Annotated in this window: 70 protein-coding genes and 1 tRNA gene (1 of these 71 only partly in view); 23 read left to right on the top strand and 48 right to left on the bottom strand. The window is 66.4% G+C overall.

All coding sequences use genetic code 11. The features are described from left to right. The 46 genes from H7J86_RS26350 to H7J86_RS26125 all read right to left on the bottom strand — a co-directional run. Nucleotides 1-935, bottom strand: the 5' portion of a protein-coding gene (locus H7J86_RS26350; protein ID WP_267294579.1) for a head maturation protease, ClpP-related. It extends 496 nt beyond the left edge of the window; the window shows 935 of its 1,431 coding nt (coding positions 1-935); the start codon lies at nt 933-935; the stop codon falls past the left edge of the window. Continuing rightward, the gene (locus tag H7J86_RS26345; protein WP_267294577.1) at nt 935-2,332 is read right to left on the bottom strand and encodes a phage portal protein family protein; all 1,398 of its coding nucleotides are present in this window, start codon (nt 2,330-2,332) and stop codon (nt 935-937) included. Before H7J86_RS26345 ends, H7J86_RS26350 begins: the two co-directional genes overlap by 1 nt. 40 nt (nt 2,333-2,372) lie before the next feature. Then, a complete protein-coding gene (locus H7J86_RS26340; RefSeq protein WP_267294575.1) occupies nt 2,373-3,863 on the bottom strand; it encodes a hypothetical protein in 1,491 nt (496 codons plus the stop codon). A 204-nt stretch (nt 3,864-4,067) separates the two neighbouring features. Further along, nucleotides 4,068-4,427, bottom strand: coding sequence for a hypothetical protein (locus tag H7J86_RS26335; RefSeq protein WP_267294573.1), 360 nt, complete (start codon nt 4,425-4,427; stop codon nt 4,068-4,070). Further along, a complete protein-coding gene (locus H7J86_RS26330) occupies nt 4,424-4,930 on the bottom strand; it encodes a hypothetical protein (protein ID WP_267294571.1) in 507 nt (168 codons plus the stop codon). Before H7J86_RS26330 ends, H7J86_RS26335 begins: the two co-directional genes overlap by 4 nt. 109 nt (nt 4,931-5,039) lie before the next feature. Continuing rightward, nucleotides 5,040-5,492: a hypothetical protein gene (locus H7J86_RS26325; RefSeq protein WP_267294569.1), complete on the bottom strand. Its 453-nt coding sequence runs from the start codon at nt 5,490-5,492 to the stop codon at nt 5,040-5,042. Next, nucleotides 5,489-6,118: a hypothetical protein gene (locus H7J86_RS26320; RefSeq protein ID WP_267294567.1), complete on the bottom strand. Its 630-nt coding sequence runs from the start codon at nt 6,116-6,118 to the stop codon at nt 5,489-5,491. The genes H7J86_RS26325 and H7J86_RS26320 overlap by 4 nt, the downstream gene beginning before the upstream one ends. Then, a complete protein-coding gene (locus H7J86_RS26315; RefSeq protein ID WP_267294565.1) occupies nt 6,115-7,110 on the bottom strand; it encodes a hypothetical protein in 996 nt (331 codons plus the stop codon). The genes H7J86_RS26320 and H7J86_RS26315 overlap by 4 nt, the downstream gene beginning before the upstream one ends. Then, on the bottom strand, nt 7,107-7,412 hold the full coding sequence (locus H7J86_RS26310; RefSeq protein ID WP_267294563.1) for a hypothetical protein: 306 nt from the start codon (nt 7,410-7,412) through the stop codon (nt 7,107-7,109). Before H7J86_RS26310 ends, H7J86_RS26315 begins: the two co-directional genes overlap by 4 nt. Next, on the bottom strand, nt 7,409-7,657 hold the full coding sequence (locus H7J86_RS26305) for a hypothetical protein (RefSeq protein ID WP_267294561.1): 249 nt from the start codon (nt 7,655-7,657) through the stop codon (nt 7,409-7,411). The genes H7J86_RS26310 and H7J86_RS26305 overlap by 4 nt, the downstream gene beginning before the upstream one ends. Further along, a complete protein-coding gene (locus H7J86_RS26300) occupies nt 7,642-8,028 on the bottom strand; it encodes a hypothetical protein (protein ID WP_267294559.1) in 387 nt (128 codons plus the stop codon). The genes H7J86_RS26305 and H7J86_RS26300 overlap by 16 nt, the downstream gene beginning before the upstream one ends. Further along, entirely contained in the window at nt 8,012-8,368 is a 357-nt protein-coding gene (locus H7J86_RS26295) for a hypothetical protein (RefSeq protein WP_267294557.1), read from the bottom strand. Before H7J86_RS26295 ends, H7J86_RS26300 begins: the two co-directional genes overlap by 17 nt. Continuing rightward, the gene (locus tag H7J86_RS26290; protein ID WP_267294555.1) at nt 8,365-9,342 is read right to left on the bottom strand and encodes a hypothetical protein; all 978 of its coding nucleotides are present in this window, start codon (nt 9,340-9,342) and stop codon (nt 8,365-8,367) included. The genes H7J86_RS26295 and H7J86_RS26290 overlap by 4 nt, the downstream gene beginning before the upstream one ends. Next, nucleotides 9,342-9,569 carry a hypothetical protein gene (locus H7J86_RS26285; protein ID WP_267294553.1) on the bottom strand — a complete coding sequence of 76 codons (228 nt, stop codon included), beginning with the start codon at nt 9,567-9,569 and terminating at the stop codon, nt 9,342-9,344. The genes H7J86_RS26290 and H7J86_RS26285 overlap by 1 nt, the downstream gene beginning before the upstream one ends. Next, complete coding sequence (locus H7J86_RS26280) at nt 9,566-10,039, bottom strand: hypothetical protein (protein WP_267294551.1); 474 nt, start codon at nt 10,037-10,039, stop codon at nt 9,566-9,568. The genes H7J86_RS26285 and H7J86_RS26280 overlap by 4 nt, the downstream gene beginning before the upstream one ends. Then, nucleotides 10,029-10,430 carry a hypothetical protein gene (locus H7J86_RS26275; protein WP_267294549.1) on the bottom strand — a complete coding sequence of 134 codons (402 nt, stop codon included), beginning with the start codon at nt 10,428-10,430 and terminating at the stop codon, nt 10,029-10,031. The genes H7J86_RS26280 and H7J86_RS26275 overlap by 11 nt, the downstream gene beginning before the upstream one ends. Beyond that, nucleotides 10,427-10,555 carry a hypothetical protein gene (locus tag H7J86_RS26270; protein WP_267294547.1) on the bottom strand — a complete coding sequence of 43 codons (129 nt, stop codon included), beginning with the start codon at nt 10,553-10,555 and terminating at the stop codon, nt 10,427-10,429. Before H7J86_RS26270 ends, H7J86_RS26275 begins: the two co-directional genes overlap by 4 nt. Then, complete coding sequence (locus H7J86_RS26265) at nt 10,552-10,944, bottom strand: WhiB family transcriptional regulator (protein ID WP_267294545.1); 393 nt, start codon at nt 10,942-10,944, stop codon at nt 10,552-10,554. Before H7J86_RS26265 ends, H7J86_RS26270 begins: the two co-directional genes overlap by 4 nt. Further along, the gene (locus tag H7J86_RS26260) at nt 10,944-11,558 is read right to left on the bottom strand and encodes a RuvC family protein (protein WP_267294543.1); all 615 of its coding nucleotides are present in this window, start codon (nt 11,556-11,558) and stop codon (nt 10,944-10,946) included. Before H7J86_RS26260 ends, H7J86_RS26265 begins: the two co-directional genes overlap by 1 nt. Then, a complete protein-coding gene (locus H7J86_RS26255) occupies nt 11,555-11,794 on the bottom strand; it encodes a hypothetical protein (RefSeq protein WP_267294541.1) in 240 nt (79 codons plus the stop codon). The genes H7J86_RS26260 and H7J86_RS26255 overlap by 4 nt, the downstream gene beginning before the upstream one ends. Then, entirely contained in the window at nt 11,791-12,186 is a 396-nt protein-coding gene (locus H7J86_RS26250) for a hypothetical protein (RefSeq protein WP_267294539.1), read from the bottom strand. The genes H7J86_RS26255 and H7J86_RS26250 overlap by 4 nt, the downstream gene beginning before the upstream one ends. Nucleotides 12,187-12,295: 109 nt before the next feature. After that, nucleotides 12,296-12,688, bottom strand: coding sequence for a hypothetical protein (locus tag H7J86_RS26245; protein WP_267294537.1), 393 nt, complete (start codon nt 12,686-12,688; stop codon nt 12,296-12,298). Beyond that, nucleotides 12,678-12,986, bottom strand: a complete 309-nt coding sequence (locus H7J86_RS26240) for a hypothetical protein (protein WP_267294535.1) — start codon at nt 12,984-12,986, stop codon at nt 12,678-12,680. Before H7J86_RS26240 ends, H7J86_RS26245 begins: the two co-directional genes overlap by 11 nt. After that, nucleotides 12,986-13,150, bottom strand: coding sequence for a hypothetical protein (locus H7J86_RS26235; RefSeq protein ID WP_267294533.1), 165 nt, complete (start codon nt 13,148-13,150; stop codon nt 12,986-12,988). Before H7J86_RS26235 ends, H7J86_RS26240 begins: the two co-directional genes overlap by 1 nt. Before the next feature lie 264 nt (nt 13,151-13,414). Next, nucleotides 13,415-13,828: a hypothetical protein gene (locus tag H7J86_RS26230; RefSeq protein WP_267294531.1), complete on the bottom strand. Its 414-nt coding sequence runs from the start codon at nt 13,826-13,828 to the stop codon at nt 13,415-13,417. Further along, nucleotides 13,828-14,058: a hypothetical protein gene (locus H7J86_RS26225; RefSeq protein WP_267294529.1), complete on the bottom strand. Its 231-nt coding sequence runs from the start codon at nt 14,056-14,058 to the stop codon at nt 13,828-13,830. The genes H7J86_RS26230 and H7J86_RS26225 overlap by 1 nt, the downstream gene beginning before the upstream one ends. After that, a complete protein-coding gene (locus H7J86_RS26220; RefSeq protein ID WP_267294527.1) occupies nt 14,055-14,597 on the bottom strand; it encodes a DUF1643 domain-containing protein in 543 nt (180 codons plus the stop codon). The genes H7J86_RS26225 and H7J86_RS26220 overlap by 4 nt, the downstream gene beginning before the upstream one ends. After that, nucleotides 14,594-15,052 (bottom strand): ASCH domain-containing protein, encoded by a 459-nt coding sequence (locus H7J86_RS26215; protein ID WP_267294525.1) that lies wholly within the window; start codon nt 15,050-15,052, stop codon nt 14,594-14,596. The genes H7J86_RS26220 and H7J86_RS26215 overlap by 4 nt, the downstream gene beginning before the upstream one ends. Beyond that, a complete protein-coding gene (locus H7J86_RS26210) occupies nt 15,049-16,479 on the bottom strand; it encodes a DNA cytosine methyltransferase (protein WP_267294523.1) in 1,431 nt (476 codons plus the stop codon). Before H7J86_RS26210 ends, H7J86_RS26215 begins: the two co-directional genes overlap by 4 nt. Continuing rightward, nucleotides 16,476-16,664: a hypothetical protein gene (locus H7J86_RS26205; RefSeq protein ID WP_267294521.1), complete on the bottom strand. Its 189-nt coding sequence runs from the start codon at nt 16,662-16,664 to the stop codon at nt 16,476-16,478. Before H7J86_RS26205 ends, H7J86_RS26210 begins: the two co-directional genes overlap by 4 nt. Beyond that, a complete protein-coding gene (locus H7J86_RS26200; RefSeq protein WP_267294519.1) occupies nt 16,661-17,305 on the bottom strand; it encodes a molecular chaperone DnaJ in 645 nt (214 codons plus the stop codon). The genes H7J86_RS26205 and H7J86_RS26200 overlap by 4 nt, the downstream gene beginning before the upstream one ends. Next, a complete protein-coding gene (locus H7J86_RS26195) occupies nt 17,302-17,688 on the bottom strand; it encodes a hypothetical protein (protein ID WP_267294517.1) in 387 nt (128 codons plus the stop codon). The genes H7J86_RS26200 and H7J86_RS26195 overlap by 4 nt, the downstream gene beginning before the upstream one ends. A gap of 11 nt (nt 17,689-17,699) precedes the next feature. Then, nucleotides 17,700-18,083, bottom strand: coding sequence for a hypothetical protein (locus tag H7J86_RS26190; protein WP_267294515.1), 384 nt, complete (start codon nt 18,081-18,083; stop codon nt 17,700-17,702). Continuing rightward, nucleotides 18,083-18,448, bottom strand: coding sequence for a hypothetical protein (locus H7J86_RS26185; protein WP_267294514.1), 366 nt, complete (start codon nt 18,446-18,448; stop codon nt 18,083-18,085). The genes H7J86_RS26190 and H7J86_RS26185 overlap by 1 nt, the downstream gene beginning before the upstream one ends. Then, a complete protein-coding gene (locus H7J86_RS26180; RefSeq protein ID WP_267294512.1) occupies nt 18,441-18,731 on the bottom strand; it encodes a hypothetical protein in 291 nt (96 codons plus the stop codon). Before H7J86_RS26180 ends, H7J86_RS26185 begins: the two co-directional genes overlap by 8 nt. Then, nucleotides 18,728-20,089 carry a recombinase RecT gene (locus H7J86_RS26175; protein ID WP_267294510.1) on the bottom strand — a complete coding sequence of 454 codons (1,362 nt, stop codon included), beginning with the start codon at nt 20,087-20,089 and terminating at the stop codon, nt 18,728-18,730. Before H7J86_RS26175 ends, H7J86_RS26180 begins: the two co-directional genes overlap by 4 nt. Continuing rightward, nucleotides 20,082-21,047 carry a YqaJ viral recombinase family protein gene (locus H7J86_RS26170; protein ID WP_267294508.1) on the bottom strand — a complete coding sequence of 322 codons (966 nt, stop codon included), beginning with the start codon at nt 21,045-21,047 and terminating at the stop codon, nt 20,082-20,084. The genes H7J86_RS26175 and H7J86_RS26170 overlap by 8 nt, the downstream gene beginning before the upstream one ends. Further along, the gene (locus tag H7J86_RS26165) at nt 21,044-21,589 is read right to left on the bottom strand and encodes a 3'-5' exonuclease (RefSeq protein WP_267294506.1); all 546 of its coding nucleotides are present in this window, start codon (nt 21,587-21,589) and stop codon (nt 21,044-21,046) included. Before H7J86_RS26165 ends, H7J86_RS26170 begins: the two co-directional genes overlap by 4 nt. Nucleotides 21,590-21,731: 142 nt before the next feature. Next, the gene (locus H7J86_RS26160; protein ID WP_267294504.1) at nt 21,732-22,046 is read right to left on the bottom strand and encodes a hypothetical protein; all 315 of its coding nucleotides are present in this window, start codon (nt 22,044-22,046) and stop codon (nt 21,732-21,734) included. Next, a complete protein-coding gene (locus H7J86_RS26155) occupies nt 22,040-22,210 on the bottom strand; it encodes a hypothetical protein (RefSeq protein WP_267294502.1) in 171 nt (56 codons plus the stop codon). Before H7J86_RS26155 ends, H7J86_RS26160 begins: the two co-directional genes overlap by 7 nt. Next, entirely contained in the window at nt 22,207-22,992 is a 786-nt protein-coding gene (locus H7J86_RS26150; RefSeq protein WP_267294500.1) for a hypothetical protein, read from the bottom strand. Before H7J86_RS26150 ends, H7J86_RS26155 begins: the two co-directional genes overlap by 4 nt. Further along, nucleotides 22,989-23,129 (bottom strand): hypothetical protein, encoded by a 141-nt coding sequence (locus tag H7J86_RS26145; RefSeq protein ID WP_267294499.1) that lies wholly within the window; start codon nt 23,127-23,129, stop codon nt 22,989-22,991. Before H7J86_RS26145 ends, H7J86_RS26150 begins: the two co-directional genes overlap by 4 nt. Nucleotides 23,130-23,194: 65 nt before the next feature. Beyond that, a complete protein-coding gene (locus H7J86_RS26140) occupies nt 23,195-23,806 on the bottom strand; it encodes a hypothetical protein (protein WP_267294496.1) in 612 nt (203 codons plus the stop codon). Beyond that, nucleotides 23,806-24,180, bottom strand: coding sequence for a hypothetical protein (locus H7J86_RS26135; RefSeq protein ID WP_267294494.1), 375 nt, complete (start codon nt 24,178-24,180; stop codon nt 23,806-23,808). Before H7J86_RS26135 ends, H7J86_RS26140 begins: the two co-directional genes overlap by 1 nt. After that, the gene (locus H7J86_RS26130) at nt 24,177-24,359 is read right to left on the bottom strand and encodes a MerR family transcriptional regulator (RefSeq protein ID WP_267294492.1); all 183 of its coding nucleotides are present in this window, start codon (nt 24,357-24,359) and stop codon (nt 24,177-24,179) included. Before H7J86_RS26130 ends, H7J86_RS26135 begins: the two co-directional genes overlap by 4 nt. Nucleotides 24,360-24,742: 383 nt before the next feature. Continuing rightward, nucleotides 24,743-24,815: transfer RNA gene (locus tag H7J86_RS26125), tRNA-Arg, on the bottom strand. A 124-nt stretch (nt 24,816-24,939) separates the two neighbouring features. Here H7J86_RS26125 and argS point away from each other — a divergent pair. From argS to rho, 6 genes are all read left to right on the top strand, one after another. Continuing rightward, nucleotides 24,940-26,589, top strand: a complete 1,650-nt coding sequence (gene argS / locus H7J86_RS26120; RefSeq protein ID WP_267294490.1) for an arginine--tRNA ligase — start codon at nt 24,940-24,942, stop codon at nt 26,587-26,589. 23 nt (nt 26,590-26,612) lie between these two features. Next, a complete protein-coding gene (lysA, locus tag H7J86_RS26115) occupies nt 26,613-27,983 on the top strand; it encodes a diaminopimelate decarboxylase (RefSeq protein ID WP_267294901.1) in 1,371 nt (456 codons plus the stop codon). Continuing rightward, nucleotides 27,980-29,305, top strand: coding sequence for a homoserine dehydrogenase (locus tag H7J86_RS26110; RefSeq protein ID WP_090363906.1), 1,326 nt, complete (start codon nt 27,980-27,982; stop codon nt 29,303-29,305). The genes lysA and H7J86_RS26110 overlap by 4 nt, the downstream gene beginning before the upstream one ends. Then, nucleotides 29,302-30,408 (top strand): threonine synthase, encoded by a 1,107-nt coding sequence (thrC, locus tag H7J86_RS26105; protein ID WP_090363905.1) that lies wholly within the window; start codon nt 29,302-29,304, stop codon nt 30,406-30,408. Before H7J86_RS26110 ends, thrC begins: the two co-directional genes overlap by 4 nt. A 17-nt stretch (nt 30,409-30,425) precedes the next feature. After that, on the top strand, nt 30,426-31,391 hold the full coding sequence (gene thrB, locus H7J86_RS26100) for a homoserine kinase (RefSeq protein ID WP_267294488.1): 966 nt from the start codon (nt 30,426-30,428) through the stop codon (nt 31,389-31,391). A 305-nt stretch (nt 31,392-31,696) separates the two neighbouring features. After that, entirely contained in the window at nt 31,697-33,709 is a 2,013-nt protein-coding gene (rho, locus tag H7J86_RS26095) for a transcription termination factor Rho (protein ID WP_090363901.1), read from the top strand. A 67-nt stretch (nt 33,710-33,776) separates the two neighbouring features. On the opposite strand, the gene H7J86_RS26090 is transcribed toward rho, so the two are convergent. Continuing rightward, entirely contained in the window at nt 33,777-34,388 is a 612-nt protein-coding gene (locus tag H7J86_RS26090) for a TetR/AcrR family transcriptional regulator (RefSeq protein WP_267294486.1), read from the bottom strand. A 134-nt stretch (nt 34,389-34,522) separates the two neighbouring features. On the opposite strand from H7J86_RS26090, the gene fadD1 reads away from it, so the two are divergent. From fadD1 to H7J86_RS26010, 16 genes are all read left to right on the top strand, one after another. Further along, nucleotides 34,523-36,097, top strand: coding sequence for a fatty-acid--CoA ligase FadD1 (gene fadD1, locus H7J86_RS26085; RefSeq protein WP_267294484.1), 1,575 nt, complete (start codon nt 34,523-34,525; stop codon nt 36,095-36,097). A 156-nt stretch (nt 36,098-36,253) separates the two neighbouring features. After that, nucleotides 36,254-36,484, top strand: a complete 231-nt coding sequence (gene rpmE / locus H7J86_RS26080) for a 50S ribosomal protein L31 (RefSeq protein WP_090363897.1) — start codon at nt 36,254-36,256, stop codon at nt 36,482-36,484. A 72-nt stretch (nt 36,485-36,556) separates the two neighbouring features. Continuing rightward, entirely contained in the window at nt 36,557-37,630 is a 1,074-nt protein-coding gene (gene prfA, locus H7J86_RS26075; RefSeq protein WP_090363895.1) for a peptide chain release factor 1, read from the top strand. Beyond that, nucleotides 37,627-38,466 carry a peptide chain release factor N(5)-glutamine methyltransferase gene (gene prmC, locus H7J86_RS26070; RefSeq protein WP_090363894.1) on the top strand — a complete coding sequence of 280 codons (840 nt, stop codon included), beginning with the start codon at nt 37,627-37,629 and terminating at the stop codon, nt 38,464-38,466. Before prfA ends, prmC begins: the two co-directional genes overlap by 4 nt. Nucleotides 38,467-38,478: 12 nt before the next feature. Continuing rightward, on the top strand, nt 38,479-39,132 hold the full coding sequence (locus tag H7J86_RS26065; RefSeq protein ID WP_090363893.1) for an L-threonylcarbamoyladenylate synthase: 654 nt from the start codon (nt 38,479-38,481) through the stop codon (nt 39,130-39,132). A gap of 67 nt (nt 39,133-39,199) precedes the next feature. Further along, nucleotides 39,200-40,366, top strand: a complete 1,167-nt coding sequence (locus tag H7J86_RS26060) for a glycosyltransferase family 4 protein (RefSeq protein ID WP_187096506.1) — start codon at nt 39,200-39,202, stop codon at nt 40,364-40,366. A gap of 278 nt (nt 40,367-40,644) precedes the next feature. Then, nucleotides 40,645-41,109 carry an ATP synthase subunit I gene (locus H7J86_RS26055; RefSeq protein ID WP_090364062.1) on the top strand — a complete coding sequence of 155 codons (465 nt, stop codon included), beginning with the start codon at nt 40,645-40,647 and terminating at the stop codon, nt 41,107-41,109. A 10-nt stretch (nt 41,110-41,119) separates the two neighbouring features. Then, on the top strand, nt 41,120-41,926 hold the full coding sequence (gene atpB / locus H7J86_RS26050; protein WP_090363890.1) for a F0F1 ATP synthase subunit A: 807 nt from the start codon (nt 41,120-41,122) through the stop codon (nt 41,924-41,926). Nucleotides 41,927-42,008: 82 nt separating this feature from the next. Continuing rightward, the gene (locus H7J86_RS26045) at nt 42,009-42,266 is read left to right on the top strand and encodes a F0F1 ATP synthase subunit C (RefSeq protein WP_170847486.1); all 258 of its coding nucleotides are present in this window, start codon (nt 42,009-42,011) and stop codon (nt 42,264-42,266) included. Nucleotides 42,267-42,278: 12 nt separating this feature from the next. Further along, nucleotides 42,279-42,815 (top strand): F0F1 ATP synthase subunit B, encoded by a 537-nt coding sequence (locus H7J86_RS26040; RefSeq protein WP_090363888.1) that lies wholly within the window; start codon nt 42,279-42,281, stop codon nt 42,813-42,815. Continuing rightward, nucleotides 42,816-44,144 (top strand): F0F1 ATP synthase subunit B/delta, encoded by a 1,329-nt coding sequence (locus H7J86_RS26035; protein ID WP_090363886.1) that lies wholly within the window; start codon nt 42,816-42,818, stop codon nt 44,142-44,144. A 46-nt stretch (nt 44,145-44,190) separates the two neighbouring features. Then, the gene (atpA, locus tag H7J86_RS26030) at nt 44,191-45,840 is read left to right on the top strand and encodes a F0F1 ATP synthase subunit alpha (protein ID WP_267294482.1); all 1,650 of its coding nucleotides are present in this window, start codon (nt 44,191-44,193) and stop codon (nt 45,838-45,840) included. A 7-nt stretch (nt 45,841-45,847) separates the two neighbouring features. Beyond that, nucleotides 45,848-46,771 carry a F0F1 ATP synthase subunit gamma gene (locus H7J86_RS26025; protein WP_090363883.1) on the top strand — a complete coding sequence of 308 codons (924 nt, stop codon included), beginning with the start codon at nt 45,848-45,850 and terminating at the stop codon, nt 46,769-46,771. A gap of 25 nt (nt 46,772-46,796) precedes the next feature. Next, nucleotides 46,797-48,224 carry a F0F1 ATP synthase subunit beta gene (gene atpD, locus H7J86_RS26020; protein WP_090363882.1) on the top strand — a complete coding sequence of 476 codons (1,428 nt, stop codon included), beginning with the start codon at nt 46,797-46,799 and terminating at the stop codon, nt 48,222-48,224. Between the two features lie 69 nt (nt 48,225-48,293). Then, nucleotides 48,294-48,659, top strand: coding sequence for a F0F1 ATP synthase subunit epsilon (locus H7J86_RS26015; RefSeq protein WP_267294480.1), 366 nt, complete (start codon nt 48,294-48,296; stop codon nt 48,657-48,659). Nucleotides 48,660-48,671: 12 nt separating this feature from the next. After that, entirely contained in the window at nt 48,672-49,106 is a 435-nt protein-coding gene (locus tag H7J86_RS26010) for a DUF2550 domain-containing protein (RefSeq protein ID WP_170847485.1), read from the top strand. On the opposite strand, the gene H7J86_RS26005 is transcribed toward H7J86_RS26010, so the two are convergent. After that, entirely contained in the window at nt 49,103-49,699 is a 597-nt protein-coding gene (locus H7J86_RS26005; protein ID WP_090363879.1) for a cob(I)yrinic acid a,c-diamide adenosyltransferase, read from the bottom strand. The two genes, H7J86_RS26010 and H7J86_RS26005, sit on opposite strands and share 4 nt — an antisense overlap. A gap of 83 nt (nt 49,700-49,782) precedes the next feature. On the opposite strand from H7J86_RS26005, the gene murA reads away from it, so the two are divergent. Beyond that, nucleotides 49,783-51,036: a UDP-N-acetylglucosamine 1-carboxyvinyltransferase gene (gene murA / locus H7J86_RS26000; RefSeq protein WP_090363877.1), complete on the top strand. Its 1,254-nt coding sequence runs from the start codon at nt 49,783-49,785 to the stop codon at nt 51,034-51,036. Nucleotides 51,037-51,339: the final 303 nt, after the last annotated feature.

Here is a 51,339-nt window from a genome sequence, read left to right as displayed (position 1 = left end):
AACGCGTCGTCGTCGAGATTGGCGTCGACGCCGTACTTCTCGGCGAGTTGTTCCTTCAGGCCCATCGTGGCCGCCTTTCGTTGATCGTTCTTCGTCGTCCGCGTCGGTCCGGTCCGGATTTGCGGCGGGGGTGCCGCCTTGCGTCCGGCGTAGTTGAAGACGGACAGATCGAATCGATTCTTGAGCGATTGCGTTTCGTCTGCTGCGGAACTCTCGTCGGCCGGTTCGATGATGGTGTCGGCCAGGCCCGCGGCGATCATCTCTTCGGCGGTGAACCACGTCTCGTTCTTCATCTGCTTGAGCCAGTCCTTCAGCTCACCACCGGCGCGGTCCTGGTAGACCGCCGCGATCGTCTCGTTGTGGCGAACGAGCAGGTCAAGCATCTCTTTCATGTCGGCCGCGGTGCCCGAAACGTAGCCGCGCGCTTCGTGAATCATCATCTCGGCGTACTTCGATGTCTGGATTTCGTTGCCCGCCATGGCGATGAAACTTGCCGCGCTCGCGGCGACGCCGTCGATGCGCGTGATGATGTTGGCGGGGTGGCGCTTCAGCGCGTTCATGATGGCGATGCCGTCGAACACCAGGCCGCCCGGGCTGTTGATCCCGACGACGATCTCATCGACGTCGAGCGCGTTCAGTGCATTAGCGAAGTCGCCCGCCGACACACCCCACGGGTCGATGATGTCGTAGATCAGGATCTCGGCCGAGGTCTTCGACTTGCCGGCCGCGTTCGTCGTTTTCGTCGCGGAGTTCTGGACTTTGAACCACTCGATCGGGTCGGCGTCCTCGGCGATGCCGAACACCGCGCGGGCCGCCTTGCGCGCATCGTCGTCGAGCATCTTCGGCAACGCCGCGTTGAAGATGCCGGGCATTACCGTCTCGATCGACGCCATCATGCGGCAGATTGCGGACCTGCCTCGGATCACCGGGTTCATCAGAACAACACTCCCTGCTTCCCTATGGTCAGCGCCATCTTCCCTAGATCCGGTTTGCTCTGCTGGCGAGCGCTATTCGACGGTCCAGTCGGGGCCGCGGGCTCAGGTTTCCAGTTCGGGTCGAGCGCCGGAGCGCCGAGCAGTTGCCGGATGAATGCCTTCATCTGCGGGTCGGCGTCGAGTAGACCGGCCTGCACCAGTAGCGCGAGCGCCTGCGCCGTAGCGTCCTGGCGTGATCCGATCTCGTCGCACACAAGCAACGGGCATCCGATGTCGATCGAGTAGTTCGAATCGAGAAGGTCTTCGATCACGTGCTGGTTGAAGACGTCGGCGATGTCCTCGGCGATCGCCTGCACTGACTGGACGAACACGTCGGCCTGCACCGACGCGAGTGCGTAGCTGCCGCCGCGGTCCAGGTTCAGGAAGTGCGCCAGCCCGGCGAGCGCGATCTGCTTGTCGTGGTACTCAATCGCCTGCTGCATGTCGGGCAAGTTGCCTTGCACGCCGAGGATTTCGAGCTTCGCCCCGGCGGGGAACGCCGCGCCCGCCGACATGCCGCCGCGGAACCGTGACGCGATCTTCTCGTAGTCGTCGATCTTCTTCTGGTTGCCCTTGTCGGCTTCGTTCGTGTACGCGACCGGTACACCGATGCCGTTGCGTCGAGCTGCGGCGGCCTGGATCCGCATCAGTTCGTCCTTCAGCAGCCAATGCTTGTAGCTCGGCCGCAGCAGCGACGTTCCGATCCACACGCCCGGCTCGGGCTCGTTGCGGTAGACGACCAGCCGGGAGATGTCGATCAGCTTCGAGTCGGACAGCGACAGCCGGCCGTCGACGATGTCGTCCTGGACGATCGACAGCAGGCCGCCGTCGCGGGCCACGTTGAACGCGCGGATCGTGAACTGCGGCCGCGGCGCCAGCTTGCGTAGCCGGAACTTCCCGTCGAACGGGCCGCCGGTGTCGTCATACCGGTAGACCTGCTCGAAGATGCTGTGCCCATATCGCAGGCAGGACAGCGCGTCCCGAAGGTGCGACTTGAAGCTGAAGCGATCGCGCTGACGGGGGATCGGCTTATCGCCGCCGTTGTCGCCGACGATCGGCAGTCCAGTGTCGGCGGCGATGTGCGCGACGACGTGGTCTTCGGCTCCGTTCGGATTGATGCGCCACTGAGTGCGCCGGATCGGCAGGCCGATCGCCGATAGCAGCGACCAGCAGCGCGCATCCTCGCGGGGCATCCGCGAGTACGTGACCAGCGACAGCGGCCAGCGTAGATCGGGAACCTGCTCGGTGAGTTCCCACCACCACATATCGGGGACCGAGCCGGGCAGCCACGTCGAAGGATCCGTCGCGCTCGGATTGATGTAGCCGACTTCGGTAGTCAGCGCCGGGGGTCGTGCCATTACGCCAGTTTGGCGTGTTCAGAGAGTTAGCACCGACGAGCTAGAACGCCGCGGACAAGATGTCCACCTCGTCGAGATCGACCGCATCCATCGACGTTGCAGGGGAAGCCGATTCGGTCACTTCCTCCGAGAACATCTGCACACCCCAGTGCGCCAGCGTGACCGCTGTCCACTGCGGAACACCGGCTTCGGCGTCATTCCAGACGAAGTCGTTCATCGGCAGCATGCGCTTCTGCACCACATCGAGCGCAGCTTCGAGGATCGGCTGCCCGGAATGCGTGATCTCCGGCGGGCTGGCCAGCGCCGCATCGACGAAGCCGCCGGCCGCCTTCGCCATCTGCGGGGTACTCGCTTCAAGCACGTCATAGCCGAGATCCCGCATCCTGGCGACCAACACGTTCGCCGGCCCGCGGCCATCGACGATGATCGCCGCCGGATCCCACAACTCGATCAGGATCGCCAGGAACACAGCCACTTGCGGCAGCGTCGCCTTCCGCAGGTAACCGACCTCGAGATGCACCTTCCCTGACGCCGTGCGGCAGCCGCCCGCGATCGCCCACGTCCTGCCGTGCACCAGATGCCCATCGGGCCCGCGCTCCCAACTGCGGTGCACAGCGATCACCCGCTCGCCCACATAGACCGGCGCTTCATCGACCATCGTCTTCCACACTTCCCGCGGAATCACCGGTTCGCGTTCGGAGTCGTCCGGCGGATACAGCCCCCAACCGAGGTAATCAGCGTCAAACAATGCGATCTCGTCCGCAGTGGAAGCGGCCCGCCGTTCGCGTTCCATGTCGCGCTGACGGTGAATCTGGCCGTGCGCCGGGTTAGCCATCCGCGCAGCGTCTTCGTGGTCCCGGGCCGCGGCGAGCGCCTTCGCATCCTCTACCGGGTTCCCGGTCGGCAGCGGTCGCGGCGCCATCCACTCGGCGATGAACATGTCGACCGACTTCTTCCGGCCGAGCCGCCGCTGCGACGCGAGCACATGGCAGTGCATGTACTTCGGCAGGCCGAACACCGGCGGCGTCGACAGGTAGATCGTCTGCGAGTTGTTCGAAGCCTTCTGGGCGCCAGTCAAACCGATGCGCTGTTCGGCGGTCAGCTTGTACGCCTCATCGAAGATGACCAAGTCGATCTTGGTCATACCGACGCCGAGATCCTTGCCACGAAGGCCGATCCGGACCGAAGCGCCGTTCTTCAGCTCGATGATGCCGCGGTCTTTCTCTTTCGAGTAGCCGAGCGGCAGACCCTTCCGCGGCGCGAGACGAGACTTCAGATCCGGCGACTCGACGATGATCTCGATCAGCCGGTCGTAGATGTCCTCGGCCGTGAGCCAGCGCTGCGCCGAGTAGATGATCGTCTCGCCGAGCACGAACATCCCGAACAGCATCCGCAGGATGGCGATCTCGGACTTGCCGTTCTGACGTGGGCAAATGAGCACGCAATCCGGGTGGGTCCACAGCCGGAAGCCGTCTTCGTCCGGGTCGAGCCGCGAGCAGATCTTGCGCAGCGCCCACCACTGAAACGGCATGCACCGCACACCGAACTCGAAGCCGAGGTTCGCCGCGACGTCACCGTCGGTCTCGTCGCCGTCGAAGCCATGCCAGAACTCAGGCACCTGTCGGCCGGTGAGCCGCGGCCACTTCCCGACGTACTTCGGGAACGGCTGCGGCAGGAAGTCATCCGGCAGCACGGCGCGGCCGCGGGCCGGCCGCCGGACGTCGAGATCAGCCATTTAGTCCGGCCAGACCGCGAGATAAACAGTGGGAACGGCTCCGTCTGACCATTCGGCCGGGAACAGCTCGTAGACCCAGGATCCCGTGGCGGAAGTCAGCGTCATCAGCCCGGCTGGGCTTACCGTGCTGACGATCCCTTCGTGCTCCCATCCATCCGGGCAGCAGCTCGCGCCGACGACATCCGGCGTCGTGAGGAAGACGGGATCCATGCCCACCGTCTCGCGGTGTGGATGCGCCTCGGTCCCAGACCACAATTCACGCGGCGGACCGCCGACCGGTCCCCACGGCGTCACCAGCTCGTCGCCGCGCGGCGGCCACTCCAGCGTGATCACTCGCCGCTCACGATTGGCCGTCTTCACGCTCGCTTCTTTCCGTAGTGGTCGGAGATGATCCGGACCAGCTTGTCGTCCGCCGAACCGGATGGATCCTTCGATCCCTCACCGCCTCCCAGCTTCTCGATGTCCATGATGAGCTTTCTCAGCACTTCGGACTGCTGACGTTCCTCCCGCACCAGATCGGTGACCACCACGTTCGCCACCTGGCCGGCCACCTTCGCCGTCCACAACACGTCCGCTTCGCCGGACAGCAGCCGAGCAATCACTTCGAGCCGGTCAGCCAGCCGGGCCGCCTGCGTGATCAGCGTCTTCCGGGCGAATGAGTCGTCCTTCGTGGTGAATTCGCGGATCAGCTTCGCGCCATCCGTCGGCTTCGGGCACTTACGAACGCGTTTCGCCGGAGTCCGCGCTGATTGCGTCCGTTTACGGGCGGGTTGTTTGGCCTGATCAGCGGGTGGTTTTTCGCTACTTGGGGTCGTTTTTGTCCGGTTCGCGGTCCGTGGCGCCGCCTTGCGCGGCGGGGTCATGGCCGGCCGATTCGCGCGAAAACGGCGGGCTTGAAAAAAAATATTGTCGACTCACCCCGTTGGGAGTCTGGGGGGTGGGGGGCCCGATTTTTCTGGGGGTAGGGGTGCATCACCGCAGGTCAGAGCCCTGACTGGCGGGCGACTCGGCAGTCAAGCCCGGGTCGTCACTGCCCTGACCTGCGGTTATGTGGGCGGCCTCATCGGTAGTTGCCCGCTCCGCGGGGATGTCGAGCAGGTCGCGCAGGGCTTCGCCCGGTGTGCGTGGTGGTAGGAGCGCCGCGTCGGGGTCGTGGATGAGCAGCGCGCCGAGGATGCCGGATAGGTACAACTGCTTGCCGCTGGGCAGCGTGATCGGGTTGTCGGGGTGGATGACAGCCACTGGGATTCCCCACAGTGCGTGTGCGTAGTTGCAGCCAGGTTCGGGTGGGAACTGTTCGACGGTCGCGTCCCACTGCTGTTGTGTGAGGTAGAGCGTGCCTTCGATGTACTGCGGGTGGCTTGGTTCCCAGCGAGAGGCGAACTCGGCCGCTTCGGTGATCGCTTGCAGGATGTCGTCGCTCATCGTTTCGGGTTCCTTTCGAGCAGGCTTCGCGCGCCTTGCAATGCCCACGCGATCAGCCCGGGTGGTTCGGGTTCGTGCTCGATGTGGATCGGTGGCGGTGGTGGTTCTAGTCCGTTGTCGTCCCAGCTTGGCCGTGCGCTGCCGAGTGCGAAGACGCGCAGGGTGGTGATGGCTTGGCGTGCTTCGTCTTCGGTGGCCCAGCAGCCGATGACGGCGTGGTCGCTGTTGCCGCGGCCGAGGAAGCCGATGCCGTATCCGCGGGGCGGGTAGATGGTCTCGGGGGCCGGGGCGGGTTCATCGGGGTAGTGGGTTCCTGCTCGGGCGTGTACGAGAGCGGTGATTGTCAGGTCAGCGCCGTCGAGCTCGATGTAGGTCACGAGTGCGCCTGTGCGGTATCGCCAGGGGTTCCTCCGGATGGGTTCGGGGTCGATGGAGATGTGCATGTCGGGCAGCTTTGCGTCGGGCTGCGCGTTGAGCAGTGATTCGATCGCGGTGCGCAGGGGGCCGTTCCCGCGGAGTCCGATGCGGATGTTGTTGCCGACGGCGGTGATCGCGTCGTCGGGGATGCTCTCGGTTGCGATGTGATCGAAGCTTTTGGTCCAGAGTCGGGCTGTGCTGGTGGTCATCGTGTTCTCCGGTTTCGGTCGTAGGGTGTGCGGGCTGGGCCGGCGGTTGGTGGCTGTTGGTCGGCGTATTGGCTGAAGTCGTAGCCAGGTGATTCGGGTAGCGGGTATTCGGGTGCGGTGAACTCGTGCCAGTGCCGGTTGACGTCGGCCTGTAGTGGTGACGCCAGGCGATAGCCGGGGATGGTGCGGGGGAATTGCAGGCTCGGCGGCATGCGTTGGATCTCGTGAATCCAGTTCTCGGGGCCGAACTTCACGTCGATATCGGGGATGTCGCCTAGATCAGGGCAGACGGTGGTGCGCGTTTCGACCTGTCCGAGTAGGTTCCACATGTCGTCGTAGAACGTGAGGACCGGGCCGCGCATGACGGATTCCCAGGCGGCGGCCGATTCGCGCATCAGCTCGGCCCAGCGTTGCCATGAGCGGCGTATGGCGTCTTCGTCGATGACGATGCTCATCGTGAATCGGCCGACGCTGGTGGACCATTGCGGGTAGATCGGTGTTTTGCCGTCGTTGGCCCAGCCGATCGGTGGCCGTTGCGGGCCGATGAATTCGGATCCTTCGCACAGGATCGGCGAGTCATCCTCGGCGACGGTGTATTCGGGGTCGAAGTTGCCGAGGTTGTACATCGACGCGATGCGTTGGGTGATGCGTAGGCCGTGCCAGTGCCGGCGGCAGTGTGGGCAGCGGGGGTAGTCGGGATCGCCGAATTCGTAGCCGTTGAGCGGTTTGCCGTCGGCCATCTGCTCGTCGACGAGCGCGTCGATTCGGTCGATGATGTCGGGTTCGGGCATGGGTGTGGGTTGCTCCGTGGTGTTGAACGGGTTGGTGATGCGTAGGGCATCGTCGTCGAGCAGGTCGCGCATGATGGTTGTGATTGGTGTGAGCCGCATTTCGAGTAGCCGGCAGGTCTCGCAGAACCACACGCGGGCGTGGTGCTCGTCGGATTCCGGGCAGAGTCGGCGAGCCTGCGCGGCGAACGGGCGGCCAGTCATGGCTTTGGCGGTTCGACGCCGAGAAGCTGGAAGTTGAGGGCGAGTTCGTCGCCTATCTCGTCCCTGAAAGTGACCTCGTTGTCTGCGTTGCGGTGTTCGGCGTAGTACCGGCCGTCGAGTTGAATGATCGTGATGCTGCCGAGGTAGATCGCTTCGACTGGTTGGGGTTTCGGCTTGGGCCAGAACTGATCGACCGGGATGGTGTGCACGGTCCTGGTCGCTGGGCACCACCAGTTGTAGAGTTCGCGGCCGTCGAGATCTTCGGATCGGCAGAAGTAGCGCCAGCGGGTGCGTTCGGTCACGCGCGGGACAGCCTTTCAACCATGATGCCGATGAGTCCTCCCGGGTATCGGAGCCTGACGCAATGGGTGTACATGAACAGCGCGATCCGTTCTTGCTCGTCGAGTCCGGCTTCGTCGAAGAACGCTTGGTCGTTCTTCCATTTGGCGATGAGTCGGTCGACCACTTCGTTGAGCATGGCGATCTCCTGGTCGGCGGCAGCTGTGACGCCGGGTGGTGTCTGGAATTCGTTCATGCGGCGGGCCATCCCATCGTGAGGTTGCCTAGTGGGTGTTCGGTGCGGATGAGGCGCAGCGCGGGGCGTTCGTCGTCTCGGGATCCATCGCCGCGCTGCTTGTTGCACAGTCCGTGCATTAGTCGTTCGGGGAGTTTCCCGTCGGCTTTGCCGTCGGGGTGGTCGCCGTGCAGCACACCGGATGTGAAGTCGGGTTTCCCGTCCCGGCGCATAGCGTGGGGGTCGTAGTCGGGGTTCTTCGTGCGATCCCGGAACATCGGTAGGCCGCACCACCAGCACGGGGTTCCGTCGACGTGGTGATGTTGCAGCCGTCGGACTTGGTTGCGGTGCGCTTCGTCGTAGCCGCGCGCGGCTGGCGCTGCCCGCTTACGAGTCGGCGCCATCTGCTCGCCCTGGTCGTTCGTCGCCGCTGCCTTCCTTGCTGCATTCCGGCCAGAGCTCGCGCAGGTTGCAGCGGTCGTACACGCCGTGGCTGACTTCGACGGTTCCGACCCAATCGGGGTTCTTGAGGTCGGTGATTTCGAGTCGCCATTCTTCAGGGACCGGGGTGATAAACGGGCCAGTGCAGATCGGCGGCTGCCCGACGCACGTCATGGGCTGCACGATGACTGTTGCCGGCGAGTATTTCGCGTCGGTGACGATCCCGTGTTCAGGCACCGGGTGATCACCGCATCCGGCGAGCGCTAGAACGCCGACGATCACCAGCGCGGCCGTGGACCTCATTCCGTCGTCCCGTCGGGGTTCGCGTTGGCGTGTGCTTGGCGTAGCGCTTCGTCGATCGCGGACTGCCGGGCGGTGTCGATGTTGTCGATCCGATCGGGTTCAGGCGCGGGGTAGCGGTCGCCGAGCACGATGTCGCGGCCGAGTTGGTATTCCGGGCCGTCGTCGGGCGTGTACCTATATAGGCATTCGTCGTCGTGGCCGACTGGCAGACTGCATCCGTGGTCGACACAGTGCGAGCACGGCGGCGCGATCGAGCATGTGCAGCCGGGGCATTCTGGGTTGCTGCATTCGCGGACCGGTTCACCGCACAGCTCGGCCGCGGTGGCGGTGCCGAGCTTGACGGAGATCGCCTCGCCGGCCTGTTCGGTGAACTTGTCGAGCACGTGCCTGTTGTGCAGCTCGCCGGACCGTTCGTATACCTCGGCCAGGCGGGCATTCGCGGCATCGAGTGCGTCAGATGCCGCTCGGGCGGCGTCTTGTGCGGCAGCGAGTTCCATCGCAGCGAGACGTCGTTCGTCGGTACCGCTGGTGAGTTGATCGAAGACGGTGTCAGGTTCGGGTTTGGCGTGGCGGCCGCCGGCGGGCCGTTTCTTTCCGGCTGGGTGGCGGGCCATCGATGCGTCGATCTCGGCTTCGTCGGCGGCGTCGGTGCGGTCCTGCGCGAGTTTCAGCCGGACGGGATCGTTCGATGTCTGCCGGGCGATCATCCCTGCGTCGGCGACCGTGGCGTCGACGGGTGTTGCCGCGGTGACTTCGCAGTGGCCGAGTACGCCTTTCAGTTGGCCGCAGATCGTGAGGAACAGGGGCATTTCGCGGTCGGTGACCTTCACGACGAACGACTTCTGATCGGGGAGGTTGACGATGTGAAACTTCCCGGGCTGCTTGAGTAGCGCTTTCATTTGCTGTTGCGGGGTGTCGCCGACGTACGGTCGGCGGTCGGCGCGGGCCCGGCGTTGGCGGCGGTTGAGTGCCATCAGTTCGTCTCCCCGCCGGTAGGCGCCGCGCGAAGTGCGTCCGGCGGTTCTGGCGGATCAGTGAAGGCCGGATTCGGTGGGACGTCGATCTTTGGCTGCCAGCGGTCCGCGTCGAGGGTCAGCTTCTGGTGCGTCTCTTCGGTTCTGAATGATTCGGCCAGGAACGTGTGCACGGTGCGGCCGTCGACGCGGATCTCGATCGAACGGGGTGTGTTGGGGGTTGTCATGGCAGGACTCCAATCGTGAGTAGGAACAGAGCGAGCAGTGAAATCAACGTGGCGGCGATCGCGATGGCTTGGATTGCGATTCGGCGCCAGTGCGTTTCGCGCGGGCCATCGTGGAATTCGTCCGGGCATATCGGGCCGATGACGACGGTGCGCTCGGTGCTGTAGCAGGTGCCGCACCGGCCGCCGGTCGCGATATCTGGGAAGACGGTGACCGCGTCGGACGGGTGAAGAATCTGCCGGGCGCGATCGCGCGACTCCTGGTAGGCGACCAGGTCTTCGAGGTCGCGCACCTTCGTCCGCGTGGGTGGCGTGATCGAGCAGGTTATCGACAGGTACGAATGTCCGACCGGGCCGAAGGGGCGGTGCGGCTCGATCGTCCGCATGCCCGTTGCGGTGCGCCGGTATTCGAGCAGGGCGGCGCAGTCGCCTAGCGGCCAGCGTGGTTCGACGTCGATCGAGTCAGATACCACTCGGTGTTCCCTTCAGGGTGGGTTCGTTGCGCAGCACGATTCGCTTCCACTCGATGTACGGAACGCATTCGAAGTGGTAGGCGCCGACGATGTCGCGGCTGAATGAGAGCGGCTGCCAGATCAATTCGGGCGTGGCCAGGATGGTGAAGGCGATCTGGTGGGGGATTGCCGAGGCGACGACGTCGACGGCGTTGCGGCCGGATGGCTCGGCGCCCTGGCCGATGACGACGAGCCCGGGCATCGTGATCTGTTCGGCGTCGAGTGAGCCGGATACGCGCGCTTGGAACGTGATGTCGCGGCGCACGGTGGTGCTGGCGAAGCGCGCGCCTTCGTCGCGGAGGTTCGGTTCCCATGCGCGCACCAGCACGTCGGCGGTGATGTCGCCGCTCACGGGCGGTCGCCGAGGTCTTCGAGTTCAGCGCACGCTTCGGCGTAGCTGATTTCGCCGCGCTGCCAGGCGTCCTCGAGGTCGTCCTCGACGCGTTGGGCGTATGTGCGGTTGTCGGGGTTCGTCATGCGCGTGTGCTTCCTTCGTGTGATGAGCGGAGCTTCGGTTTCGGTTGGGCTGTTGGCCGGGGCCGGGTTTCGTCGCGGTCGATCTCGTCGAGGCCTCCCCAGACGCCGTTCTCGTCCTGGATCGTGGCGCGGTACTCGCGGCATTTGGCTTCGACCGGGCACCGGTTGCAGATCGCCTTCGCCCGGGTGACGCGCTGCTCGTAGACGCGTTTCGCCTGGTGTGATCGGCCGTTGATTGGGAAGAACATCTCGTCCACTTCCGACAGGGGGATCAGCCGGCACAGTGCGCGGTTCATCCACTCGCGATCGAGATCGCCGAGGATGGCGCGCAGGAATCCGGGCCGGCCCCGGCGCGGGAGCCGTGTCCTGTCGTAGTGGCCGCGCGCCATCAGCGACGCACCAGCCGCTCATTCGCAGCCCGGACGACACCGTCGAGGGCACCCGGTTCCGACCAGACCGTCGCGAGCCCGGACAGGTGCCGGCGCCGGGTCGCGAAGGGCAGTTCCCAGCCGAGCTTCATCGCGCACATCGCCGCCGCGCCAGCGGAATCGGCGACATCGTGATTCGGGATGTTCAGATCCGGCCACCACTTGCGGGTCTCGTCGAGCACCATGTCCTTATCGGCGCGGCCGGAGCCGGTGACCCACAGCTTCAGTGTCGTCGGCGACACCGATGCCCGGGTGATGCCGCGGGCCCGCAGCACTGACCAGATACCGACCCACAGGGCGCCGCGATCGAGGTAGGACGGCAGCACTTCCTTCGGGAAGATCGGCGCTTCGATCAGCGCGAGCTCTGGCTTCTCCGGTAGGCGGTCGATGATGTGAGCGACCTCGTGTGTGTTCGCGATGATCCGCTCTGCCCGGTCGTCCCAGTCGGCGCCGTTCTCGAGCGAGTACCCGCAGTAGCGCAGGACTTTCGGCCGGCACGGTCCGTCTTCGATGCGGCGTAGGACGGTGATGCCGGTGCGCACGAGGGACGCGTCGATCCCGACGACGTAGCTCATCGGCGACGCTCGCGGTGGGTCTCGCTGCCGATGACGGTGTCGCAGCCGTCGCAGTGAATCGTGGTGGTCACCTCGGCGACGTAGCCGGAGTACCGGGCAGTGCCGGGTACGAACGCCGAAGTGCGTTCGATCCGGCGCTGCGATCGCGGGTGCCGGCAAGGCGATACGGGCGTGGTGGGCTGCTCAGCGGCCAGGGTGCCGCGCAGCCGGGCGTACATCGGGAATAGGTCGCTCATGGCTTCTCCCACTCGCCGACGCGGGCCCGCTCAACGTGCGCTTCGCAGCTCCACTCGCGAAGCTGCCGGCACATCGCGGAAACGCCGTTCGGACTGAAGAATCGCCGGGTCGGCGCAGCCGGTACGAAGATCACGGTGTAACCGGGATCGCCCGTTTGTGGGTCGCCGTTGTAGCCGATCCACCGCGTGTATTCGGGCGCTTCCACCATCGCGTCCGGTCGCGTGGGGACGTATAACCGGAGGTTCGGCAGCCAAGCGGGGATCGCCGGGTCAGGGACGCCGTCGTTCCATTGAGAGACGATCTCTTCCCAGAATTCAAGGGTCTGTGCGGTAAACGGCTGGCCGTCGGGGGTCGGCCATTTGTCAACGACGACGCGGTAGACGTAGCTCATCGGACGACTCGCTTGCATTCGGCGCACACCTCGGAGTGCGGGGCGGCGGGCTTCGAGCAGATGCAGCACGCCTGCCGCGACGGGTAGAACCGCGGCCGGCGATCGCGCTTCACAGGGGCCGCCGAACAGGCACGTAATCGTCGAGCGTGGCAATCGGTCGACCACAACCGAATCCAGCCGGCGGCGGCGGGCACACAGCGCGGGCAGGTAGCTTCGCGATCTGCACCTGCGCGAGAGCAATCCCATCCTCGTAGCACTCGGTGCAGAGGTACGAGCAGCGATCACCATCGGCCGTGATATCCGGGTTTGCCTTCATCTTCGGATGCTGGCACCACCCGAAGCAGTGCGCTTCGACGTAGTGCGTCGCCGGACGTGTGCATGGCCCCTTGCGGTGAGGCTGTTTGAACTCGTCGCAGGGGCATTCGCAGATGCGGGAGTCGTCGAGCTCGGCATCGAGCTGCGCGAGCGGATCTGTCTCCGGCGGTTTCGATTCAAGCGTCATCACTGCGCATCGCCTTTCTCGCGAGGTTGATCCGGGCCGTGTGCCCGGGGAAGTGCTTCAGTGGCTTGCCGGTCTTGCGGTCGACGCATTCGGCGCCGATCGGCTTGCCGCAGCCGTGCGGCGCCGGCGGGCAGTTCGCCGTCTTGGCCAGGTCGCGCAGCGCGGCGAGTTCTTTGCGCGCGTTGGCCTGCCGGGCGTGCCAGTTGCGTGGGGTGCGGGTGCCGCCGGTGGCGCGGCCGCGCTGGTAGTCGCCGGGCTCGGGGTCGTAGAGCGGGATCACGTTCTCGGCCATCGTCATCAGCCGTCCTCGGGTAGCCGGCTCATCGCTTCGGCGTACGCGTCGGTGAGCAGCTTGCGGATGGCTTCGGGCCGCTCGTCGGGCGACCAACTGCCCTTGACCTCGAAGATCGCCTTGACGCCGGGTTCGCGGATCTCGAATCGGAAGGCGTTGTCAGCGGCCATGTCGCACCGCTTTCGGGCCGCGCGAAGCGGCGGCCGTTGGCGCGTGGGGCATCTCAGCCGGGACGAATCGTGATCCCCCCCTGCGCGCGTTTCTCAACGCAAGATGGTTCCGCAAGGTGAGTGGGTGTTTGTAAGTCTGTCTGTATGTATGTGCATTGCGTGGAGCATCGTGGGGCATTGCTTGGGGCACATGCTCGTTCGAATGCTTGGCGGAATGCTCGACGATGCTCGGGCATATGCTCACCGGATGCTTCGGCATTGTCATCAGTACCCCTCGGCGAGCTTGTGGGTGATGGGTCCGAGCGCTTCACGTAGCGCAGTGTTCTCACCTTCGCCGTCCCGGTTCTCCCAACGCTTCCGCGCCGCCTTGCTCGCCCTGGCGCTGCGTGCCGCTGCGGCTGCATCTACGGGGTTGTGCTCGGCCCATCCGTTGATCGCCCATCCACCCTGTGCCGGCACCCACAGTCCGGATTCTGTTGCGATGCCCGCGTCTTTCTTCGTGATGCCGTACCGGCGTAGTGCGCCCTCGGGGAAGTAGCCGTCGGTCTCGGTCTTGCCGATGTGGCACATCATCGACACGTGCGCGACCACGACGCGGTGCTGATTGGTGTCGACCAGATCCATGATTTTCGGGTTGTCCGGGAACGTGGTGTCTAGCCGGATCCATTGCAGCGCCACTAGGTTGCCGCCTCCAATCGTGATTGCGTGTTCGTGCATCCGGCGCGGTGCTGGCCGGCGTTTACGGCGGGGTAGTACAGGCATTCAGGGCACGGCGGCGGCGTGAGGGTGCAGTCGGCCCGGTGCTTGCCGTTGACGACGAGATACAGGCCGCAGCCCTTGCACCAGTCGCGGTAGTTGGCCTGTCCGGCTTGCCGAAACCGGTCACGGGAGATCGATTCCTTGCTCATCGGCCACCGCCAGAGCTAGGCGGGATGTCAGCGCGCACAGGGTGGGTATCGGCCCGTACATACAGCGGGTGTCGCGGTTGGCCGCCCTTCGTCCAGCCGAGCACCGCGAGCTTGCCGCTCCGGTCATAGACCCGCGAGAGGATTCGCAGGACATCAGCAGCGCGGCCGGGCGCCGCGTTCGATCCCCACGCGAGCATGACGAGCGAGTAGCACTCGGCGACGTTGGCGAGCTCGGCATCGTTGTCCGGACCGACGGGGTCGGCATGCTGCCAGAGCTGTTTGGGATCCGTGGCTCGCAGCGCGTACAGGTTGACGACCGTGATGCCGCCGAATCCCCATGCCTTCGCGAACGCAATGCAACGGCGGATCGTGGGGTCGTTCGTGCTGCCGTCCGCAGTCGACGGGTTCAGCATCACCCACGCAAGGACCGGTTTCGACTCGTCCCAGATGCGGGTCAGGCGGTATCGGTATGTGCCGCAATCGCTCATCGTGGCCGAAGAGATCAGCCCAGAAAGAATCGTGCCGGTGGGGTTCGTCATCCGATCGCCGCCAACTGCTCGGCGATATCGGCCGGCGGTGTCCACAGTCCGAGCGCGCCTTTGCATGGGATCGGTTCGGCGAGTGGGCGTGGGTTTTCGAGGACGAGATGCGTGATGCGGCGGCGTTCGCGGCCGCCGTGCTCGACGTAGGACTGCTCGCCCCATGGTGTGCAGCAGCCGGCGTCAGGGTGGCAGTCGACGAGGTCGACGACGCCGAGGATCGCGCGCATCTCGAAAGCCCAGTGCGGCAGCTTCCCGCCGTTCCACTGCGGCCCGCGCTGCTCGCGGAATGCTGCGTGGACGAGCGGACTGTCTTCGCCGCGGTCGGACCAGCGTGCGCCGGCGTGTATGGCGAGTGGGCCGCGGTACTTCCAGATCTGCGTGCGGTTCTCGATGAGCTTGCCGCCGTTGATGATCGCCCACGCCCACGGCTGCTGCACAGTCAGCGCTTTCATGACGCGGTCAGCGATTCGACGCCGACGCCGACGAGATCCCGCGCGTTTGGCGGGCACACGGCGTTACCGGCGAGCCGGGACTGCTCACGGCGGTTGCCGCGCATCACGTACTCGGCTGGAAAGTCCATCGCGCGTTTGGTCTCTCGCGGTTCCAACATCCGGAACAACACGTCGTTGACATCGACGGTCGGCCGCGGTGAATCGAGGACCGCCTGCGTGGTTGCGGTGGTCACCGTCGGTGTCGGCTCGCTCACCGGCCGCGCCCGGTTCTGGTGATTGTTCTGCATCAGCAGCGCGTGCCGCTCGGTGGTCGTCACGGTCGCCAGCGGCTCGCCAGTCGGCTTCGCGCCAACACCCCTGCCGTAGAACGTGGTCACCAGACCGTGATGGTTTCCAGACGCGGTGACGGTGGCCAGCGGATCAGACACGGGCCGGTGCTTGGATCCGCCGCCGCGCAGCTCGGCCATGAACGCGAGCGCCGTTTCGGCCCGCGCCGTCATGGTGCGGATCGGCTGGTCGACAGTCGCCGCCTGCTTACCGTCGCGGCCTTCGACGGGCACCACCAGCGGTGCCCAGTACCGTTCGATCCCGGCCTCGATACGGGCCATCGTCTTCTCGGCGAGTGGCTTCGCGCGGTCGCCGATGCGCTGGCCGAGCAGATCCCAGTCGATGATGTCGGCGGCCGGCCGGAACGCCGGTTCGACGATCGTGTTGCGGCAGGTCACGTTCGGGCAGCGGTAGACGTACTGGGCGCGGTAGCGACCCCACGCGGGGCGGTCAGGCCGCTTCCAGGACTGCATCGCCCGCACGGGCCCGCATGTCGGGCACACCGCGGCGGGCCGCACCAGCCGATCGAAGTCGGGGCGCCGGTTGCCGGTGCGCCAGAACACGACGTACATGCGATCGCGGGACTGCGGGGCTCCGGCGCCGAAGAGCTGCGCGTGCATGCTGTTGACGAACACGATGTGGTGCTCGTAGCCGAGCGATTCCATCGCGAGTAGCCACGCCCGGAACGGGTGCCAGTGGTAAGCGTCAACGACGTTCTCGACGAAAACGAGCTCGTAGCGATGGTATTCGGTGAAGCGGACGACGTCCCACATGGTCGCGCGGGATCGCTCGGCGGCTTCGTCCGGCAGGATCTCTCCGAACAGATCGGGTTGCGCGTCGGCGCGTTTGCGGCCCTTCGCGATGGTGTGGTTCGTGCACTCGGGTGAGAACCATCCCATCGTGGTCCGCGGGAACAGGCGCGGGCTGATCTGCGACAGGTCCGCGCACAGGTGGTCGGCGTCGGGGTGATTGGTGTTGTGCGTCTCGATGGCCAGCGGCCAGTGGTTCGCGGCCATGCGCACCTGGACGCCGGGGATCATGATCGCGCCGGTCGAGGATCCGCCAGCACCGCAAAACAGGTCGGTGAGGGTGAACGTCACTGGCGGCCGCCCTCGAATCGCAGGCGTTGGCCGCCGCCGAGCTCTAGCTTCCGGGTGCGCACCTTCGTCGTGTTGGTCGCTTCGTCGTACCAAGACGACGTAACTTCGTGCATGACGTCGTGCGCGTCGGGGCCGAGCCGGGTGCCCGGGGTGAGCTTCGCTGTCTGGTCGCCGCGGTAGCTCATGACAGGTAGCCCGTTCCGCGCAGCAGTCCGGCGGCACGCTCGACGGTGTCCCAAAGGGTCTGGTCACCGCCGTTGCGGTCCGGGTGCGCAGCCTTCACCGCGGACCGGTACAGGCGGGTGACGTTGGCGTGACTCATGTCGAACACGACGTCGACGAGGCCGGCCGCTTTCGCGAGGACTTCCGCCGCTTCGCGCGGGCTCGCCGCGGATCCGGCCTGCTCGATGGCCAGCCAGCCGCGGTACTGCTCATTGCCGGGCGTGGTGCCGTAGCGGTCGACCCTGCGTAGCGCTTCGAGTGAGAGCGCGATCGCGCGTAGGTTGTCCTGCCAGCGGTTGAATTTGTCGCACGGCATCGACATCGGGCCTTTGTTGCCGTCGATGTTGAGGATCACGCCGGGGTGATCGGGTACCGCGCGGGCGTAGGGCATGCCGTCGAGCCGGAAGTCCTGCTCGCGCAGTGCGATTTGCAGTACCGAGTCGGCGCGATGGCGGCCGGCGCCGAGATGGTGCAGTTCGCGGTCGAGAATCGTCATCGTGGACGTCCACGTCGCGGAGAACGGTGATCGCTGGCGGTCGCGGGTGAGCTCGCGCGGCCAGGCGACGATGGGCCGCAACGTCATACCGGGTGGGTAGCCGCTCATGCGCGGGGCTCCGGCTCGGGCGGCAGGGCAGCGGCGCGGGTGATCTCCGGCAACTGCGGGACCGTCAGCGGCGTGTGGTACTTCGCGCCGAGCTGGACGAGCCACGTCACGACTTCCGCTTCGATCGACGGGTCGGTGACGTCCGGCCAGACCGGTTCCGGCTCGGCGGCCAGCTCCGGGAACAGGGCGGCCAGGTGCGGGCGGCACCGGGTGATCGCTTCGCCGATGCTGTCGACGCCGTCGATATCGTTGGGCTCCGCGGTGGGGACGTCGCCCGTCATGAAGCCGAGGATGTCGTTCAATTGCTGGAGCGGGCAGAAGATTTGGTTCTCGTCGCCGTGTAGGACGGTGACGATCGGTCCGATCTCGAATTGCTTGGTCATCGGGGTAGTCATCAGTTGCACTTCCTCGGGTCGCCGCCGTGCTCGCATTGCTCGGCGGGTGGTTTGGGCGCGGCTAGCGCGTCGCGCATAGCGGTTCCGGCTTCACGCCCGGCGTCGCCGAGCTGGCGGAACGCGTCCGGGGTGGTGAGCCGCGCCGCGGCGATCGGGTTGCGTTCGACGACCTTCACCGCCGCGCCGAAGAACAGGCCGAAGGTGCGGCCTGCGAGGTTCCCGCCGAGCAGGAATACGACCAGGAAGACGGGGATCAGGATCCACGTCCGCATGTGCGGTGCGGCGATCGCGGCCGTAACGACGGCGGCCAGGGCGACGAGCGAAAGCAGCAGCGCGGTAACCGCCGCGCGCCGCCGCTTCGCCAGATCAATCGGCTTCGGCATCAGTCTTCGTCGCCGCCGGTGTCGACCGATCCGTCTTCCACTTCGGGCCCACCGGTAACGGGATCCGTCGGGTAGAGCTCGCCTTGGTTCTCGTTCTTGGCCGGCGGCTTCTTGCCCTCTGGCCAGCCCTCGATGATCGTGAGATCGCGGCGGGGGTACAGCTCGCCCTTCGCGTTCTTCTTGTTGCCGTCGCCGTTCACCTGCACCTTGAGGGTGATCGCGAAGACGTCACCCATCTCGGGGATGCGCTCGACGCGGATGTTCCTTGACCCGAACGAGAACTTCACTTCGACGCCGCCGGTGTCGACGTCGTCGAGTGCGTTTGTCGATTTGTGGTCGCTGGCCTTCGTGGTGTCCCTACCCATGCTGTATTTCTCCTTCGGTGGTGGTGTCTTGCTCGTCCGGGTCGGCGGGCAAGTCTGTTGGCGGCTCGACGGATTCGAGGTCCGCGGCCGGGTAGTCGACGACGGTGATCGTCGCGGCCCGCCGGTCGCCTGCAATCGGTGTCCGGATCTCGACGTCGGCATGATCGGACAGTCCGATCTCGTCCATCCGCTTCACGAGCGCCCGGAGATCGCGGGCGACGAGCGGCCCGCGCGGACTGATGCGGCAGCCGTTGGAATGCGACTGCGGGGCGGGGGCGGTCACGAGTCGGCCGGCTCGTCGTCGGATGGGGCCGCAGCGGCGGCTTCCTCGGCGACCTGCTGCGCTTCGAGCCTTTGCAGCTCGGCGATGTTCAGCCACTCCGTGACATCCGACTTGAGTGTGCCGTCGCGCTTGCGATCAATAAGCCCGTTCCGGAGCTTCTGAAGCTCGTCGTCGGTGAGATCCTTCGTCGATGCGATGTCGCGGCCGACGATCGCGCGGCAGACGATGAGCCGGTCGTCGCGCTGGTCGTCGCCGTTCAGGTCCAGCTCGCCGAAGGTGGCGGAGATCGCGCCGTTCAGCTTGTCGCGCATCGACTTCCGTAGATCCGCTGTCGGTGCGTCGGCGGGCGAGGGCTCCGACTCCGGTTCGCTGACCTGCTCGGGTTCCGGTTCCGCGCTCGAATCTGAGGCGGGTTCGCCGGCCGGCTCTTCGGAGATAACTTCGCCGTCGATCACGTCGCCGCGTCGCTGCTGCTGCTTGCGTTCCCGGGCAGCCCGGACGCCGCCGATCCCGGATCCGCCGGCCGGACGGCGCTTCTCAGGCTCCGGACCCGACTCGACGTTGCCGTCCGGATCAATGACTGTCGGCTGCGCGGCGTCTTCGAGAATCAGGCCGGAGAAGTCATCCGGGTATGCACGGCGCCAGGCCAGCGCCTCGGCGCACTTCGCGATCTGATTGCGCGGCATCTTCGCCCACATCGAATTTGGTTCCTGCGCGACGATCCGGCGATTGCGGCCTTCGCCATCCCAGACGGCGTTCGTCTGCACGAACTCGTCGAAGTGCGCGATGCCTTCGAACGGCTCGCCGTTGCGGTAGATGACGAACCGCGCCGCGTGCGGCACGCTGCCGGCCGGCCACACCTTGCGCCAGTGCTGGATCACTTCGCCGTCGTCGGTGATGTGGAAGTCGTCGGCGCCCGTGAAGTACGGACCTTCGAAGCGCAGCTCGTCGTCGAGCATCTTCGCGGCTTCCCGGCCATTGCGCCGGTATCCATCGATGCCGGTCTGGATCGTGTACTTGGTGACCCAGCGCTCGACCTTGCGCCGACCGTTCGTTGCGCGCTCATCGTCGACCCACTCCGTGAGCTTCGTGTTCCGGCCGATCATGTAGATCTGTTTCCGGAACGGGTCCAAACCGGTTGTGCGGCAGACGTGGAAGAACAGGTTCAGGTCGCCATCGGATGCGTCTTCGACGCCGAGCGCGCGCAGGATCGCGATCTGATCATCGTTGAAGCGGACCTGTTCCGGTTCGATCGTGGCGAGCGTCTTCGCGCCGGCGTCCCGGGCCGCGCGCTCGGCGGCGCCGAGCAGATCTTCGGCGTCCGCGGTGGTCGCGTCGGCGGTCGTGGTTTCAGTCATCGGATCCGGTTCCCTTCGGTGCGTGGTCCCGGACCTTCTCCGGGGTGATGGACTTCGATGCGTAGAGCGACGGGCCGCTCTTGCCGGCCTGCCGCCGCGCGACCTGTAGGCCGCCGATCTCGGCGTATTGCGCGAGTTCCATTCGCTTCGCGAGGAAGTTCTTCTCGCGCTGAAGTGCCGACTCTGCGGCGTCGAATGCGACCCGGGCTTCGGCGTAGGCGAGCGCTTCGTCGGCGTCGAGCTCGATCGTCGACCCGTCGATCTCCGGGTGCAGTTGCCGAATGCATTCGTACGTGGCGACGGTGTCGTCGAGCGGCGGCGGCTCGTCCTGCTGAAGCGACGTCCAGAACGTGCGGCATTCGTCGATCAGGAATGCCGCTTCCTCGCGGGCGTCGGCGTTGTACTCGACTTGATACATGCGCTCATCGCCGAGCCGCGGGCCCAGGCACAGCAGTTGCCCGGGGTGATCTGTCCACCCGGTGAACAACATTGCGGTGAGCACCTGTGTCCAGTAGTCGGGCGGGAGGATCCCGGATCCGTCGTCGCCCCACTTCTCGGCGTCGTTCTGATCGCGAGCCATCTTGAACTCGACGACGCGGCGCCAGGCCCCGTGCACGGCGCGGCGATCGAGCGTCACCATCGCCGGGAAGCCGAAGTGATCGGGGTCGACGACGAACTGCACTTCGTCGGGGGAGAGCCGCCATTCGGGGTTGCGGCGGCGCCACCGCCGAGCCGCGAGCGCTTCGATATCGTGTCCGAGATCGAACGCGTCCTTCGGCGGCTCGTCCGGGGTGATGCCCTTCATGCGATGCCACAGCCGGAATGGCGATTCCCACCGCGACAGGCCGAGGATGGCGCCGACCTTCGACGGGCTGATCATCGCGCGGTGCTCGGGCGATCCGGGCTGAATCCATCCGCGGTCACGGGGTGTGTTCACCGCAATGTGGTTGATGCTCACCAGTGCTCACCGCCCGTGATGGCGATGTACAGGTCCCAGCACCATTCGACGTCGCCCATCGCGGTATGTCGGTCGAAGTCGTCGGGGTTGATGCCGACCGCGCGCGATACCGCATCCGACTTCCACGGGCGGCGGATGAGCTTGCCCTGCGCTGCGAGCCATCCGACAGCGTTGCCAGGCACGTCGAACGGGTGGTAGTTCCATCCCGGCGTCAGGCCGTAGCAGCCGAGCAGGTCGGTCAGCTTCTCCATGTCGAACGCCGGGTTCGATCCGGCGATCACCGCATCGCCGCGGACGATCTCGGCGATCGCGCTGGCGGCCAGCTCCGGCGGGACAGCCTCATCCGGGTTGTACCGGCGCGCGTAGTCGTCGCGGAACGACTGCGGCAGATCAGGATCGACGAGCGCCGGATTGTGAACGATCTGGAAGTGCTCGCTGGCGACCTGCTCGCCGTTGTCATCGATGCGGACCGCGGCGAACTCCCAGATCGGGGCGCGCCGGCTCGTGCCAAGCGTTTCGGTGTCGAGGAAGACAGTCGTCATGGCCGCACCGCCCGACGCTTGCGCAGCGGACGACACTTCGGGCAACGCCGCTCGATCCGATCCGGCTCACCCGATGCTGCGTGCACCTCGCATCGCGGATCCGATGCGTCGTGGAACTCGCGGTTCCCGTGCGGCTTCCGGCTCATGCGTAGACCCGTCCCCGCACCGAGACATAGATCCCCCAGCGCCAGAAGATCAGCGTGAAGGTGTGCACGTCGTACTTCGCGTTCGGCTGATCGGGCAGGTAGAACTCGGGCACGTCTTCCTGCGACAGGTCGACGCTGACCCCGAACTGAAGTCCGGCGTGCCCGCCCGCTTCGTGCTCCGTCTCGGCGAGCAGGTCACCGACGATGACGCGGAGCCGGGTTCCGTGGTGCTCGAAGGCGTGATTCCAGACGGGCCAATCGACGTCACCGTCTTCGGGTTCCGGGTGGATCGAGAACAGTTGCTTCAGCATGCGATTACTTCCTTCACGCGGTTGATATCGAGTGACAACTCGGGCACGGGTTCGCCCGACATCGGGCAGTAGTTGCGCCGGCCGCGGATCCGGGCGGTGGAATGCACCTGGTATCGACCGTCCTTCGTCAGGCCGGCGGGCTGGCCGCACATCATGCACTTCATGACGCGCACCGTTCGATGCGCCTGATCCGCGTCTGGAGGGTGTCGAGCTTGATGCCGAGCGCCGCGGCGATCTCCGCGTCGGTCCGGCCGACGTGCTCGCGGTGATCAGCAACGATCTCCAACAGTTGGTCGGCGGGCACACTGCGCGATGGCTTGAGGATGGCGCCAAGGTCGGGCACCGCCGCGGGATCGTCGATGTCATCGCCCCACGCGAACGCCGGAACGTATCCGCGCTTCTGCGCGCGACGGCGGGCGCGATCAGGCACCCAGCCAGCCGGCATTGGCTGCGCGCAAAGGGTCTGGAAGGCGGCGTCGATCCGGTCGTGCGTGGCCGGCCGCACCCAGCTCGCCGTTCCTTGGACGTACTTCCATAGGTTGCACTGCCGAACCGAGATCGCGGCACCGATCTGCTGTTCAGTGAATCCGTGCGCGACCATCGCCTGCGTCCGCCGGATCGCGCCGATCGGATTCATCTTCGCTGGGCGGGCCACGTCGGGATTGACCGCCAGAATCGCCCGCGCGACAGGCGCATACGAGTACCGGCGAGTGCCCTGCGAGATATCGCGGATGGTGCTCTGCCCGCAGTCAGAGAGTTCGGCGATGCGGCCGTAGCCGAGGTTCGCGGCGCGCAGTCGATTGATGTGTGCGCGGACGATCTCGGCGTCGACGGGTTGGTTGATCGCGATCCACGCCTCGTAGTGCTTCCTGCACATGCCGCGCTTCGATCGGACTGCGATGTTCTTGCAGCGGGGCGAGCCGCCGCACTTCTTCGGCGCGGTCACGGTGCCATCCCGACGCCGAGCATGATTGTGCGCGAGTACATTTCGACGAGTTCGCCGACCGTGTACAGCGGTTGCGCGGGTACCGGGTCCGGTTCGGGCTGTGCTGTGCCGGCGCGGTGTTCTAGACTGTCGTGCATCGGATGCCCTTCTCGGTATCTCGGAACGCCGGTCTTCGTTCGCAGCGGGGCCGGCGTTCGCCGTTTCAGTTCGGATCAGCGACGTCAGTCGTCGCGCCACAGAGGCACCGATGACGACGGATCTCTTCCTGCGACTCATGGCCAGCCGCGGCGTAGCACTCGTGGTCCGCGATGTCGGCAGCCCAGAGGTGACCGCAGTGCTCGCGGGAGTTGTAGTAGCCGCGGTGGTCGTTCTCCGGGCGCGCCGGGCCGGAAGGATCGCCCGGCCCGGCGCTGACATCGCCGCCATCCCCAGCGGCGATGCCCGGATTTGGAAGCCCGTAGCTCGCACGCGACATGCGCGTGAACAGGTCACGGATACCGCCCGGAATCGGTGTCAGCGGCAAGTTCTCCCACGGCGGGGCGCCGTCCCCGTGCACCGCGTAGTACATGGCCGCCGCGCGCTCTTCGACATCGGCGTCGTTGGTCTCGTGCTGGGATGCGATGTCGCGCTCGTTGATTGAGACGAAGACTTCAGCGATCGCCGCGACCGACGTCGCGATATCAGTCAGCGTGTCGAGCGTCCGGCGCTCGTAGTGCGACAGCCGTGAACGCAACTGCGCTTCGGCCGCGGCGTCGCGCTGCGCGTCGAGCTCGGTCTGCTCTTCTGGCGTCCTGTAGTCGCCGCCCCAGCCCATCAGCGGGCCGCCATCGCGTCACGGGCATCGCCGAGCGTCGCCGTGTTGAGGCAGTGCGCGCAGACGTGCGTGTTCAGGAAAGGGACGATGCAATCTGTCGATTCACAGATCGCGCACTCGGGGTCGACCGCGGGCCGGTAGGTCCGGGTACGGCCGTCCCAGCGGGCGGCCCACGAGCGCGCCGTTTCGATCGCCTGCGCGAAGCTTGTTGGCACTGAAGCGATCTCGTCGGGCATCAACCGGCCAGACCAGCCGTCGGCCATCGAGATCTCGACGTAGCCGCCGTTTACGTAGACGGCTAGGTAGGTGGTTTCGTCGCGCCAGATCGGCGCGGGCGGGACGTTGACGCCGACCTCGGCGACGACGGCGGTCATGCGCTGGCCTCTACGCCGAGCAGGGCTTCGATGTCAGCGAGACGGAAACGGTAGTGGCCACCAGGGGTGACGGTCGCGGGCTGGAGTTTTCCCTGCGCGATCCACCTGCGAACTGATTGACTGGATACGCCAAATCGTGTGCTGACATCCGAGGTCGTAATTAGTACGGTTTCGGGCATGCGGCAACCATGCCATTGCCCACAAACCGTGTCAAGTACGACTTATCGAACGATATTGCTTAGATCACACATCTAGATCCGGCTATTGCGCGTTATGTGCGACTCGCGCGATACTTGCGACATGACCGCAGATGTTGATATGGAAGCCTGGGTTCCTGACGACCGTAGCTTCGGTGCGCGCCTCGCGTTGATCCGTCAACGTATGGGCTGGAACATGAAAGAGGCCGCACTTGCGTGCGGCCTCAAGTACAACACCTGGCGCGACTGGGAAACCAAGAATCGCGACCCTCATAAGATCCGTGACGTCAGCATCGAGATAGCAAAAGCGACAGGATGCAACTACGTCTGGCTAATGACAGGGGAATACGTTCCTACCCCACCTGTGCCCCCGGCAGGATTCGAACCTGCGGCCTTCTGCTCCGGAGGCAGACGCTCTATCCCCTGAGCTACGGGGGCGCGTGAAACTCGCGCCGTTAGGGCTTTGTCAGACTAGCGGAGCAAGACTAGCGCATGGGACCGCGCCCCCGTGAATCGGAATGGATTCGGGTGCTGACCACCCCAGACCATAGGATGGACCCCTGTGACACCCGCCGACCTGGCTGCCCTGCTCAAGACCACCGCCGCCGCGGTCCTGGCCGAACACGGCCTGGACACCGCCGCGCTGCCCGAAACGGTGACCGTCGAGCGTCCGCGCAACCCCGAACACGGTGACTACGCCACCAACGTCGCACTTCAGCTCGCCAAGAAGGTCGGTGCCAATCCTCGTGAGCTGGCCGGCTGGCTGGCCGAGGCGTTGACCGCCGCCGACGGGATCGCCGCCGCCGAGGTGGCGGGCCCCGGCTTCGTCAACCTGCGTATCGAGGCCGGTGCCCAAGGCGTCGTCGTCACCAACGTGCTGTCCGCCGGGGCCACCTACGGGCACTCGGCTGACCTCGACCTGAAGATCAACCTGGAATTCGTCTCGGCCAACCCGACCGGGCCCATCCACATCGGTGGCACCCGCTGGGCCGCCGTCGGCGACGCCCTGGGCCGCTTGCTGACCACCCAGGGCGCCGAGGTCACCCGCGAGTACTACTTCAACGACCACGGCGGCCAGATCGACCGCTTCGCCCGCTCGCTGGTGGCCGCGGCCATGGGCGAACCCGCGCCCGAAGACGGATACGCCGGCAGCTATATCAACGAGATCGCCGCAGCCGTGCTCGCCAAGGCGCCCGACGCGTTGAGCCTGCCCGCCGAAGAGCGGCAGGAGACGTTCCGGGCGATCGGCGTGGACCTGATGTTCACCCACATCAAGAAGTCGCTGCACGACTTCGGCACCGACTTCGACGTCTACACCCACGAAGACTCGATGCACACCTCCGGCCGGGTCGACCAGGCCATCGCGAAGCTGCGGGACAACGGTGCCATCTACGAGAAGGACGGCGCAACGTGGTTGCGCACCACCGAGTTCGGTGATGACAAGGATCGGGTCGTCATCAAGAGCGATGGCCATCCCGCCTATGTCGCCGGCGATCTCGCGTACTACCTGGACAAGCGCGCACGTGGCTTCGACCTGTGTATCTATATGCTCGGCGCGGACCATCACGGCTACATCGCCCGGCTCAAGGCGGCCGCCGCCGCGCTCGGCGACGACCCGGACACCGTCGAGGTGCTGATCGGGCAGATGGTCAACCTGGTCCGCGACGGACAGCCGGTCCGGATGAGCAAGCGCGCCGGCACCGTGATCACCCTGGACGACCTGGTCGACGCCATCGGGGTGGACGCCGCCCGGTATGTGCTGATCCGGTCCTCGGTCAACAGCCCGATCGATATCGACCTGGCGTTGTGGTCCTCGGCATCCAGCGAGAACCCGGTCTATTACGTGCAATACGCGCACGCCCGGCTCTCGGCTCTGGCCCGCAGCGCCGCCGATCTGGGCCTGGCCGCCGACACCGCACACCTGGAACTGCTCAGCCACGACCGTGAAGCCACCCTGATGCGCACCATCGGTGAGTTCGGCCGGGTGCTCAAAACCGCAGCCGCACTTCGGGAACCACACCGGGTGTGCCGGTACCTGGAGGACCTGGCCGGTGACTACCACCGGTTCTACGACTCCTGTCGGGTGCTGCCCCAGGGCGACGAAACGCCAGGAGAGCTCCATTCGGCGCGGCTGGCGCTGTGTGAGGCGACCCGCCAGGTCATCGCCAACGGTCTGGCGATCCTCGGCGTCAGCGCCCCGGAGCGGATGTGAGTGCGCAGACCGCCGGTGCTGCCGTGCCGGAGAAGCCGCAGACGCGTGACGAGATCCTGCTTCTGGCCCCGAATGTCTGGCCGCGCAACCTGGCTCGAGGTGCCGATGGTGTCGTCTCGATTGCCGGGGTGACGGTCACCGACTTGGCCGCCCAGTTCGGCACCCCGTTGTTCGTCATCGATGAGGACGATTTCCGCTCGCGCTGCCGGGATATCGCCGCGGCGTTCGGTGGCGGCGAGTACGTGCATTACGCGTCGAAAGCGTTCCTGTGCACCGAGATCGCCCGATGGGTGAAATCCGAGGGTCTGTCGCTGGATGTCGCCACCGGTGGTGAGCTGGCCGTCGCGCTGCACGCGGACTTCCCGGCCGAGCGGATCACCGTGCACGGCAACAACAAATCCGTGGACGAGCTCAGCATCGCGGTGAAGGCCGGGGTCGGGCATATCGTGCTGGACTCGGAGATCGAGATCGAGCGCCTCGATGCCATCGCCGGTGCGGCGGGCATCGTCCAAGACGTGTTGGTGCGGGTCACCCCCGGAGTCGAGGCGCACACCCACGAATTCATCTCCACCGCGCACGAGGACCAGAAGTTCGGGCTGTCGCTGGCCAGCGGCGCCGCCTTGGACGCGGTACGCCAGGTGTTCGCCACCGACAACCTGCGCCTGGTCGGCCTGCACTGCCACGTCGGCTCGCAGATCTTCGACGTCTCCGGCTTCGAGATCGCCGCGCGTCGCCTGATCGGGCTGCTCCGCGATGTGGTCGCCGAGTTCGGCGTGGACAAGACCGCGCAGATGAACATCCTCGATCTCGGTGGGGGACTGGGCATCTCCTACGTGCCGTCCGACGATCCGCCGCCGATGCAGGAGCTGGCAGACAAGCTCAAGGCGATCGTCAAGAACGAATCGGCGGCCGTCGGGCTGCCCACGCCGAAGCTCGTGGTCGAGCCGGGCCGGGCCATCGCGGGGCCGGGCACGATCACCCTCTACGAGGTGGGCACCGTCAAGGATGTCGCCATCAGTGACACCGCGCAGCGGCGCTATGTCAGCGTCGACGGCGGGATGAGCGACAACATCCGGCCCGCGCTGTATGACGCCGAGTACGACGCGCGGCTGGTGTCGCGGGTGAGCGATGCCCCGGCCGCACTGGCTCGAATCGTCGGAAAGCACTGTGAGAGCGGCGATATCGTGGTCCGCGATACCTGGGTGTCCGATGACATCACCCCCGGTGATCTGTTGGCGGTGGCCGCGACCGGCGCCTACTGCTATTCGATGTCAAGCCGGTACAACCTGTTGACCCGGCCGGCTGTGGTCGCTGTCCGCGAGGGCAGGGCCCGGCTGATTCTGCGGCGGGAAAACGTCGACGATCTATTGAGTTTGGAGGTGAGCGGCGAATGAGCAAGAAGGACAAGCCCATCGGCGTAGCGGTGTTGGGTCTGGGCAATGTGGGCACCGAGGTGGTGCGCATCATCAACGAGAGCGCTCCGGATCTGGCCGCCCGCATCGGCGCACCACTGGAACTGCGCGGTGTGGGGGTCCGGACCGTCTCCGCCGACCGCGGGGTGCCGCTCGAGTTGCTCACCGACGATATCGACGCGCTGGTCTCCCGCGATGACGTCGATATCGTCATCGAGCTGATGGGACCCGTCGAACCGGCGCGCAAGGCCATCCTCAAAGCGCTGGAGACCGGCAAGTCCGTCGTCACCGCGAACAAGGCGCTGATGGCCCAGTCCACCGGCGAACTTGCCCAGGCGGCCGAAAAGGCGCGTGTCGACCTGTATTTCGAGGCAGCAGTGGCCGGTGCGATCCCGGTGATCCGGCCGCTGACCCAGTCGCTGGCCGGTGACACCGTGCTGCGGGTGGCCGGCATCGTCAACGGCACCACGAACTACATCCTCAGCGCCATGAACGACACCGGTGCCGACTACGCCAGCGCGCTCGCCGACGCCAGCGCCCTGGGCTACGCGGAGGCCGACCCCACCGCCGATGTCGAGGGCTACGACGCCGCCGCGAAGGCGGCGATTCTGGCCTCGATCGCCTTCCATACCCGGGTCACCGCAGACGACGTGTATCGCGAGGGCATCACCAAGGTCAGTGCCGCCGACTTCGAGTCGGCCAGGGCGCTGGGCTGCAATATCAAGCTGCTGGCCATCTGCGAGCGGCTGACCAACGACGAAGGGCAGCAGCGGGTTTCGGCCCGCGTCTATCCCGCGCTGGTGCCGCTGGAGCACCCGCTGGCCACCGTCGGCGGGGCCTTCAACGCCGTGGTGGTCGAAGCCGAGGCCGCCGGTCGGCTGATGTTCTATGGGCAGGGTGCCGGCGGGGCGCCGACCGCGTCCGCGGTGATGGGCGATGTCGTGATGGCGGCCCGCAACCGGGTTCAGGGTGGCCGTGGCCCGCGTGAGTCCAAGTACGCAGAGTTGCCCATCGCGCCGATCGGCTTCATCCCCACGCGCTACTACGTGAGCATGAACGTCGCCGACAAACCGGGCGTGCTGTCCTCGGTGGCGGCCGAGTTCGGCAAGCGCGAGGTCAGTATCGCCGAGGTGCGCCAGGAGGGCACCGTTGACGAGGACGGGCAGCGCCACGGTGCCCGCATCGTCGTCGTCACCCACAAGGCCACCGACGCCGCTCTGTCGGAAACCGTTGCCGCTCTTGCCGACCACGACGCCGTGGAGCGCATCAACAGCGTGCTGCGACTGGAAGGAACCGCAGAATGAGCAAGACCGCCGAGGCGAGCGAAGCAACGGGGACCGGACCCGTGCACATCCCCTGGCCCGGTCTGATCGCCGCGTACCGGGACCGGTTGCCGGTCACCGACGAATGGACGCCGGTCACCCTGCTGGAGGGCGGTACGCCGCTGATCCATGCCAAGCGACTGTCCGAGCAGACCGGCTGCACGGTGCACCTGAAGGTCGAAGGACTCAACCCGACGGGGTCGTTCAAAGACCGCGGGATGACCATGGCGGTCAGCGATGCGCTGGCCCGCGGGCAGAAGGCGGTGCTGTGCGCCTCGACGGGTAACACCTCCGCGTCGGCCGCCGCCTATGCCGCCAAAGCCGGCATCACCTGCGCGGTGCTGGTACCCCAGGGCAAGATCGCGATGGGCAAGCTGGCCCAGGCAGTCATGCACGGCGCCAAGATCATTCAGGTCGACGGCAACTTCGACGACTGTCTCGAGCTGGCCCGCAAGCTGACGGCGGACTTTCCGTCCATCGCCCTGGTGAACTCGGTGAACCCGGTGCGCATCGAGGGGCAGAAGACCGCCGCCTTCGAGATCGTCGACGCGCTCGGCACCGCACCGGACGTGCACTCGTTGCCGGTCGGCAATGCCGGGAACATCACCGCCTACTGGCGTGGGTACAGCGAGTACCACCGCGACGGCGTGAGCGACCGCCTGCCGCGGATGCTGGGCACCCAGGCCGCCGGCGCCGCGCCGCTGGTGTCGGGCCAGCCGGTCAGCCACCCGGAGACGATCGCCACCGCCATCCGGATCGGTTCACCGGCATCCTGGAATTCGGCCGTCGAAGCGCAGCAGCAGTCCAACGGCCGGTTTGTGGCGGCCACCGACGAGGAGATTCTGGCGGCCTACCACCTGGTGGCCCGGGCCGAGGGCGTTTTCGTCGAGCCGGCATCGGCGGCCAGCATCGCCGGGCTGCTCAAGTCGATCGAGGACGGCTGGGTCAAGCCCGGTTCCACGGTGGTGTGCACGGTGACGGGCAACGGTCTCAAGGACCCCGACACCGCCCTCAAGGGCATGCCGCCGGTGACACCGGTGCCGGTTGATCCGGTGGCCGTCGTCGAGAAGCTCGGCCTGGTCTGACGGGCGGACGAACTCTCGTGACCCAGATTCTGCGGGCCGGGTTGACGGCCTCGTCCGCTGTGGCGGCCTCCAGTGCCAACCTCGGACCCGGCTTCGACAGTCTCGGTCTCGCGCTCGGTCTGTATGACGAAATCTTCGTGGAGACAACGGAATCCGGCCTCAAGATCGATGTCGAAGGGCAGGGCGCCGGTCAGGTTCCGCTGGACGAATCGCACCTGGTGGTGCGGGCCATCAACCGTGGCCTGGCGGCAGCCGGCCTGCAGGTCGGCGGGTTGAAGGTGACCTGCCGCAACGTGATCCCGCATTCGCGTGGGCTGGGATCCTCGGCGGCAGCCGTGGTGGGCGGATTGGCCGTCGTCAATGGGCTTGCCGTGCAAGTAGGTTCGCCGGAACTGAGCCGCGATGAACTGGTGCAGTTGTCTTCGGAGTTCGAGGGGCACCCCGACAACGCAGCGGCTGCCGTGCTCGGCGGGGCGGTGGTGTCCTGGACCGTTTCAGATTCCACGGGAGAGCGGAGCGACGGGGGTCACGCCTGTCCGGCTCGTTACGGTGCCGCCCAGCTGGACCTGCACCCGGACATCCGGTTGTTCCCCGCGATCCCGGAGAACCGGTCATCGACGGCCGAAACCCGCGCCGTGCTGCCCACGCAGGTGCCCCATACCGACGCCCGGTTCAACCTCAGCCGCGCGGCGATGCTTGTGGTGGCCCTCACTCAACGGCCCGATCTGTTGTTGGAGGCGACCGAGGACCGGCTGCATCAGCCGCAGCGGGCGCCGTCGATGCCGGCATCGGCGGAATATCTCGCGGCCTTGCGGCGGTTGAAGATACCAGCGGTGCTTTCAGGAGCCGGACCTGCGGTGATAGCTCTGACCAACGGCACGGACCTACCGGAGCAGGCTCTGGAGTTCGGCGCCGCGAAGGGATTCGCCATCACCGAAATGGCGGTGGGCCACGGTGTTCGCTGGTCACCCGGTATCGCCTGAAACGCCGCTTCGGGATAACACGCGAAAGAGGGCGTTTCTTGCTTCCGGCAGTGATGCGAGTTATTCTCGCAATTGTCCAGCAATCGCAGCGTCTCTAGCTGCGCCGACACTAGGACGACTACCTCATCTTCTCGTATTTCACTCGTGGGCTGACGGTCCTCCGCATGGCGGCGAATCCCGGTGGTCATCGTTGCAATGGTGACGGTGGCGCCGTGGAAGACAACGCAATCGGCTGTTTGGCTGACTGCACATGACCTTCGGGGACCCCTCGCGTCGGATGGACGGCGAGGAAAGAAAGGAAATCCGTGACTGATACGGACCTCTTCACGACAAGCGACAGCGACGTGGCCGTCGCCGCGCAACCAGTCGTGGAAACCACCGATGCGCCCAGCACGGGCGCTACTCGCGGTGGCCGTGGCGGCTCGCTCACGTCGATGCTGCTCCCGGACCTGCGCGCACTGGCCAATGAGGCCGGCGTCAAAGGCACGTCCGGTATGCGCAAGAGCGAACTCATCTCTGCCATCAAGGAAATCCGCAGCGGGGGCGGCGGCACGGCCGCTGCAGCCGACGCGGCACCAGCGGCAAAGGCCGCGAGCGCCCCTGCCGCTGCAGCCGATGCGCCGGAGCAGACCGAACGGCCGCGGCGTGAGCGCCGCGGCGCTTCCCGGGGTACGGGCGCGCCCGCCGCAGCGCAGGAGCCTGCGTCGCAGGACAGCGCCGAGGCCGGCCAGGACACCGCACCCAAGCAGGACGCCGAGTCCAAGCAGGACTCCGCACCCAAGCAGGACGCCGAGGCGAAGAGCCAGGACGCGCCGGCCGGTGACGCGACACCTCGTGAAGAGGTGAAGTCCGGCGGCCAGGACAAGCAGGACAAGGCTGAGGGCGCCGGCAGCGGTGACCAGCAGCAGCACGGCGGTCAGCAGAACCGCAACAACCAGAACCGCAACAACAACCGCGGCGACAACAACAACCGCGGAGAGAACAGCAACCGCGGCGAGAACAACAACCGCGGCGACAACAGCGGCGATGATGATGACGACAGCCGCCAGGGCCGGCGCGGACGCCGGTTCCGGGATCGCAGGCGCCGTGGCGAGCGCACCGGCGACGGTCCGGGCAGCTCCGGCGGCGGGGGAGACCGCGACACCGAGTTGCGCGAAGATGACGTCGTCCAGCCGGTCGCCGGCATCCTCGACGTGCTCGACAACTACGCATTCGTCCGCACCTCCGGCTACCTGGCCGGACCCAACGACGTCTACGTGTCGATGAACATGGTGCGCAAGAACGGCCTGCGCCGCGGCGATGCCGTGACCGGCGCGGTGCGCGTCGCCCGTGAGGGTGAAGGCGGCGGCGGAAACAACCCGCGCCAGAAGTTCAACCCACTCGTGCGTTTGGACACCGTCAATGGTGGTCCGGTCGAGAACGCCAAGAATCGGCCCGATTTCACCAAGCTGACGCCGCTCTACCCGAACCAGCGGCTGCGCCTGGAGACCACGCCCGAGCGGCTGACCACCCGGGTGATCGACTTGATCATGCCGATCGGCAAGGGCCAGCGCGCGTTGATCGTGTCCCCGCCCAAGGCCGGTAAGACGACGATCATGCAGGACATCGCCAACGCGATCTCCACCAACAACCCGGAATGCCACCTCATGGTCGTGCTCGTCGACGAGCGCCCCGAAGAGGTCACCGACATGACCCGCTCGGTCAAGGGTGAGGTCATCGCCTCGACCTTCGACCGGCCGCCGTCAGACCACACCCAGGCCGCCGAATTGGCCATCGAACGGGCCAAGCGCCTGGTCGAACAGGGCAAGGACGTCGTGGTGCTGCTCGACTCGATCACCCGGTTGGGCCGCGCATACAACAACGCGTCGCCGGCCTCGGGCCGCATCCTGTCCGGTGGTGTGGATTCCACCGCGCTGTACCCGCCCAAGCGGTTCCTCGGCGCGGCCCGCAATATCGAGCACGGTGGCTCCCTGACGATCATTGCCTCGGCGCTGGTCGAGACCGGCTCCACCGGCGACACCGTGATCTTCGAGGAGTTCAAGGGCACCGGCAACGCCGAGCTGAAGCTGGACCGCAAGATCGCCGAACGTCGGGTGTTCCCCGCCGTCGATGTCAATCCGTCCAACACCCGCAAGGACGAGCTGCTGATGTCGTCCGAGGAGTTCGCCATCGTGCACAAGCTGCGCCGGGTGCTCTCCGGGCTGGACTCGCATCAGGCCATCGATCTGTTGATGAGCCAGCTGCGTAAGACCAAGACCAACTACGAGTTCCTGGTCCAGGTTTCCAAGAACGCACCCGGTAGCAACGGCGACGACTAAGTCCGCGCCGATCGACTGACAAAAGAGTCCCGTTTCGTGAGAAGCGGGACTCTTTTGTCGATTCGGCTTATGCGGGAGCGCTGCGCAGCGCGGGCATGAGATAGCGCCGAATATGGGTGAGTAGCTGATTCGAGTCGCCGGGATCGAGCGTGTCGCCCGGCACGGTGGCCAGCGAGATCACCACGCGCGCCACCCATTCGGAGGCTTCGGCGATGACGACGTCCTGGTGGATCTCGCCCTTCTCCCGCGCGGCGATCAGGTAGCGGGACCAGAAGCTCGCCAGGTCGGGCACCAGACCCTGCACGCCGGCGCCCGCACACGCGGCGAACTCATCGGGCTCGTCGATCCGCAGCTTCATCAGGAGTGCGCCCGGGTCGTCATACGCGGTGCGGCCGTGCCGGATACCCGCGGCAATCTGCTGATCCAGGCCCTCGACCTGCTCCAGGACAGCGTGCGCCTCGGACCAGTACGCCTCGTTGAGGCGGACGATCGCGGCGCCCAGCAGGGTCACCTTGTCGGGGAAGTGCCGGTACAGCCAGCCGCGGGACACCCCCGCACCCTCGGCCACCTCGGAGACGGTGGTGGCCCGGATGCCCTTGGCGCGCAGGCAGACTTCGGCGGCGTCGATCAGCCGATCACGCACGCTGCGCGGGGTGGTGGTGCTGGTGGTGCTCGTCAAAGGTGCCGGCTCCTGGTCATACGTACGGGGTGGGGTTGTACTGATTGTGCCAATGGCGGCGCGGCTATGGTGCACACCCTCCGCCATGGTAGACACTTTCACCAATGTGTTCACCGTCGTCGAGAGGGTCAGCCGTGGCCGACACGCTCCAGCAGTTGTTGCGCGCACGCGCCGAGCAGGACACCGTGGCGGTCAAACACGGCGACCGGAGCTGGACCTGGCGCGCACACGTGGCCGACGCCGCGCGGCAGGCCGCGGCACTCATCGCACGTGCGGATCCGGAGCGGCCGCTGCATGTCGGCGCGCTGCTGGGCAACACCCCGGACATGCTCACCGCGCTTGCGGCGGCCGCGCTCGGGGGATACGTGCTGTGCGGTGTCAACACCACGCGGCGCGGTGACGCACTGGCCCGCGATATCGCGAAGGTCGACACCCAGATCCTGATCACCGATGCGGAGCACAAGCCGCTGCTCGACGGGATCGACCTGGCCGGCGTCACGGTGTACGACACCGGCAGCGACGAGTGGGCGCAGCTGCTGGCCGGGGCGCCGGACCTCACGCCGCACAAAGAGGTCACCGCCGACGACACGTTCATGATGATCTTCACCTCGGGAACCAGCGGCGATCCCAAGGCGGTCGAGGTGCCGCATGCGACGGTGCTCTTCGCCGGCAGTGCCCTGGTGCAGCGCTACGAACTGGACTCCACCGACACCTGCTACCTGTCCATGCCGCTGTTTCACTCCAACGCCGTCTACGCCGGATGGAGCGTGGCGCTCAACGCCGGGGCCGCGATGGCGCCCGCGACGTTCTCCGCCTCGGGTTTCCTGCCCGATATCCGCCGCTACGGGGCCACCTACATGAACTACGTCGGCAAGCCGCTGGCCTACATCCTGGCGACCGCCGAACAACCCGACGACGCCGACAACACGTTGCGCGTCGCCTTCGGCAACGAGGCGGCCGACCGCGATATCGACGCGTTCAGCCGCCGCTTCGGCTGCACCGTCTGGGACGGGTTCGGCTCCACCGAGACCGCCGTGATCATCACCCGCACCGAGGACTGCCCGGCCGGTTCCATCGGCAAGGGCTTCCCGGGGGTGGCGATCTACCACCAGGAGACCGGGAAACCCTGCGCCGTCGCGCGCTTCGATGACACCGGTGCGCTGCTCAACGCCGACGAAGCCACCGGTGAACTGGTCAACACCTCGGGCAGCGGGCTGTTCCGCGGCTACTACAACGACAAGTCCGCCACCGACGAACGGATGCGCGGCGGCGTGTACTGGTCCGGCGACCTGGCCTACCAGGACGCGGACGGCTGGATCTACCTGGCGGGTCGCACCGCGGACTGGATGAGGGTGGACGGCGAGAACCTGACCAGCGGCCCGATCGAGCGGATCCTGCTGCGACTGCCCGCGATCAACCGGGTCGCCGTCTATCCGGTGCCCGACGAGCTGGTCGGTGACCAGGTGATGGCCGCCGTGGTGCTGGGCGACGGCGCGGAACTGACGCCCGCGGAATTCACCGAGTTCCTGGCCGCCCAGCCCGATCTCTCGCCGAAGGCCTGGCCGCGCTACCTGTGGATCGCGGCGGATCTGCCGAGCACGGCGACCAACAAGATCCTCAAACGCGAGCTGGTCGCGATGGGCACCGATCCGCACGGCCGGACCATCTGGAAGCGGGACGGCACCGCGTACGCGGCGCACGCCGGATAGCGTCGCGGACCGGGAATAGCGGCCGGTGATCGTGCGTTTTCGCACTTGACGGTTGACCTGGCATAATGGACCGTCGACCCTCGGTTCCGGTTCACGTCCGTACGTCCTCAGGTCAGAGGCGGGCGACCCGGCGGCCAACGATTGAAGAGGAAAACCATGAAATCGGGTATCCACCCCAACTATGTCGAGACCTCCGTGGTCTGCGGCTGCGGCAACACCTTCACCACCCGCAGCACCAAGGACAGCGGCCACATCGTGGTCGAGGTCTGCTCGCAGTGCCACCCGTTCTACACCGGTAAGCAGAAGATCCTCGACAGCGGTGGCCGCGTGGCCCGCTTCGAGAAGCGGTACGGCAAGCGCAACACCAAGGCTGCTGCCGACAACTAGCTGTCCCATCGGCGCCCGTTCTGTCAGATTCTTGTCAGGCCGGGCGCCGATCTGCGTTTACTGGAGGTCACGATGACCGGTTCACCTTCTCCGATCGAAGCGTTGCTGACCGAGCATGCCGATCTCGAACGCCAGCTCGCCGACCCTGCGCTGCACGCCGATGCGGGCGCGGCGCGGCGCGTCGGGCGCCGGTTTGCGCAGGTGTCCCCGATCGTGTCGACCTACCGCAAGCTGGAGGCCGCCCGCGGCGACCTGGAGGCCGCCCGCGAGCTCGCCGCCGAGGATGAGGCGTTCGCCGCCGAGGTGCCCGAGCTGGCTGCCCGGGTCGACGAACTCGACGCCCGGCTCGTCGACCTGCTCGCCCCGCGCGATCCGCACGACGCCGACGATGTCGTGCTCGAAGTGAAGTCCGGTGAAGGTGGCGAGGAATCGGCGCTGTTCGCCGCCGACCTCGCGCGGATGTACATCCGCTACGCCGAGCGGCACGGCTGGACGGTCACGGTGCTCGACGAGACCTGGTCGGATCTGGGCGGCTACAAGGACGCCACCATCACCATCGCGGGTAAGGGCGATTCAGCCGACGGCGTGTGGTCGCGGATGAAGTTCGAGGGTGGCGTGCATCGCGTGCAGCGCGTCCCGGTCACCGAATCCCAGGGCCGGGTGCACACGTCGGCCGCCGGCGTGCTGGTCTACCCCGAGCCCGAAGACGTCGAGGCCGTGCAAATCGACGAGTCCGATCTGCGTATCGACGTCTACCGGTCCTCCGGTAAGGGCGGTCAGGGCGTCAACACCACCGACTCGGCGGTCCGGATCACCCACCTGCCCACCGGCATCGTCGTCACCTGCCAGAACGAGCGCTCACAGCTGCAGAACAAGGCCCGCGCCATGGTGGTGCTCGCCGCCCGGCTGCAGGCGCTGGCCGAGGAGCAGGCGTCGGCGGACGCGTCGGCGGACCGGGCCAGCCAGATCCGCACCGTCGACCGCAGTGAGCGGATCCGTACCTACAACTTCCCGGAGAATCGGATCGCCGACCACCGCATCAACTTCAAGGCACACAACCTCGATCAGGTGCTCGACGGTGATATGGACCCGTTGCTCGACGCCTTGGCCGCCGCCGACAAGCAGGCGCGCCTGCAACAGGCATGAGCCCCACGGTCCGGCAGGCGATCACTGACGCGACCGCCACGCTGTCGGCCGCCGGTATCGATTCCGCGCGTGCGGATGCCGAGTCGCTTGCCGCCCACGTCGCCGGTGTGGATCGCGGCAGGCTCGCGGTATTCGAACCGGATCCCGGATTCATCGACCGCTATCGCTCCCTGGTGTCTCGTCGTGCACTGCGAATTCCGTTGCAGCACATCGTCGAAACCGCAGCGTTTGGTCCGCTGGTGCTGCATGTCGGGCCCGGGGTGTTCATCCCGCGCCCGGAGACCGAGGCGCTGCTGGAGTGGGCGCAGGCCCAGCCGCTGCCGGCCGATGCGGTGATCGTCGACTTGTGTACAGGGTCGGGCGCACTCGCATTGGCGCTGGCCCGGCACCGGCCCGACGCCCGGCTCATCGCGGTGGAGGATTCCGTCGATGCGTTGCGTTACGCCGAGTTGAACTGCCGTGGCACGGCGGTGCAACTCGTCCGGGCCGATGTCACCGCCGACGGACTGCTGGCCGACATCGACGGAGCCGTCGATTTGATCGTCAGCAATCCGCCCTACATCCCGCTCGGTGCCGAGCTGGATCCCGAAGTCGCAGAACATGATCCGGACCATGCCCTGTTCGGCGGAGCGGACGGCATGTCGGTCATCGGGCCGATCGTGACAGCGGCGGCCCGGCTCCTGCGGCCGGGTGGTCGTATCGGCGTCGAACATGACGACACCACCTCATCCGCCACGGTCGAACTGTTCGACCGGTCTGCGGCATTCACCGACATCACCGCCCGCCGGGATCTCACCGGGCGGCCCCGCTTCGTGACGGCTACCAGGAACGGGTGAGAGGCTGACGTTATGTCTGAGCTGTTTGACTGCGCCGACCCCGACCAGCGTGCCACCGGGCTGGCCTCCGCGATAAGCGCCGCCAAGGGCGGCCGGCTGGTCGTGCTGCCCACCGACACCGTGTACGGCATCGGTGCCGATGCCTTCGACGGCGACGCGGTGGCCGCGCTGCTGGCCGCCAAAGGCCGCGGCCGGGATATGCCGGTCGGTGTGCTGGTCGGTTCCTGGCACACGATCGACGGTCTGGTGTACGCGGTGCCGCCGGCGGCGCGCGAGCTGATCCAGGCGTTCTGGCCCGGCGCGCTGAGCCTGGTGGTGCGGCACGCCCCGTCCCTGCAATGGGACCTGGGCAACTCGGCCGGCACCGTGATGCTGCGTATGCCATTGCATCCGGTGGCCATCGAGCTGCTGCGCGAGGTCGGACCGATGGCCGTGTCCAGCGCCAACATCTCGGGTAGCCCGGCCGCGGTGACAGCTCAGGACGCCCGGAGCCAACTGGGGGAGCGGGTCGAGGTCTACCTGGACGCCGGTTCATCCCCGCAGGGTGCGGCGTCGACGATCGTCGACCTCACCAGCGAGAGCCCCCGGGTGCTGCGCGAAGGGCCCGTCAGCGTCGCCGATATCGCCAAGGTGCTCGGTGCCGAACCCGAGACTCTGCTGGGTTGATCTCCCGGGTCGCTGCACTCCAGCCCGCCGGATCTGACCCTCAGCTTCGTCGCGTACGGTTCACCGGGTGGTGAACGTAGCCGTGCTGGCGTTATCGGACCGGGGCGCCGGGGTCCCGCTGCGGGAGCTCGCCCTGGTCGGTCTCACCGCCGCGATCATCACGTACTTCGCCACCGGCTGGGCCCGGGTGATCGCCACTCGGGTCGGCGCGGTCGCCTATCCGCGGGAACGCGATGTCCATCTGCAGCCGACTCCCCGGATGGGTGGGTTGGCCATGTACATCGGGGTGGCCGCCGCCATCCTGCTGGCGTCGCAACTACCGGCGCTGAACCGGGGTTTCGTCTATTCGACCGGTATGCCCGCCGTCGTCGTCGCGGGCGGGCTCATCATGCTCGTCGGCCTGATCGACGACCGGTGGGGGCTGGACGCACTGACCAAATTCGCCGGCCAGATCACCGCCGCCAGTGTGCTGGTGACGATGGGGGTGGCGTGGAGCGTCCTCTACATCCCGATCGGCGGGGTGGGCACGCTGGTCCTCGATCAAGTCACCTCGATCCTGCTGACCCTGGCGCTGACGGTGTCGATCGTCAATGCGATGAACTTCGTCGACGGGCTCGACGGGCTGGCGGCCGGCCTCGGGTTGATCACCGCGCTGGCCATCTGCATCTTCTCCGTCGGGCTGTTGCGCGACCACGGTGGCGACGTGCTGTTCTATCCCCCCGCGATGATCTCGGTGGTGCTGGCCGGCGCGTGCCTGGGCTTCCTGCCGCACAACTTCCACCGCGCCAAGATCTTCATGGGTGACTCGGGCTCGATGCTGATCGGACTCATGCTCGCCGCGGCATCGACGACGGCCGCGGGCCCGATCTCGCAGAACGCCTACGGTGCCCGCGACGTGTTCGCGCTGCTGTCACCGTTCCTGCTGGTGGTCGCGGTCATGTTCGTGCCGGCCCTGGACATGCTGCTGGCGATCATCCGTCGCACCCGCAAAGGCCTGAGCCCCTTCAGCCCCGACAAGATGCACCTGCATCACCGTTTGCTGCAGATCGGCCACTCGCATCGGCGGGTGGTTTTGCTCATCTACTTGTGGGTGGGAATCGTCGCGTTGGGTGCCGCGAGCACCATCTTCTTCGACCCGCGCTACACCGGCGCGGTGATGCTGGCGGCCATCGTGGTCGCCGGCATCGTCACCCTGATTCCCCTGCTGCGGCGTAGGGAACAGTCCGTCGACTGACCGTCCGGAGGGTTTGTACGACAAAAAGTAGTAGGCCTGTTTTTGGGCCTCCTACCTTGTGGTACGGTTCTGCCCATAACCCGAAAAACCTCACGGGTTGCCGGCCCGGCGCGTCGGTCGAAAGACCGATTGGCGCCGATTTACGACCGACAAAGGGAGCTACCCCTTGGGTGATTCCAGCGCGCCCGTCGCCCTCCGATACGCTCGGCGGGCACGCACAGGAATTTTGCAGGACAGATGAGTAACGCCCTCGACGACGCGGGATTGAGGTGAGCCAGGTGACGACGCCAGCGCAGGATGCGCCGTTGGTGTTCCCCTCCGTGGCATTTCGCCCGTTGCGTCTGCTCGTCGTCTGCGTCGTCCTCACCGCCCTGGCCATTCTTGCCGCCGGGTACACCGGTCACCTCTTCTTCGGCGTCTTCTTCGGTGTCGGCCTCGGACTGGGTTTGCTCAACGCACTGCTGGTGCGCCGCGCCGTCGAGTCGATCACGGCGGAGGACCACCCACTCAAGAAGAAAATGGCCATAAACTCCGCGACGCGACTGTTGGTCATCACCGCCGTCGCACTGGCCGTCGCGATCGGCTTCAAAGCACACGGCGGGATCGCCGTCCTGTTCGGATTGGCGATCTTCCAGGCACTGCTGGTGCTGTCCACCAGCCTTCCGGTGCTGAAGAAGATCCGCAAAGACGGACTGGACGTCCAAGGCACTCCCGACACCTCCGGCACGGAATCGAAGGATTGAGCTGACACAGATGAATGAGATCGTTCTCGCCGCTGAGGGCGCCGAGGGAGGCGGCGGCGCCGCCATCCACGTGGGGCACCACACGATGGTGTTCGAGTGGTTGGGCATGACGTTCAACGGCGACACCATCCTCGCGACCGCCATCACGGCCGTCATCATCATCGCGCTGGCGTTCGTGCTGAAGGCCAAGGTGACGTCGACGGGTGTGCCCGGCGGGGTGCAGCTGTTCTGGGAGGCACTGACCATCCAGATGCGCCAGCAGATCGAAGGGTCGATCGGCATGAAGATCGCCCCCTTCGTGCTGCCGCTGTCGGTGACGCTGTTCGCCTTCATCCTGGTCTCGAACTGGCTGGCCGTGCTCCCGCTGCAGTACGGCGGGGCCGACGGGGCCGCCGCCGAGTGGTACAAGCCGCCGGCCTCGGACATCAACTTCGTGTTGGCGCTCGCGCTGTTCGTGTTCCTCTGCTACCACGCGGCCGGCTTCTGGCGCCGCGGGCTCATCGGTCACCCGATCAAGGTGCTCAAGGGCCACGTCAGCATCCTGGCGCCGATCAACATCGTCGAGGAGATCGCCAAGCCGATCTCGCTGGCACTGCGACTCTTCGGCAACATCTTCGCCGGCGGCATCCTGGTGTCACTCATCGCGATGTTCCCCTGGTACATCCAGTGGGCTCCGAACGCCATCTGGAAGACGTTCGACCTCTTCGTCGGTCTGATCCAGGCCTTCATCTTCGCGCTGCTGACGATCCTGTACTTCAGCCAGTCGATGGAGCTGGACCACGACGACCACGACTCCAAAGAGAACGCGCACCACTGATCCACATCACGACCACTGCACTGAACCGTACGAACCAGAAGTCCTGGTGGCAACGCCACCAGCTATCAAGGAGGAAATAGGAATGGATGCAAACGCCCTCATCACGGCGGGTGCGCTGATCGGCGGCGGCCTGATCATGGGTGGCGGCGCGATCGGCGCCGGTATCGGTGACGGTATCGCCGGTAACGCGCTGATCTCCGGCATCGCCCGGCAGCCCGAGGCTCAGGGCCGGCTGTTCACCCCGTTCTTCATCACCGTCGGTCTGGTGGAAGCCGCGTACTTCATCAACCTGGCATTCATGGCGCTGTTCGTCTTCGCCACGCCGGCCTACACGGGCTAGTAATCCGTAAGCATGGGTGAACTCGTTTCGACTGTCCTGGCGGACGGCATCGACATCCTGGCGTCCAGCCAGGCAGCGGAAGAAGGCGGCGGGGGACAGAGCAACTTCCTGCTCCCCAACGGCACCTTCTTCGCCGTGCTGGTCATCTTCCTGATCACGCTCGGCGTGATCTGGAAATGGGTTGTGCCGCCGGTCAGCAAGGTCCTTGCCGAGCGTGAGGCGATGCTCGCCAAGACCGCTGCGGACAGCCGTAAATCGGCCGAGCAGGTAGCGGCCGCGCAGGCCGACTACGACCAGGCAATGGCCGGCGCACGCACCGAGGCCTCCGCGATCCGCGATGAGGCCCGGTCAGCCGGCCGTGAGGTGGTGGACGCCAAGCGGGCCGAGGCCAGCGGTGAGGTCGCCGAGACCCTACGCCAGGCCAATGAGCAGCTGTCCCAACAGGGTTCGGCCACTCAAGGTGAGCTCGCCTCCTCGGTCGACGGACTGTCGGCCACCCTGGCCAGCCGCATCCTCGGCGTCGACGTGAAATCGGGACGGAACAAGTAGATGTCGATTTTCATCGGGCAGCTGATCGGCTTCGCCGTGATCGCCTACATCCTGTGGCGCTATGTGGTGCCGCCGGTGAAGACGCTCATGGCCAAGCAGCAGGACGCCGTCCGCACCGCTCTGGCCGAGAGTGCGGAGGCAGCACAGAGGCTCGCCGACGCCGACGCCATGCACGCCAAGGCGCTGGCCGATGCCGCCGCCGAGTCCTCGAAGGTCACCGAGGAGGCCCGCCAGGACTCTGTGCGGATCACCGCCTCGCTGGCCGAGCAGGCCGGGGTTGACGCCGAGCGCATCAAAGCCCAGGGCGCACAACAGGTTCAGCTGGCACGCCAGCAGCTGGTCCGGCAGCTGCGCCAGGGGCTCGGTGACGAGGCCGTCGAGAAGGCGGGTGACCTGGTGCGCGGCCATGTGGCCGATCCCTCGGCGCAGGCCGCAACAGTGGACCGCTTCCTGGCCGATCTGGCCGCGATGGCGCCGTCCACGGTGGTCATCGACACCGCTGCGACCGCCGGTCTGCGGGCCGCCAGTCGTGCGGCGGTGGCGACGCTGACCGGTGAGTTCGACACCGTCGCAGCGGGCCTGGACGCCGACGGGTTGACCGCGCTGGCCGGCGATCTGGCTGCGGTGGCCCGTCTGCTGATCACCCAGGGTGCGCTCAACAAACACCTCGCCGAGCCGTCCGACTCGGCCGACGCCAAGATCGCATTGGTGGACCGGCTGTTGAACGGCAAGATCGGCGAGCCCGCGCTCGCTCTGGTCCGCACCGCCGTCGCGCAGCGCTGGTCGGCCGAGGCCGACCTGGTCGACGGTATCGAGTACACCGCGCGGCTGGCGTTGCTGCAGCGTGCGCAGGTCGACGGTGAGGTCGACGACGTGGAGGACCAGCTTTTCCGGTTCGGTCGTGTTCTGGACGCCGAGCCCCGGCTGTCCGCCCTGCTCAGTGACTACACGACGCCGGCTGAGGGCCGAGTTGCGTTGCTGGACAAGGTTCTCGGCACCGCGAACGGCACCGCCCGCGCGCTGCTGGCGCAGACCGTCGGACTGCTCCGCGGTGAGCGCGCCGACCAGGCGGTCATCGACCTGGCCGAGCTCGCCGTGGCACGTCGCGGGGAGCTCGTCGCCCATGTGACGGCCGCTGCCGATCTGACTGCGGCCCAGCATGCCCGGTTGGCTGAGGTGCTCACCGGCATCTACGGCCACCCGGTCGCCATCCAGCTGCATGTCGATCCGAACCTGCTCGGCGGTCTGACGATCGCCGTCGGCGACGAGGTGATCGACGGCTCCATCGCGTCACGACTGGCTGCCGCCCAAACCGGCCTGCCGGACTGACACCCCACGAACCCCCAGAAAACCCAAGGTAGGAAGACGAAAAACCATGGCAGAGTTGACAATCTCGGCTGCTGATATCGAAGGTGCCATCGAGGACTACGTGTCCTCGTTTTCCGCCGCCACCGAGCGCGAAGAGATCGGCACCGTCGTCGACGCCGGTGACGGCATCGCCCACGTCGAGGGCCTGCCCTCGGTGATGACGCAGGAGCTGCTGGAATTCCCGGGCGGTGTCCTGGGTGTGGCCCTGAACCTCGACGAGCACAGCGTCGGCACGGTGATCCTGGGTGAGTTCGAGAAGATCGAAGAGGGCCAGCAGGTCAAGCGGACCGGCGAGGTGCTCTCGGTGCCCGTCGGTGACGCCTTCCTGGGTCGCGTCGTCAACCCGCTGGGCCAGCCGATCGACGGCCAGGGGGACATCGCCGCCGAGTCCCGCCGCGCTCTCGAGCTGCAGGCGCCCTCGGTGGTGCAGCGTCAGGGCGTCGGCGAGCCGCTGCAGACCGGTATCAAGGCCATCGACGCCATGACCCCGATCGGCCGCGGACAGCGCCAGCTGATCATCGGTGACCGTAAGACCGGCAAGACCGCGGTCTGCGTCGACACCATCCTCAACCAGCGCGAGGCGTGGGAGACCGGCGATCCCAAGCAGCAGGTGCGCTGCGTGTACGTCGCGATCGGCCAGAAGGGCACCACCATCGCCAGCGTCAAGCGGGCGCTGGAAGAGGGTGGCGCGATGGAGTACACCACCATCGTCGCGGCCCCGGCCTCCGACCCCGCCGGCTTCAAATGGCTGGCGCCCTACACCGGTTCGGCCATCGGGCAGCACTGGATGTACGACGGCAAGCACGTGCTGATCGTGTTCGACGATCTCTCCAAGCAGGCCGACGCCTACCGCGCCATCTCGCTGCTGCTGCGCCGCCCGCCGGGCCGCGAGGCGTTCCCCGGTGACGTGTTCTACCTGCACTCCCGGCTGCTGGAGCGTTGCGCGAAGCTCTCCGACGAGCTCGGTGGCGGTTCGATGACCGGGCTGCCGATCATCGAGACCAAGGCCAACGACATCTCGGCGTTCATCCCGACCAACGTCATCTCCATCACCGACGGCCAGTGCTTCCTGGAGTCCGACCTGTTCAACCAGGGTGTGCGACCGGCCGTCAACGTCGGTGTGTCGGTGTCCCGCGTCGGTGGCGCCGCGCAGATCAAGGCCATGAAAGAGGTCGCCGGTTCGCTGCGTCTGGATCTGTCGCAGTACCGCGAGCTGGAGGCCTTCGCGGCCTTCGCCTCCGACCTGGACGCCGCATCCAAGGCCCAGCTGGACCGTGGTGTGCGCCTGGTCGAGCTGCTCAAGCAGGCGCAGTACAGCCCGCTGGCGGTCGAGGATCAGGTCGTGTCGATCTTCCTCGGCACCCAGGGTCATCTGGATTCGGTTCCGGCCGAGGATGTCTCGCGCTTCGTCGACGAGTTCCTGGAGCACGTGAAGGCCAGCCACTCGGAGATCCTCACCGGGATCAAGGAGTCCAAGAAGCTCTCCGAGGAGGCCGAGAAGAACCTGGTCAAGGTGATCAACGACTTCAAGAAGGGCTTCTCGGCGACCGACGGCAGCTCGGTGGTGGTCAAGGACGCCGAGGCCGAAGCACTGGACCCCGAGGACCTGGAGAAGGAATCGGTCAAGGTCCGCAAGCCGGCTCCCAAGAAGGCCTAGGTAACCCATGGCAGCCACACTTCGCGAGCTACGCGGACGTATCAAATCCGCCTCGTCGATCAAGAAGATCACGAAGGCACAGGAGCTGATCGCCACGTCGCGGATCGCCAAGGCGCAGGCCCGGGTCGACGCGGCCCGGCCTTACGCCACCGAGATCACCAACATGCTCACCGAGCTCGCCGGTGCCAGCGCGCTGGATCACCCGCTGCTCGTCGAGCGGGAGAACCCCAAGCGGGCCGGTGTCCTGGTGGTGTCCTCGGACCGCGGCCTGTGCGGTGGCTACAACGCCAACGTGCTGCGCCGCGCCGAGGAGCTGTTCTCGCTGCTCCGTGAGGAGGGCAAGAAGCCGGTTCTCTACGTCGTCGGTCGAAAGGCCTTGGGCTACTACAACTTCCGGCAGCGTGCCGTGGTTGAGTCCTGGACCGGCTTCTCGGAGCGGCCGGACTACGAGCACGCCAAGGACATCGCCGAGACCCTGGTGGCGGCCTTCCAGTCCGGTGCGGACGACGACGGCGACGACGCGGGTGCCGACGGCATCCTCGGCGTCGACGAACTGCACATCGTGTCGACCGAATTCCGGTCCATGCTGTCGCAGACAGCGGTGGCCCTGCGGATCGCGCCGATGGTCGTCGAGTATGTCGGCGAGCAGGAGACCGGACCGCACACCCTGTATTCGTTCGAGCCCAGCGCCGAGAACCTGTTCGATGCGCTGCTGCCGCGGTACATCGCGACCCGCGTGTACGCCGCGCTGCTGGAGGCGGCGGCTTCGGAATCGGCGTCGCGCCGGCGCGCCATGAAGTCGGCCACCGACAACGCCGACGATCTGATCAAGGCGCTCACGTTGGCGGCCAACCGTGAACGTCAGGCGCAGATCACCCAGGAAATCAGCGAAATCGTCGGTGGCGCCAACGCGCTCGCCGACGCCAAGTAGGCCTCGTAGGAAAGCGAAGAAGAATATGACTGCTACCGCAGAAAAGACCGCAGGCCGGGTCGTGCGTATCACGGGCCCCGTGGTCGACGTGGAGTTCCCGCGCGGCTCCGTACCCGAACTGTTCAACGCACTGCACGCCGAGATCACCTATGGCGCGCTGGCCAAGACCCTCACCCTCGAGGTGGCCCAGCACCTCGGTGACAACCTGGTGCGCACCATCTCGATGCAGCCCACCGACGGCCTGGTGCGCGGCACCGAGGTGTCCGACACCGGTGCCTCGATCTCGGTGCCCGTAGGTGACGGCGTCAAGGGCCACGTGTTCAACGCCCTCGGCGACTGCCTCGACGAGCCGGGCTACGGCAAGGACTTCGACCACTGGTCGATCCACCGCAAGCCGCCGGCCTTCGCCGACCTGGAGCCCCGCACCGAGATGCTGGAGACCGGTCTGAAGGTCGTCGACCTGCTCACCCCGTATGTGCGCGGCGGCAAGATCGCCCTGTTCGGTGGTGCCGGCGTCGGCAAGACCGTGCTGATCCAGGAGATGATCAACCGTATCGCCCGCAACTTCGGTGGCACCTCGGTGTTCGCCGGCGTGGGGGAGCGCACCCGTGAGGGCAACGACCTCTGGGTCGAGCTCGCGGATGCCAACGTGCTCAAGGACACCGCCTTGGTGTTCGGCCAGATGGACGAGCCGCCGGGCACGCGTATGCGCGTGGCCCTGTCCGCGCTGACCATGGCGGAGTACTTCCGCGATGAGCAGGGCCAGGACGTGCTGCTGTTCATCGACAACATCTTCCGGTTCACCCAGGCCGGTTCCGAGGTGTCGACCCTGCTCGGTCGTATGCCCTCGGCCGTGGGTTACCAGCCGACGCTGGCCGACGAGATGGGTGAACTCCAGGAGCGGATCACCTCGACCCGTGGTCGCTCGATCACCTCGATGCAGGCCGTGTACGTGCCCGCCGACGACTACACCGACCCGGCGCCGGCGACCACGTTCGCCCACCTGGATGCCACCACCGAGCTCTCTCGTGCGGTGTTCTCCAAGGGCATCTTCCCCGCGGTGGATCCGCTGGCATCGTCCTCGACGATCCTGCACCCCAGCGTGGTCGGCGACGAGCACTACCGGGTCGCCCAGGAAGTCATCCGGATCCTGCAGCGCTACAAGGATCTTCAGGACATCATCGCGATCCTCGGTATCGACGAGCTCTCCGAAGAGGACAAGGTCCTGGTGTACCGGGCCCGTAAGATCGAGCGCTTCCTGAGCCAGAACATGATGGCGGCCGAGCAGTTCACCGGTCAGCCGGGTTCGACCGTGCCGCTCAAGGAGACCATCGAGGCCTTCGACAAGCTGGCCAAGGGCGAGTTCGACCACCTGCCCGAGCAGGCGTTCTTCCTCATCGGTGGTCTCGACGACCTGGCGAAGAAGGCCGAAAGCCTCGGCGCCAAGCTGTGATGAGCGCTTGCGCGAAGAACAGGTGGGTTGAGTTGAGCGTTCACCCGATAAACGGATTGGTGGTGTCCAATGGCTGAACTGGACGTCGAGATCGTCGCAGTCGAGCGCGCGCTGTGGTCGGGTAAGGCGACGTTCGTGTTCACCCGTACCACCGCGGGTGAGATCGGCATCCTGCCGCGGCACATCCCGCTGGTGGCTCAGCTGGTCGACGACGCCATGGTCCGGGTCGAGCGCGAGGGCGAGGACGATCTGCGGATCGCGATCGACGGCGGTTTCCTGTCGGTCTCCGAGACCGGAGTGAGCATTCTGGTCGAGAACGCAGAGTTCGAATCGGAAGTGGATGCCGACTCGGCAAAGCGGGATTCCCAATCCGACGACCCCGCCACCGCGGCGTGGGGGCGTGCTCGTCTGCGCGCCGTCGGGCAGCTCGACTAAAGGTCACGGCCGATGAGCGCGCTCATGTGGATCATGGTCGCGCTCATTGGTGTGCTGATGCTGGCGGTCGCCGCCCTGGTGTACCGATTGTGGAAGTTGCGACAGGTTGGCGGCACGGCCGCCATCCTGCGCGACTATCCCGCCGTCGGAGGGCAGGGTTGGCGGCACGGCGTCATGCGTTATCGCGGTGGCGAAGCCGGCTTCTACCGGTTGTCCAGCATTCGTTGGTGGCCCGATCGGCGGCTCAGCCGATTGGCCTTGGAAGTGGTCGGTCGCCGTTCCCCCCGGGGGGACGAGTTCGACATCATGACCAAGGAAATCGTAATCCTGGAACTACGCGACTCCGGCCACGGCTACGAGGTCGCCCTCGACCGCGGCGCGCTCACCGCGTTCACCTCCTGGGTGGAATCCCGCCCGTCTCGCCGCACTCGGCGCCGAACCGGCTAGCGATCCTCTTTCGGCTGGTCCGCCTGCCCACCGCCCGGCTTCCACAGCACATCGCCATCCGGGTTGGCCGCGCGCGACATGATGAACAGCAGGTCCGAGAGCCGGTTGAGGTACTTGGCCGGCAGCACGTTCACCGAATCCCCGTACTCCTCGACCGCGGCCCAGGCCGAGCGCTCGGCGCGGCGAGTGACCGTGCGTGCCACGTGCAGCAGGGCCGACAGCGCGGTACCGCCGGGCAGGATGAACGAGTTCAGCGGAGCCAGGCCCTCGTTGAACCGGTCGCACCACCCCTCCAGCCGGTCGATGTACTCCTGCGGCACACGCAGCGGCGGGTACTCCGGGTTCTCCGCGACCGGGGTCGACAGATCGGCGCCGGCATCGAACAGATCGTTCTGGATCTGGCGGAGGACGGCCACGATCTCGGGGGCCGGACTGCCCAGGGCGATGGCCACACCGAGGGCGGCGTTCGCCTCGTCGCAATCGGCATAGGCCTGCAAACGGGCGTCGTTCTTCGAGACGCGACTGAAATCACTGAGCCCGGTGCTCCCGTCGTCGCCGGTACGGGTATAGATGCGGGTCAGGTGCACGGCCATGGTTGAACCGTACCGGTCACAGCCGCATCGCAACCTGGCCACGCGTTCTGATTCTGGCCGCTGATCTGCTTACACTGGCCCGCGTGAGCGAGCGTTTCGTGGTGACCGGTGGTAGTCGGTTATCGGGCGAAGTCGCCGTCGGGGGAGCCAAGAACAGCGTCCTGAAGTTGATGGCCGCGTCCTTGCTGGCCGAGGGCACCAGCACCATCACCAACTGTCCGGACATCCTGGATGTGCCGTTGATGGCCGAGGTGCTGCGTGGCCTGGGGGCGACCGTCGAACTCGACGGCTCCACGGTCCGGATCGCGTCTCCGGACGAACCCAAATACGACGCCGACTTCGCCGCGGTCAGACAGTTCCGGGCCTCGGTGTGTGTGCTGGGCCCGCTGGTCGGGCGCGGTAAACGCGCCAAGGTGGCGTTGCCTGGCGGCGACGCGATCGGATCGCGGCCGCTGGACATGCACCAGGCGGGCCTGCGTCAACTCGGGGCCCGCTGCAATATCGAGCACGGCTGTGTCGTGGCAGAGGCCGATCATCTGCGCGGCGCCGAGATTCAGCTGGAGTTTCCCTCCGTGGGTGCGACCGAGAACATCCTGATGGCCGCGGTCTTGGCCGAGGGTGTGACGACGATCCACAACGCCGCCCGTGAACCCGATGTGGTCGACCTGTGCGACATGCTCAACCAGATGGGGGCACAGGTCCAAGGGGCCGGCTCGTCGACGCTGACGATCACCGGTGTGGACCGGCTCTATCCCACCGAGCATCGCGTCATCGGTGACCGCATCGTCGCGGCCACCTGGGGGATCGCGGCGGCGATGACACGCGGCGACATCTCGGTCACGGGTGTGGACCCGGCCCACCTGCAGCTGGTGTTGCACAAGCTGCACGATGCGGGGGCGACGGTCACCCAGCACGACAACGGCTTCCGGGTGGTGCAGTACGAACGGCCCAAAGCCGTCAATGTGGCGACTTTGCCGTTCCCGGGATTTCCCACCGACCTGCAGCCGATGGCGATCGGATTGGCGTGCATCGCCGAGGGGACCTCGATGATCACCGAGAACGTGTTCGAGGCGAGGTTCCGCTTCGTCGAGGAGATGATCCGGCTCGGTGCCGACGCGCGGACCGATGGTCACCATGCGGTGGTCCGTGGTCTGCCCCAGTTGTCGAGCGCTCCGGTGTGGGCGTCTGACATCCGGGCCGGTGCGGGCTTGGTGCTCGCCGGCCTCGTCGCCGACGGCGATACCGAGGTGCACGACGTCTACCACATCGATCGGGGCTACCCGTTGTTCGTGGAGAACCTGGCCAGTTTGGGTGCGGAGATCGAGCGAGTAAGCTGATCTGAGACGGGCGTACCACCGTCACAAGCCTCTGACCAGGGGATTTGACTTCGCGGCGGCCGTGGATCTAATCTTTTGAAGTCGCCGCGGAAACGCGAGACAGAGAAGCTTGACTCGCCGGACAAGTTAGTTTAAGCTGGCAGGGTTGCCCCGAAACGGGTAGCTTCGACAAAATCAAGTCTGTTGTTTGAGAACTCAATAGTGTGTTTGGTGGTTTTTGTTTGTTGTTTTTTGGCCACTCGTTTTTGGGGGGATTCCCGTCTTCCTGAGTTTGGTGGGTGGCTGTTTTTTTGGATGCCAGTT

It is taken from the genome of Mycobacterium hackensackense, from assembly GCF_025822555.1.
GTDB lineage: Bacteria > Actinomycetota > Actinomycetes > Mycobacteriales > Mycobacteriaceae > Mycobacterium > Mycobacterium fluoranthenivorans.
This window is presented reverse-complemented; position numbering and strand designations above follow the sequence as displayed.

What these genes read in the sequence shown, in the direction of transcription:
- H7J86_RS26345 (WP_267294577.1), bottom strand. Translation starts at nt 2,332, where the DNA reads ATGGCACGACCCCCGGCGCTGACTACCGAAGTCGGCTACATCAATCCG.
- H7J86_RS26340 (WP_267294575.1), bottom strand. Translation starts at nt 3,863, where the DNA reads ATGCCGTTTCAGTGGTGGGCGCTGCGCAAGATCTGCTCGCGGCTCGAC.
- H7J86_RS26330 (WP_267294571.1), bottom strand. Translation starts at nt 4,930, where the DNA reads ATGACCCCGCCGCGCAAGGCGGCGCCACGGACCGCGAACCGGACAAAA.
- H7J86_RS26325 (WP_267294569.1), bottom strand. Translation starts at nt 5,492, where the DNA reads ATGAGCGACGACATCCTGCAAGCGATCACCGAAGCGGCCGAGTTCGCC.
- H7J86_RS26320 (WP_267294567.1), bottom strand. Translation starts at nt 6,118, where the DNA reads ATGACCACCAGCACAGCCCGACTCTGGACCAAAAGCTTCGATCACATC.
- H7J86_RS26315 (WP_267294565.1), bottom strand. Translation starts at nt 7,110, where the DNA reads ATGACTGGCCGCCCGTTCGCCGCGCAGGCTCGCCGACTCTGCCCGGAA.
- H7J86_RS26305 (WP_267294561.1), bottom strand. Translation starts at nt 7,657, where the DNA reads ATGGCCCGCCGCATGAACGAATTCCAGACACCACCCGGCGTCACAGCT.
- H7J86_RS26300 (WP_267294559.1), bottom strand. Translation starts at nt 8,028, where the DNA reads ATGGCGCCGACTCGTAAGCGGGCAGCGCCAGCCGCGCGCGGCTACGAC.
- H7J86_RS26295 (WP_267294557.1), bottom strand. Translation starts at nt 8,368, where the DNA reads ATGAGGTCCACGGCCGCGCTGGTGATCGTCGGCGTTCTAGCGCTCGCC.
- H7J86_RS26290 (WP_267294555.1), bottom strand. Translation starts at nt 9,342, where the DNA reads ATGGCACTCAACCGCCGCCAACGCCGGGCCCGCGCCGACCGCCGACCG.
- H7J86_RS26285 (WP_267294553.1), bottom strand. Translation starts at nt 9,569, where the DNA reads ATGACAACCCCCAACACACCCCGTTCGATCGAGATCCGCGTCGACGGC.
- H7J86_RS26270 (WP_267294547.1), bottom strand. Translation starts at nt 10,555, where the DNA reads ATGACGAACCCCGACAACCGCACATACGCCCAACGCGTCGAGGACGAC.
- H7J86_RS26265 (WP_267294545.1), bottom strand. Translation starts at nt 10,944, where the DNA reads ATGGCGCGCGGCCACTACGACAGGACACGGCTCCCGCGCCGGGGCCGG.
- H7J86_RS26260 (WP_267294543.1), bottom strand. Translation starts at nt 11,558, where the DNA reads ATGAGCTACGTCGTCGGGATCGACGCGTCCCTCGTGCGCACCGGCATC.
- H7J86_RS26255 (WP_267294541.1), bottom strand. Translation starts at nt 11,794, where the DNA reads ATGAGCGACCTATTCCCGATGTACGCCCGGCTGCGCGGCACCCTGGCC.
- H7J86_RS26250 (WP_267294539.1), bottom strand. Translation starts at nt 12,186, where the DNA reads ATGAGCTACGTCTACCGCGTCGTCGTTGACAAATGGCCGACCCCCGAC.
- H7J86_RS26245 (WP_267294537.1), bottom strand. Translation starts at nt 12,688, where the DNA reads ATGACGCTTGAATCGAAACCGCCGGAGACAGATCCGCTCGCGCAGCTC.
- H7J86_RS26240 (WP_267294535.1), bottom strand. Translation starts at nt 12,986, where the DNA reads ATGACGATGGCCGAGAACGTGATCCCGCTCTACGACCCCGAGCCCGGC.
- H7J86_RS26235 (WP_267294533.1), bottom strand. Translation starts at nt 13,150, where the DNA reads ATGGCCGCTGACAACGCCTTCCGATTCGAGATCCGCGAACCCGGCGTC.
- H7J86_RS26225 (WP_267294529.1), bottom strand. Translation starts at nt 14,058, where the DNA reads ATGAGCAAGGAATCGATCTCCCGTGACCGGTTTCGGCAAGCCGGACAG.
- H7J86_RS26220 (WP_267294527.1), bottom strand. Translation starts at nt 14,597, where the DNA reads ATGACGAACCCCACCGGCACGATTCTTTCTGGGCTGATCTCTTCGGCC.
- H7J86_RS26215 (WP_267294525.1), bottom strand. Translation starts at nt 15,052, where the DNA reads ATGAAAGCGCTGACTGTGCAGCAGCCGTGGGCGTGGGCGATCATCAAC.
- H7J86_RS26205 (WP_267294521.1), bottom strand. Translation starts at nt 16,664, where the DNA reads ATGAGCTACCGCGGCGACCAGACAGCGAAGCTCACCCCGGGCACCCGG.
- H7J86_RS26200 (WP_267294519.1), bottom strand. Translation starts at nt 17,305, where the DNA reads ATGAGCGGCTACCCACCCGGTATGACGTTGCGGCCCATCGTCGCCTGG.
- H7J86_RS26195 (WP_267294517.1), bottom strand. Translation starts at nt 17,688, where the DNA reads ATGACCAAGCAATTCGAGATCGGACCGATCGTCACCGTCCTACACGGC.
- H7J86_RS26190 (WP_267294515.1), bottom strand. Translation starts at nt 18,083, where the DNA reads ATGCCGAAGCCGATTGATCTGGCGAAGCGGCGGCGCGCGGCGGTTACC.
- H7J86_RS26185 (WP_267294514.1), bottom strand. Translation starts at nt 18,448, where the DNA reads ATGGGTAGGGACACCACGAAGGCCAGCGACCACAAATCGACAAACGCA.
- H7J86_RS26175 (WP_267294510.1), bottom strand. Translation starts at nt 20,089, where the DNA reads ATGACTGAAACCACGACCGCCGACGCGACCACCGCGGACGCCGAAGAT.
- H7J86_RS26165 (WP_267294506.1), bottom strand. Translation starts at nt 21,589, where the DNA reads ATGACGACTGTCTTCCTCGACACCGAAACGCTTGGCACGAGCCGGCGC.
- H7J86_RS26160 (WP_267294504.1), bottom strand. Translation starts at nt 22,046, where the DNA reads ATGCTGAAGCAACTGTTCTCGATCCACCCGGAACCCGAAGACGGTGAC.
- H7J86_RS26155 (WP_267294502.1), bottom strand. Translation starts at nt 22,210, where the DNA reads ATGAAGTGCATGATGTGCGGCCAGCCCGCCGGCCTGACGAAGGACGGT.
- H7J86_RS26145 (WP_267294499.1), bottom strand. Translation starts at nt 23,129, where the DNA reads ATGCACGACAGTCTAGAACACCGCGCCGGCACAGCACAGCCCGAACCG.
- H7J86_RS26140 (WP_267294496.1), bottom strand. Translation starts at nt 23,806, where the DNA reads ATGGGCTGGGGCGGCGACTACAGGACGCCAGAAGAGCAGACCGAGCTC.
- H7J86_RS26135 (WP_267294494.1), bottom strand. Translation starts at nt 24,180, where the DNA reads ATGACCGCCGTCGTCGCCGAGGTCGGCGTCAACGTCCCGCCCGCGCCG.
- H7J86_RS26130 (WP_267294492.1), bottom strand. Translation starts at nt 24,359, where the DNA reads ATGCCCGAAACCGTACTAATTACGACCTCGGATGTCAGCACACGATTT.
- H7J86_RS26110 (WP_090363906.1), top strand. Translation starts at nt 27,980, where the DNA reads ATGAGCAAGAAGGACAAGCCCATCGGCGTAGCGGTGTTGGGTCTGGGC.
- thrC (WP_090363905.1), top strand. Translation starts at nt 29,302, where the DNA reads ATGAGCAAGACCGCCGAGGCGAGCGAAGCAACGGGGACCGGACCCGTG.
- rpmE (WP_090363897.1), top strand. Translation starts at nt 36,254, where the DNA reads ATGAAATCGGGTATCCACCCCAACTATGTCGAGACCTCCGTGGTCTGC.
- prfA (WP_090363895.1), top strand. Translation starts at nt 36,557, where the DNA reads ATGACCGGTTCACCTTCTCCGATCGAAGCGTTGCTGACCGAGCATGCC.
- prmC (WP_090363894.1), top strand. Translation starts at nt 37,627, where the DNA reads ATGAGCCCCACGGTCCGGCAGGCGATCACTGACGCGACCGCCACGCTG.
- H7J86_RS26065 (WP_090363893.1), top strand. Translation starts at nt 38,479, where the DNA reads ATGTCTGAGCTGTTTGACTGCGCCGACCCCGACCAGCGTGCCACCGGG.
- atpB (WP_090363890.1), top strand. Translation starts at nt 41,120, where the DNA reads ATGAATGAGATCGTTCTCGCCGCTGAGGGCGCCGAGGGAGGCGGCGGC.
- H7J86_RS26045 (WP_170847486.1), top strand. Translation starts at nt 42,009, where the DNA reads ATGGATGCAAACGCCCTCATCACGGCGGGTGCGCTGATCGGCGGCGGC.
- H7J86_RS26040 (WP_090363888.1), top strand. Translation starts at nt 42,279, where the DNA reads ATGGGTGAACTCGTTTCGACTGTCCTGGCGGACGGCATCGACATCCTG.
- H7J86_RS26035 (WP_090363886.1), top strand. Translation starts at nt 42,816, where the DNA reads ATGTCGATTTTCATCGGGCAGCTGATCGGCTTCGCCGTGATCGCCTAC.
- atpA (WP_267294482.1), top strand. Translation starts at nt 44,191, where the DNA reads ATGGCAGAGTTGACAATCTCGGCTGCTGATATCGAAGGTGCCATCGAG.
- H7J86_RS26025 (WP_090363883.1), top strand. Translation starts at nt 45,848, where the DNA reads ATGGCAGCCACACTTCGCGAGCTACGCGGACGTATCAAATCCGCCTCG.
- atpD (WP_090363882.1), top strand. Translation starts at nt 46,797, where the DNA reads ATGACTGCTACCGCAGAAAAGACCGCAGGCCGGGTCGTGCGTATCACG.
- H7J86_RS26015 (WP_267294480.1), top strand. Translation starts at nt 48,294, where the DNA reads ATGGCTGAACTGGACGTCGAGATCGTCGCAGTCGAGCGCGCGCTGTGG.
- H7J86_RS26010 (WP_170847485.1), top strand. Translation starts at nt 48,672, where the DNA reads ATGAGCGCGCTCATGTGGATCATGGTCGCGCTCATTGGTGTGCTGATG.
- H7J86_RS26005 (WP_090363879.1), bottom strand. Translation starts at nt 49,699, where the DNA reads ATGGCCGTGCACCTGACCCGCATCTATACCCGTACCGGCGACGACGGG.